Genomic DNA, 55,514 nt, shown 5'->3' on the forward strand with positions numbered 1-55,514 from the left:
CGCCGGCTGCCCGCCCAAGTTCGCCCACCGGGTCGCGCGGCCGGGGCTCAACACACCGGGGGGCCGGGGGCCGGGGGCGGGGGGGGGGGGGGCCGGGGGGGGGGCCCCCCCCCGGCCCCGGCGCGGCGGTCCTCTCCGCCTCGGCTAAGGAAGCCGCCAGTCCACCGGCTGCGCCCCCTGCCGCGCCAGCAGCTCATTGGCCCGGCTGAACGGCCGCGAGCCGAAGAAGCCGCCGCTCGCCGAGTACGGGCTCGGGTGCGCCGACTCGATCGCCGGGATCTCGCCCAGCAGCGGCCGTAGATTGCGCGCGTCACGGCCCCAGAGGATCGCCACCAGCGGGCCGCCGCGCGCCGTCAGGGCGCGGATCGCCTGCTCGGTGACCTCCTCCCAGCCCTTGCCGCGGTGCGCGGCGGGCTTGCGCGGGGCGGTGGTCAGGGCGCGGTTGAGCAGCAGCACACCCTGCTGCGTCCACGGGGTTAGGTCACCGTTGGACGGCTGCGGGAGGCCGAGGTCGGAGCCGTACTCCTGGAAGATGTTGATCAGACTGGCCGGGATCGGCCGGACGTCGGCCGCCACCGAGAAGCTCAGTCCGACGGCGTGGCCGGGAGTCGGATACGGATCCTGGCCGACGATCAGCACCCGTACCTCGGCGAACGGCTGCTGGAAGGCGCGCAGCACGTTGGGGCCGGACGGCAGATAGGTGCGGCCGGCGGCGATTTCGGCGCGGAGGAAGTCGCCCATGGCGGCAACCCGCCCGGCGACCGGCTCCAGCGCGGTGGCCCACCCGGGCTCGACGATCTCGTTCAGTGGACGCGGTGCCATGGGCGTAACCCTATCGGCCTACACCGACAGTCCGTTCACCGAGATGATCACGCGAGACGGTCACCCGCCGCCCTCACTCCACCGGGCGCCCGCGCAGCACCACCAGCCGCGGATCGGCCAGCACCCGGACGTCGGCGCGCGGGTCGTGCGCGTACACCACGAAGTCCGCCGGCGCGCCCTCCTCCAGGCCGGGGCGCCCCAGCCAGGCGCGCGCCCCCCAGGTGGCCGCCGACAGCGCCTCGGCGGGGGTGAGCCCGGCCTTCACCAGCTCGGCGACCTCGTCCGCGACCAGCCCGTGGGCCAGCGAACCGCCCGCGTCCGTCCCGACGTAGACCGGGATGCCCGCGTCGTGCGCGGCACCGACCGTGTCGTAGCGGTGCTCGTGCAGCCGGCGCATGTGGGCGGCCCAGGCCGGGAACTTGCCCTCGCCGCCGGCCGCCAGCTGCGGGAAGGTGGCGATGTTGACCAGGGTCGGCACGATCGCGACCCCGCGCTCGGCGAAGACCGGGATCAGCTCCTCGGTCAGGCCGGTGGCGTGCTCGACGCAGTCGATCCCGGCGGCCAGCAGGTCCGGCAGCGACTCGGCGGCGAAGCAGTGCGCGGTGACCCTGGCGCCCTCCTCGTGCGCCGCCGCGATCGCCTCGGCGAGCGCGTCGCCCGGCCAGCAGGCGGTGAGGTCGCCGCGCTCGCGGTCGATCCAGTCGCCGACCAGCTTGACCCAGCCGTCACCGCGCCGGGCCTCGGCCCGCACATAGGCGGCGAGGTCGCCGGGCTCGATCTCGTGCGCGTAGTTGCGGATGTAGCGGCGGGTACGGGCGATGTGCCGGCCGGCCCGGATGATCCGGGGCAGGTCCTCGCGGTCGTCGATCCACCGGGTGTCGGCGGCGGACCCGGCGTCGCGGATCAGCAGGGTTCCGGCGTCACGGTCGGTGAGCGCCTGCTTCTCGCTGGTCGCCGCGTCGACGGCACCGTGCGCGTCCAGGCCGACGTGGCAGTGCGCGTCCACCAGGCCCGGCAGCACCCAGCCCTGGACCGTCCGGACATCCGCGGAGGAGGCACCGACCGCCGCCGGACGGGAGAAGGTCACCCGGCCGTCCACCACCCAGAGTTCGTCCCGGACGTCCTGCGGACCGACCAGCACCCGACCCCGGACGTGCAGCACCGCGCCATCGCTCATGGCCGCACTCTACCGACGGCGCCGTTCCGTGTGGGCGGCGAACATGGGGCAGACTCGTTCCCGCCGGCCCCTCGTCCCCTCCCCGAAAGGCCCCGCAACCGTGAGCCCCTTCCTCGATCTGCCCCCGCTGACCGCCGCCGACTTCGCGGCGATCGAGGACAAGGTCGCCGCCCTGCTGCACACCACCGCCGACGTCATCGTCACCCAGGGCGAGGCGCTGCTGCCGCTGGAGGCCGCGATCCGCGGGGCCGCGCACCCGGGCTCGACCGCGCTCAACATCGTCACCGGCCCCTACGGCCAGACCTTCGGCAACTGGCTGCGCGACTGCGGCGCGAAGGTCGTCGACCTCGCCGTGCCGTTCGACAGCGCGGTGAGCGCCGAACAGGTCGCCGAGGCGCTGGCGGCCGAGCCGGCCATCGACTTCGTCTCGCTGGTGCACGCCGAGGCCGCCACCGGCAACACCAACCCGGTCGCCGAGATCGCCGCCGTGGTGCGCGAGCACGGCGCGCTGCTGATGGTGGACGCGGTCGCCTCGGTGGCCGCCGAGCCGCTGCTGACCGACGCCTGGGGCGTCGACCTGTGCGTGATCGGCGGGCAGAAGGCGATGGGCGGGCCGGCCGGCGTCTCGGCCGTCTCGGTCTCCGAGCGGGCCTGGGAGCGGATCACCGCCAACCCGGCCGCCCCGCGCCGCTCCTACCTCTCGCTGCTGGACTGGAAGCAGCGCTGGACGGACGCCGGTCGCACCGTCCTGCCGCACGCGCCCGCCCAGTTGGAGATGCTCGCGCTCGGCGCCTGCCTGGACCGGATCTCGGCGGACGGCCTGCCCGCCGTCATCGCCCGCCACCGGGCGGCCGCGGCCGCCACCCGCGCGGGCGTCCGGGCGCTCGGCACGCTCGCCCCGTTCGTCCCGGCCGACGCGCACGCCGCGCCGGTCGCCACCACCCTGCGCACCCCGGCCGGCCTGGACGCCACCGCCCTCGCCGCCGAGCTGCGCCGCCTCGACCCGTCCCTCCCGGTCCAGGCCGGCGGCGGCGCCCTGGCCGCCGAGATGCTGCGGGTCAACCACTACGGCCCCGCCGCCACCCTCGACACCGTCCGCGCCACCCTCACCGCCCTCGCCACCGCGACCGGCACCGACGCCACCCCGGCCCTCACCGCCGCCGACCAGGCCTGGTCCGCGACCGTCTGACGGCCCCGGAAGGCCCCGCCCCGCCCCGCCCCGCCCGCCGCAGCGGGCGGGGCGGTTCGCCGCCCGGGCCCTCAGGCGGGCACCTCGGCGGGGCGGCGGAACTCACGGGCGCGCCCGGCCGGCACATCGGGGTCGGCGGTCGCGCCGTCGAGGACCTCCGTCAAGGAGGCCCACATGCTGCCGTCCGCCCAGGTGCACACCGACACCCCGCCGTCCTCGAACGCGGCCCGGCCGCACGTCAGCACGCCACCGCTCGTCCGGGAGGCGCGCACCTGGGGTACGTCGGCCGGGCGTGCGCCGGCCCGCGGTTGACCATGTTCGGGCATCGGCATCCGGGCAGTACGGGACCCGCTCGGCAAGTGGATTCCGGCCGTTCGGCCCGGCACTGTTCCCGAATCGTTCACTCCCCCGGCACCCGCGGCTCACCGTCCCCCGGCAGGCTCCAGCGCAACGGTTGAAGTTGGCTATACAACTCAGACCCCAGGGCCGCCGAGGAGAAGACCATGAGCACCACCGAGCTGTCGCCGTACTGGCTGCGCGACAACTGCCCCTGCGCCGAGTGCCGCGATCCGCGCAACAGGCAGAAGCTGTTCCAGATCACCGACCTGCCGCAGGACCTCGCGATCGCCGCGCGGGCCGAGCTGGACAGGCACCTGGAGGTGCTCTGGTCGGACGGGCACCGCTCCCGGTACCCGTTGGAGTGGCTGGCCCTGGAGGCAGACGGCGACGGGCGGACGGAGGCGGACAAGCGGCTCTGGGCCGCCGCGGATTTCGCGCACGGCATCCCTGAGGCGCCCTGGGAGGCCTACCTGGCCGATCCGGCCGAGCGGGCCGCCGTGCTGGCCGCCGTCAGCCGCTCCGGCTTCGCCGTGCTGCGCGGCGTGCCGGTGCGCGAGCGGCAGGTCCTGGCGGTCGCGGAGACCTTCGGCCACGTCCGGGTCACCAACTACGGCGAGCTGTTCGACGTCCGGGTCGAGCCGGACCCGAACAACCTGGCGTTCACCAGCGCCGCCATCGCCCCGCACACCGACAACCCGTACCGCGACCCGGTGCCGACGCTCCAGCTGCTGCACTGCCTGGAGAACTCGGCGACCGGCGGGGACTCCGGCCTGGTGGACGGCTTCCGGGCCGCCGCGCTGCTGCGCGAGGAGGCGCCGGAGCACTTCGCGGTGCTCACCCGCACCCCCGTGCCGTTCGTCTTCCGCGACCGCGCCACCGAACTGCGCGCCGACCGCCCGCTGATCGAGCTGGACCCGGCGGGCCGGATCCGCGAGGTGCGGTTCAACAACCGCTCGATCGCCACCCTGCGCGGCCCGGCGGCGGAGCTGGACGCCTTCTATGCCGCCTACCGCGCGTTCGCCGCGATCACCCTGCGCCCGGAGCTCCAGCTGGAGTTCCGGCTCGACCCGGGCGACTGCCTGATCTTCGACAACACCCGTCTGATGCACGCCCGCACCGCCTTCGCCCAGGACGGCCGGCGCCACCTCCAGGGCTGCTACGCGGACGTGGACTCGCTCGCCTCCACCCTGGCCGTGCTGCACCGCCGCTCGGCCGCGCTGGACGAGCTGGACGCCCTGTTCGCGGGCGAGGGTGCCGGGGAGTACCTGGGCGAGGCGGTCACCATGGCCGAGCACATGCTGCAGGCCGGCGCGCTCGCCGAGGCCGCCGGCGCGGCCCCGCACCTGGTCGCGGCGGCGCTGCTGCACGACGTCGGACACTTCCAAGGAGCCCTGCACGGGCGTGACTTGATGGAGGGTCAGGACAACCGGCACAGCGACACCGGGGCCGACTGGCTGGCCCGCTGGTTCGGCCCGGAGGTCACCGAGCCGGTCCGGCTGCACGTGGCGGCCAAGCGCTACCTGTGCGCGGTCGAGCCGGACTACCGGGCGAAGCTGTCCGAGGCCTCCGAGTACACCCTCCAGGTGCAGGGCGGCCCGATGTCCGAGCAGGACGCCGCCGCCTTCGCCGCCCACCCGGGCGCGGCTGACGCGGTGGCGGTGCGCCGCCTGGACGAGCAGGCCAAGGAGGCGGGGGCGGCGACCCCGGACTTCGCCCACTTCCGGCCGCTGCTGGCCTCGTTGATGCGCTGACCACCATTCGCCGGCGGGGCCGCCTCCGGGCCGCCCCGCCGGCGAACGTCAGTCCACTTCCCGCGCGTGCCGCGAAAGGGCCGAGGTGGCCAGCGAGTTGTGCACGCTGAACGCCACCGTGCCGGGCAGGTAACGGTCTTGGGACCACTCCACCGGCGTGCCGGTCGGGTCCGTCGTCCGCCGCCGCTCGCGCAGCAGCGGGCCGCCGCGCCGGCAGCCGAGCAGCCGGGCGTCGTCCCCGTTGGCGGCCACGATGTCGATCGTGTGGTCGGCGTCGGTGAACAGGATGCCGTGCTCGCGCAGGACTTCGGTGTGCGAGACGACGTCCGGCGGCAGCTCCGCGACGATCTCGCCGACCCGCGGCGGGTAGATGGTCCGCTCGACCATCACCGGCGTACCGGAGAGCGTGCGCAGCCGGACCATGACGTAGACCTCGTCGCCCGGTTCGAGCCGCAGCTGCTCGCGCTCGGCGGCGTCGGCCGGGCGGCGCACCATCGAGTCGAGTATGCCGCCGGGCTCCTCGCCCATCGAGTACGCCCAGCGGGTGAAGCTGAGCAGTTCGGAGAAGCTCTGCACCCGGGCCGTGCCGAGCACCACCCGGCGGGTGCCCCGGCGCGAGGTGACCAGGCCGTCCGAGCGCAGTACGGCGAGCGCCTGGCGGACGGTCCCGCGCGAGACGCCGTACTGCTCGGCGAGCGCGCCCTCGGCGGGCAGCCGTCCGGCCTCGCCGAACGCGCCGGTGGTGATCGCCTCGCGCAGATCGGCGGCGACCTTGCGATAGAGCGAACCGGCCCCCCGCTCGGCCCCGGAAGCGCCGGCCGGAGTCCCCTCCGGGCCGGTGCCCGAAGCCCCCTCCGAATCGGCGTCCGGGCGCCCCGACTTCAGTGCCACGTCAGTCAATGTCCCTCCTGGGCGGTGTCCCGCGCAGCCCGTAACGGCGCCGGACAGCCCGACCATATCCCGCTGCGCTCCCGAAGCATCGCACCCGCCGATTGCTCCGCCGGCGACCTGATTCGACCGTTCCCGCAGCCGCCCCCGGGACTGGGCCATCCGTTCACCTTCCCGTCACCGGGCTCCGGCGTACTTACCCACGTCAGCGAAGTTGGCTAGTCAACTCGGACGACGTCGACCGGCCGCTCACCCGGCCGTCCCGCCGCCCTTCGCGAGACGCAGGCCCGCGGAACCCCCGCGAACGCCCCCTCGCAGTACGCCCCCTTAACAGGAGACTTCCCCGTGACCGTGCACCGCGCCCGCGCCGCCGCCTTCGCGGCCGTACTGACCGCCGCCGCGCTCTCCCTCACCGCCTGCGGCTCCGCCGGGTCGAGCGCCAAGTCCGGCGACGCCGCCAAGGCCGGCGCCAAGGACGCCAAGGAGGCCACCTCCGCCGCCGACTTCGGCGGCATGGACGGCCTGGTCGCCGCCGCCAAGAAGGAGGGCAAGCTGCACGTCATCACGCTGCCCCGGGACTGGGCGAACTACGGCAAGATCATCGACTCGTTCAAGGCCAAGTACGGCATCGAGGTCGAGGAGGAGAACCCGGACGGCTCCAGCCAGGACGAGATCAACGCGATCAACTCCCGCAAGGGCCAGGACCGCGCCCCCGACGTGGTCGACCTGGGCAGCGCCTTCGCGCTCCAGGCGGTCAAGGACGGCATCCTCGCCCCCTACAAGGTGGCCACCTTCGACAAGGTGCCGGACACCATGAAGGACGCGACCGGCGCCCGCGTCAACGACTACGGCGGCTACATCTCGATCGGCTGCGACGCCAAGAAGATCGCCAACTGCCCGAAGACCTTCGCCGACCTGCTCAAGCCCGAGTACAAGGGCCAGGTCGCCCTCAACGGCAACCCGACCAAGTCCGGCTCGGCCTTCGGCGGCGTCTACGCGGCCGCGCTCGCCAACGGCGGCTCGCTGGACAACGTCCAGCCCGGCATCGACTTCTTCGGCAAGCTGAAGCAGTCCGGCAACTTCAACCCGGTCGAGTCCACCCCGGCCACCATCGAGAAGGGCGAGACCCCGATCTCGATCGACTGGTCCTACCTGAACGCCGGCTACACCGACGAGTTCAAGGACAAGGGCGTCGACTGGAAGGTCTCCATCCCCTCCGACGGCTCCTACGCCCAGTTCTACAACCAGGGCATCAACAAGTGGGCCCCGCACCCGGCGGCCGCCCGCCTGTGGCAGGAGTACCTGTTCAGCACCGAGGGCCAGAACCTCTTCCTCGGCGGCTACGCCACCCCGGCCACCTTCGAGGCGCTGAAGAAGGACGGCACCCTGGACACCGCCGCCGCCGCCAAGCTGCCGGCCGTCGAGAAGCCGTTCACCACCTTCCCGACCGTCGACCAGATCAACGCGGCCAAGAAGGTCGTCACCGAGAACTGGACCAAGGCCATCGCGGGCTGACACCCAAGCCGCGCACCGCACTTCGGGCTCAGAGAAGGCATCCATGACCACGGCTCCCACCCCGGTGCCGACCACCCCCGCCGCCACCCTCACCGGTGGCGGCGCGGGGGCGTCCGCCACCGCCACGACCACCCCCGCCACCACCGCCCCCACCCCCCGGCGACGGCCGCTCGCCCGCCTCGGCGGCGCCTCCTGGCTGGCCACCGTCCCGCTGCTGCTGTTCTTCCTGATCGGCTTCGGACTGCCCACCGTCGCCATCGTCATCGGCGCGTTCACCACCTCCAGCGACGCGGAGGGCGGCGCCGGGCAGTTCACCTTCGACAACCTGACGGCCTCCGTCCAGGGCGGCTACCTGACCGCGATGCTGAGCAGCCTCAAGCTCTCCGCGCTGACCGCGCTGCTCGCCACCCTGATCGGCCTGCCGCTCGCCCAGGCGGTCGTCACCTCCCGGCACACCTGGCTGCGCCAGGCGGTGCTCACCGCCTCCGGCGTGCTCGCCAACTTCGGCGGCCTGCCGCTCGCCTTCGCGTTCGTCGCCACCCTCGGCAACGCCGGCGAGATCACCAAGCTGCTGCACCTCACCGACCACGGCTGGTCGCTGTACTCGTTCACCGGCCTGACCGTCGTCTACCTGTACTTCCTCATCCCGCTGATGGTGCTCACCATCACCCCGGCCCTGGACGGCCTGCGCGTCCAGTGGCGCGAGGCGGCGCAGAACAACCGCGCCACCACCCTCCAGTACTGGCGCCACGTGGCCCTGCCGATCCTGCTGCCCTCCCTGCTCGGCGGCTTCGTGCTGCTCTTCGGCAGCGCCTTCGCCGCCTACGCCACCGCCGCCGCCATGGTCGGCGCGACGGTCCCGCTGGTCAGCCGCTCGATCGCGGACGCGCTCTCCGGCAACGTGCTGGTCGGCCAGGGCAACCTCGCCCTCGCCCTCAGCCTCAACATGATCATCGTGGCCGTCCTGGTGATGGCCGTGTACCTCCCCCTCCAGCGCCGGAGCGCCCGATGGCTCAGCTGACCACCCCCGCCCCCGCCAAGCGACGCCCCGTGCGCTGGTGGCGCGGCTCCGTCCTGCTGCTCGCCGGCGTCTACTTCGTCGTCCCGCTCGCGGCCTCCGCCTGGTTCTCGGTCGACGACCCCCGGGGCATCTCCTTCGAGGCCTACACCGGGCTGCTCTCCGCCCCCGGCTTCCTGGACAGCCTCTGGCTGACCCTCGGCCTCGCCGTGGTCACCGTCCTGGTGCTGCTGCTCCTGCTCGTCCCGGCGCTGATCGCCGTCCGGCTCGGCGCGCCGAAGCTGCGCCCGGTCATCGACGTGCTCTGCACCCTGCCGCTGGTCGTCCCGCCGGTCGCGCTGACCGCCGGCCTGATCGGCGTGCTCCGCTGGGGCCCGGACTACCTGATGGACACGCCGTTCTTCCAGACCTTCGTGTTCATCCAGGACCCGGACTTCCCGCTGGTGCTGGTCATCGCCTACGTGCTGATGGCGCTGCCGCTCGCCTACCGCGCCCTGGACGCCGGGCTGCGCTCGGTGGACGTGCGCACCCTGGTCGAGGCCGCCCGCAACTGCGGCGCGAGCTGGCCGCGCGCGGTGTTCACCGTCGTGCTGCCCAACCTGCGCGGCGCCCTGCTGAACGCCTCCTTCCTCACCCTGGCCCTGGTGCTCGGCGAGTTCACCGCCGCCTCGATCCTCGGCTTCCAGCCCTTCCCGGTCTGGATCTACTCGGTCGGCAACAGCCAGGCCCACATGTCGGTCGCGGTGTCCATCCTCAGCCTGCTGCTCACCTGGCTGCTGCTGCTCCTGCTGGCCACCGTCGGCCGCGAGCGCCGCACCAGGACCGCCACCTCCTGACCTCCCCCGCACTCCGGAGAACTCCCTTGACCTCCCTCGCCGTTGAGACCCCCGCCACCCGATCCGGCGGCGCCACCGTCGAATTCCGCTCGCTGCGCCGCACGTTCGGCGCCACCACCGCGCTCGACGGCCTCGACCTCACCGTCCGCCCCGGCGAACTGCTCGCCCTGCTCGGCCCGTCCGGCTGCGGCAAGACCACCGCGCTGCGCATCCTGGCCGGCTTCGAGCAGCACGACTCCGGCCAGGTGCTGGTCGACGGCCAGGACATCACCGCGATCCCCGCCCACAAGCGCGACGCGGGCATGGTGTTCCAGTCATACAGCCTCTTCCCGCACCTGACCGCCGCCGACAACGTCGCCTTCGGCCTGCGGATGCGCGGCACCGGCAAGGCCGAGCGCCTCAAGCGCGCCCAGGAGCTGCTGGAGCTCGTCGGCCTGCCGCAGCACGCCGGCCGCTACCCGCACCAGATGTCCGGCGGCCAGCAGCAGCGCATCGCGCTCGCCCGCGCGCTCGCCCTCCAGCCGCGGGTGCTGCTGCTCGACGAGCCGCTGTCCGCGCTGGACGCCAAGGTGCGGCTGTCGCTGCGCGAGGAGATCCGCCGCCTCCAGCAGGAGCTGGGGATCACCACCCTGTTCGTCACCCACGACCAGGAGGAGGCGCTGTCGATGGCCGACCGGGTCGCCGTCCTGCGCGCCGGCCGCCTGGAGCAGTGCGCCGCCCCCGCCGAGCTGTACGCCCGGCCGGCCACCGCCTTCGTCGCCGAGTTCGTCGGCACCATGAGCCGCATCCCCTGCGCGCGCTCCGGCGACGGCGTCGAGGTCCTCGGCCACCGCCACGCCGTGGACGGCACGCTGCCGGCCGACGGCGAACTGCAGGTGCTGGTCCGCCCGGAGAACGTCGAGCTGGCGCCGGACGAGCGGGGCGCGGCCCTCGTCGTCTCCGCGTCCTTCCTGGGCGCCGTCACCCGCCTCACCGTCCGCCTGGACGACGGCACCGAGGTCAAGGCCGACCTGCCCACCGAGGCCGCCGCCGCCCTGCCGATCGGCTCGCGCGCCGCGCTGACCCTTCCGGAGCGACCGGTCCTGGTCGACCGTCGTACGGTCTGAACCGTCCTGTTGAACCGCCTCGAAGGTACCGCCATGCCTCACACTCCCCCACCCGCCGCCGTCCTCTTCGACATGGACGGCACCCTCGTCGACACCGAGCAGCTCTGGTGGCAGGCCGCCGCCGAGCTCGCCGACGAGTTGCGCCACCCCCTCACCGAGGCCGACGCCCCCGAGGTCCTCGGCCAGGCCATCGAGCACACCGCCGCCCACCTCCACCGGGTCAGCGGCACGTCGTTGACGGAGGCCGAACTCGCCACCCGCCTCGGCGACTCCTTCGCCGGCAAGGTGGCGGCGGAAACCGTCCCCCGCCCCGGCGCCCTGGCCCTGCTCGCCTCGCTGCGCGACGCCGGGGTGCCCACCGCCCTGGTCTCCGCCTCCCCCCGCCGGGTCGTCGACCTCGTCCTCTCCACGCTCGGCCGCGACTGGTTCGCCGTCACCCTGGCCGCCGAGGACACCCCCCGCACCAAGCCCGCCCCGGACCCCTACCTCGCCGCCGCCGCCCGCCTCGGCCTCGACCCGGCCACCTGCGTGGCCGTCGAGGACACCCCCACCGGCGTCGCCTCCGCCACCGCCGCCGGCTGCGCCGTGCTCGCCGTCCCCTCGACGAGCACCGCGATCCCGGCCGGCTCCCGGGTCACCCTGCTGGACAGCCTGGAGCACGCGGACCTGCCCCTCCTCGGGAAGCTCACCGCCACCCCCGGGGTTTGACCCCCATGCCCTACATACTCCTCACCCTCGCGATCATCAGCGAGGTCTGCGCCACCAGTTGCCTCAAACTGACCGAGGGCTTCAGCAGACTCTGGCCGAGCGTGGGAGTGGCGATCGGCTACGCGCTCTCCTTCGTCCTGCTGGGCCGAGCCCTGAAGCACATCCCGGTCTCCGTCGCCTACGCCGTCTGGTCCGGCGCGGGAACGGCCGCCGTGGCAGGGATAGGCGCCGTGGCCTTCGGCGAATCGCTGGGCCGCCTCCAGTGGCTCGGCATAGCCCTGGTGATCATCGGCGTCGTCGTCCTCAACCTCAAGGGCGGCCATTGACGCTCCACGGGCCCGCGCCGCTCACGGCGGTGTCAGGCGCGGGGACCGAGGAAGAGGCCGCCGGTGGCGTCGATGGTCTGGCCGGTGATCCAGCGGGCGGCGTCGGAGGCGAGGAAGGCGACGACGTCGGCCACGTCCTCCGGGGCGCCCAGGCGGCCGAGGGCGGTGGAGCGGGTGATCGACTCGACCAGGCCCGGGGCTTCGAAGACGGGGGCGTTGGCCGGGGTGCGGGTGGCGCCCGGGGCTACGGCGTTGACGGTGATGGCGCGGGTGCCGAGGTCGTTGGCGAGGGTCAGGGTCATCGTCTCGATCGCGCCCTTGGTCATCGCGAAGGACGTCTGGGCGGGGTTGGCCATCCGGGTCGCCACGGAGGAGACGGTGATGATCCGGCCGCCGTCCCGGAGCAGGGGCAGCGCGCGCTGGACGGTGAAGTACGGCGCCCGCACGTTCACCGCGAAGAGGTGGTCGAACTCCGCCCGCGTCGTCACCCCGAGCGGGCCGGCCGGCGGGGCGGCGGCGTTGTTGACGAGGATGTCGAGCGGGCGGCCGGCCAGGGCCGCCTCCACCCCGGCGAAGAGCGTGTCGACGTCGTCGTCCGTGCCCAGCTCCGCCCGCACCGCGTACGCGCTGCCGCCCGCCCGCTCGATCGCCTCGACGGTCGATGCCGCGCCCGCCGCATCCGTGCCGTAGTGCACGATCACCGCCGCACCGTCGGCCGCCAGCCGGGTCGCGATCGCCTGACCGATGCCGCGCGATGCCCCGGTCACCAGAGCCGTCTTCATCCCCGCACCCCAAACCTGGTAGTGACTACCATTCAGGTAGGGTCTACCACATGCCTGAACAGCACTCAACACTCCGCGCCCGCCGCCGGGCCGAGACCCAGCGACTGATCCAGGCCCACGCCGTACGGCTGTTCACCGAGCGCGGCTACGACGCGACGGCGGTGACCGAGGTCGCGGAGGCGGCGGGGGTGTCGCCGATGACGGTCTACCGGCACTTCCCCACCAAGGAGGACCTGGTGCTGGCCGGTGCGGAGGCCCGATCGGTCGCCGAGCGGATCGCCGCGTCACCCGGAGACCAGCCTCTGGTCCGCCGGATCGGCCGGGCCCTCGTCGGTGCTGCCACGGAGTTGACGGAGACCGGCGACGGCCGGTTCCTGCTCGCCCGCCTCCGGCTGATGATCACCACACCGGCCCTGCGGGCCAAGCACCTCGACAACCAGTACGCCCTCCAGCAGGCGATCGTCACCGCCCTCGGGGACGGCGAGGACAGCGCCTTCCGCACCCGGGCGGCCACCGGCGCCTGCCTGGCGGCCCTGCACACGGCCCTGGTCCGCTGGGCCGAGGAGGACGGACGGACGCCGCTCCCCGGGCTGATCTCCGAGGCCTTCGCGGCCGCCTTCGGCGACCAGGCCCCCTGAGTCAGCCGCGCCGCTGGAGCCCGTAGGCCGCGGTGAGGGCGACGGCGCGGTCCTCGTCGCCGGTCAGGTCGGTGAGGGCGCGGGTGGCCGTGGGGCCCGGGATGTCCACGAGGGCCTGGGTCAGTCGGCGACGGGAAGGCGGTTCCACGGTGGCTGCGGCGAGGCGGTCGACGAGGGCGGCGGCGATCCGGTCCGCCGCCACCGGGTCGGCCGCCAGGGCGCCCAGCGCGTCGGCCGCGTCGACGTCGTTCGCGCCCCTGACGATCAGGTCGACGAGCGAGGGGACCACGTCGCCCGCTCCCCGCGCGCCGAGCGCCAGCGCCGCATGGCCCCGGACCACCGGGTCCGCGTGGTCGAGGGCGTCCCGCAGCAGCGCCGTCGCCGTCGCGCCCGGAAGCTCGGCGAGCGAGCGGACGGCCCGCTCCCGCACCCGGGCCGAGGACGCGTCGAGGCCCTTCGCCAGCAGCACCGACGCCTCCTCCCCGGCCTGCGCCAGCGCCCAACGGAGCGCTCCGGCGACGACCGGGTCCGACTCCCCCAGCACGGCCTCGACCAGCGCCTCCACCGGCACGGGGAGGTCCTCGCTCGCGGCCAGGGCGGCGCGCTGGCGTGTCCTGGGGCTCTTCGACCCCAGCGCCTGGAGGAGCGCGACGGTCTGGAGGACGTCCTCCCAGCCCGCCGGTTCGGCGGCGCCGATCCGGCGCAGCCGCGTCAGCAGCTCGGTCTGCGCCGCGATGCGCTCCCGGGTCTCGCGGATCAGGTCCTCGACGAGTTCCCCCGGCGCGAAGCCGGGATCGTCGAGCGCCCGCCCGACGTCGCGCAGCGACAGCCCCAGCGAGCGCAGGCTCTCGATGTGGAAGATCCGCCGGACGTCCTCCTCGGCGTACTCCCGGTAGCCGGCGCCGGTCCGCCCCGTCGGCCGCACCAGGCCGAGCGCCTCGTAGTGCCGGAGCATGCGGGCACTGACGCCGGACCGCCGCGCGACATCACCGATCAGCACCCGATCACTACCCTTCCCCGCCGAGGGCCACGACGCGCTTCGCCTCCTCGACCGCGAACTCGAAACCGGCCTCCGGGTCGTGCCACAGCCGTTCCGTGGCGAGCGCGTGCGCGCGCACCCGGGGGTCGGGAGCCGTCGTGGCGGCCTCCAGGGCCGCCGGCATCGCCTCCCCGAGCGCGATCAGCGCCCGGCTGAGGCTCAGCTGCGTCTCGCGTCCGCCGCGTCCGAACTGCCGCGCCAACCTTACGGCCAGCGCGGCCCGCTCGCCGTCGGGCGCGAGCGCGGCCGCGGTCCGCCAGGCGGCGCGGGCCACCTCGTCGTCGGCGTCGGCCAGCAGGTCCGGGGTGATCGCGGGCCACGCCCCCCGGTCCCCGATCTTGGACAGCGTGTGCAGCGCCTGGCTGCGCGCCTGGGCGCGGTCCGAGCGGAGTTCACCGACCAGCGCCGGGACCGTCGCCGACGGCGCGTGGCGGGTGAGCGCCCAGGTCAGCATCTCCCGCACGTAGAACTCGGGCTCGACGGCGCACCGCTCGACGAGCCCGCCGACGAACCCCGGGTCCGGCGTGCTGCCGACCGCCAGCGCGGCCTGGAGCCGGACCGACGTGTCGGCGTGCGCCAGCGCCCGGAACGCTCGCGTCGCGGCCGTGTCCTCCTGCGGCATGGTCATCGGGACCACCTCCTCGGCCGCAGTCAAGACCTTGTCATCGTGTCAAGGTCAAGCGGCGGCGTCGGCGGCCACCCGGAAGCCGATGTTGCCGGCGGAGCTGTCCGGGGTGTTGGAGCTGCGCGCCGCGACCCGGTAGCGGTTGCAGTAGGAGGCGTGGCACATGTGGGAGCCGCCGCGCATCACCCGCGCCGTGCCGTCCGGCGGGCCGAGCGGGTCGTGGCGCGGGGCGGTGCGGTGGAAGTCCGGGCTGAACCAGTCCGCGCACCACTCCCACACATTGCCGACGGTGTTGTACAGCCCGTGGCCGTTCGGCCGGAAGGCGGTCACCGGAGCCGTCCCCGGGTAGCCGTCCGCGGCGGTGTTCACGGTGGGGAAGACACCCTGCCAGGTGTTGCACAGGTACCGGCCGTTGGCCGTGAGTTCGTCGCCCCACGGGTAGCGCGCCTGCTCCAGGCCGCCCCGGGCGGCGTACTCCCACTCGGCCTCGGTGGGCAGCCGGGTGCCCGACCAGGCGCAGTACGCCTGCGCGTCGTGCCAGGAGACGTGGACGACGGGGTGGTTCTGGCGGGTGGTGACGGAGGAGCCCGGCCCCTCGGGCGCCCGCCAGCTCGCCCCGGCGACCGCCCGCCACCACGGCACGGCGGCCACCTGCGGGGAGACGGCGGCCAGCCGGTCCGCCAGGAAGCCCTCGAAGACGTAGGAGAAGCCGAAGACCTCGGCCTCGGTGCGGTGGCCGGTGGCCTTGACGAAGGTCGCGAAGGCGGCGTTGGTCACCGTGGTCGGAGCGATCCGGAACGGGCTCAGCTTGACGACGCGCACCGGCCCTTCGCCGTCCTCCGGGTAGCCCTGCCGGTCCTCGGTGCCCATCAGGAACCGGCCGCCGGGCAGGCCGGTGAGCTGCCGCGCCACCCGCGAGCCGGGGGCGGCGACCGGGACGGGGACGGGGACGGGGACGGCGGGCACAACGGATGCCACGGGCACGACGGTCCCGTCGGCATCACGGCCGGGGGTGCAACAGGGCTTGGTGCTGGACACGGGGTTCCTCATCGGTTCGGGGTCCTGGGTCCTGGGGGTGGCGGCCGGCCGCCACCCCCAGGACCTCTCGGGGAAGGGTCAGGCGGCCCGGTCGGCGGCCAGCTGCGCCGCCAGCGCCGGGATGCCGAGCGCCTGTTCCTGCTGCGGTGTGGCCTGGTGCAGCAGGTTGCCCAGCTGGTAGGGGTCGGCCGCCAGGTCGTAGTACTCGCGGAACTTCACCTCACCCGTGCCGGACACCGTGCCGTTGGCGTCGGTGTGCAGCGCGTAGTACTCGGTGTACTGCTTGTCGGTGGTCACGTACGAGGACCAGGTGGGCGGGCCGCCCGCCGCCGTGCCCTGCTTCCACCACTCCACCAGCAGGTGGTTCCGACTGGCGGCGGTGAGCAGCGACTGCCCGTCCTGCGGGGTGTCGGGCGTGATGCCGGCGGCGTCGAGGATGGTCGGGGCGACGTCGATGTTGGCGACGATGCGGTGGTCGGTGGTGCCCGCGCCGAGGCCGCCGGCGGGCCAGGACAGGTAGAACGGCACCTCGTGCGCCGGGGAGTAGGGCACGGACTTCTTGAGCCACCCGTGGTCGGCCCAGGTGTAGCCGTTGTCGCCGAGGTAGATGACGAGGGTGTTGTCGAGCTGGCCGAGCGCCACCAGCTTGTCGTGGATCGCCTGCACGGCGTCGTCGACGGAGAGCAGGGTGCGCAGCTGGCGAGTGCGCAGCGCCTGGGCGTCGGCGAGGGTGGAGGTGGCGTTCTGGATGTAGCCGGGCTTGTCGCTGCGGTCGGCCTCGGGCACCGAGGGCCGCCCGTTCCACGGCGGGACGACGGTGTCCGCGTACTTGGCGGCGGGTACGTTGGGCTCGTGCGAGGCGTACGGGGTGACGTAGGCGAACCAGGGGCGGGTGTCGGTGGCGGCCTTGTCGAGGAAGGCCAGGGTGCGGTTCTTGATGATGTTGGTGGTGTAGCCGGTGAGGGTCTGGACACCGCCGTTGATGTTCCAGTTGGCGTTGTTGTACGCGGGCTGGAGCAGCGCCCACTCCTCGAAGTGCGGCGGGTTGTCCGCCAGGGTCCAGGAGTTGAGGTACTTGCCGAACAGCCCGGTGCGGTAGCCGGCCTGCCGCAGGTAGCGCTGGACGGTGGTGTGCTGGTCGAGGCTGTGCGAGGCGCCGTTGTTGCGCACGCCGTGGTTGTGGGCGTAGCGGCCGGAGAAGACCGAGGACCGCGAGGGCGCGCAGAGCGGCGTGGTGACGTGGCCGTTGGTGAAGCGGACGCCGTGGCCGGCGATCCAGTCCACGATCTGCGGGGTGGCCCACTCGGTGTGCTTGGGCTGGTCGTCGGTGACGATCAGCAGGATGTTGGGCCGGGTCGCACCGGCCGCCGCACCGTCCGCGGCGGCCGCGGCCGCCGGGCTCGCGGACGCCAGGGTGAGTGCCGCCGGGGCGGCGGCACCGGCCGCCACCGCCGCGGCGCCGGCGAGGAAGCCGCGCCGGCCGACCCGGGGCGAACCTTTCGTTTCCGAATCGCCGAGCTCGCTCATGAATTCCCTCCATGCTTTTCGGTGATTCCGGGAGCGGCCTGCCCGGGAAATACCGCGGGCGGCGCCGAAATCATTCACGGGGAAGCGGTCCACCGGTCCGCACGACGTCCGCGCCCGCACCCCGGACAGCATTCACGGGCACGGCGACTCACCGGGGATCCGCGGAGAAGGAATCGGGACACCTCACCGACCTGCACGAATAGTGCGGGGGCGAGCCGTCCCGGGGAGGTCCGGCGTGCTGCGGCGAGCCCCCGTCCACCCGTCCGGGGGCCGCCGCCGGATCACGCCGGGGCGGCGGTACAGAGGGCGCTCGCGAGCCGTCCGAAATCGACGTGCCGGCGAGCAGCCAGGAACTCTCCAGCTGCCATGCGTGCGACTGTAGGAGTTCCCGGCGAACGCTGGCAATACCCGGGCGCTTTTGTTTCCGCGTCATGTCGGATATCCGGCCGCAGGTTTCCGCCCGCCGACAGGCGGATTGAAGCGGGCGCGCCTCAGGACACGCTGTCGTACAGCTCCTCGATCAGCCGGGTGACGGCCTCCGGTTCGCGCAGCGTCGGGTAGTGGTCGGTACCGGCGAGCCGGACCAGCCGGCAGCCGGGGATCCGGGCCGCCGTCTCCTCGTTGAAGCGCACGACCACCGGCCGGTCCAGCTCCCCCAGCGCCAGCACGGCGGGCGCGGTGATCGCGCCCAGCCGGTCGAAGGCGGGGGGCTCGGCTTGCAGGTGGCCGATGTTGGCGAACCAGGCCGGCAGCACGGCCCTGAGGTGCGCGGCGCCGACCGGGTCGGCCTCGGGGGTCCCGCCGCCGGCCAGCCCCCACTTGCTCAGCCCGAGCCGGACGATGCCCTCCATGTCCCCGGCCTCGGCCAGCCGGCCGACCTCCTGGTAGAGCTCGGCGCCGGTGAGGTCGTGGCCGCTCACGGCGGGGACGAGCAGGGCGAGGCCCGCCACCCGCTCCGGCGCGGTCAGGGCGAGGTCGATCGAGGTGGCCCCGCCGGTGCTGTTGCCCACCAGCACCGCCCGTTCCAGCCGGAAGTGGTCGAGGACCGCGATCAGGTCCCCGAGCTGGGAGTACGGCACGGTGGGCGCGGGCGAGCGGCCGTAGCCGCGGCAGTCGTAGCGGATCACCCGGTGCCGCGCGACGAGCGCCGGCAGGACCGGGTCCCAGATCGTGGAGGCGCCGACGCTCGGGTGGAGCAGGACCAGCGGCAGCCCGTCGCCGCCCGAATCGTCCGCCCAGAGTTCGCCGTCGGCGACGGCCACCGTGGTGTCCATGCCTCCAGTCTGGCGGGCCGGGGGCGCGGCACAAGCCCGCGGGCCGCGCCGCTCCGGCCGCTCCCGCCGCTTCGACCCGTTCGGGCGAGCACGACGGCGGGGCGGGTCCCGATGACCCGCCCCGCCGTCGCCCCCGCCGTCGCCCCCCCGGCTCAGCCTCCCGGCTCAGCCCGCGAGCAGCCCCGGCAGCTCGGCGACGGACGCCAGCACGTGGGTCGCCCCGTCCGCCCGCAGGCGCTCCTCGCCGTGGGCGCCGGTGAGGACGCCGGCCACCACCGAGGCCCCGGCGCGCGAGCCGGTCAGCATGTCGTAGCCGGTGTCACCGGCCACCGCGACCTGGTGCACCGAGTCGGTCTGCGTGCGCAGCAGCGCGGTGAGCGCGAGGTCCGGGTACGGGCGGCCGCGGCCGGCCTCGGCGGGGCAGAGGGTGAGGTCGGCAATCGACTCCCAGCCGAGGGCGGTCAGGATGCGGTCCTGGGTGGACCGGGAGAAGCCGGTGGTGAGGACCACCTTCCGGCCCTGGCCGCGGAGTTCGGCGATGGCCTCGGCCGCACCGGGCAGCGCCTCGCAGTGGCCGGCGTCGACGAGGTCGTGGTAGGCGGCCTCGAAGGCGGTGTTGGCGCGCTGGGCCTTCTCCTCCTCGCCGAACAGGTGGCGGAAGACGGAGATCTTGGACTCGCCCATGGTGGCGCGGACGTGCTCCAGCATCCGGGCGTGCTCGGGGCTGCCGGCCTCGACGCCGAGCGAGCCGGCGGCGGCCTGGAAGGCGCGCTCGACCAGGCCGTCGTCGGCCACGGTGGTGCCGGCCATGTCCAGGACGACCAGACGGATGTCGTACGGCATGATGTTCGATTCCTTCGACGGGCTAGAGGGCTTGAGGACCCAAAGGGGCTTGAGGGCTTACAGGTTGGCGAGGTTCGCCGTGGTCTCGGCGATGGCCGGCGAGCAGGTCATGCCGCGGCCGCCGGGACCGGTGACCAGCCAGACGCCGTCGCGCACCCGCTCGCGGTGGACGACCCGGGTGGTGTCGACGCACTGCGCGTACACGCCGGCCCAGCGACGGCGGATCCGCGGCAGCGGGCGGCCGAGCAGGTCCTCGACCACGCCCACCAGGTGGTCGTACGGGTCCTCGACCACGTCGAAGCCGAAGGGCTGGTCGTACTCGTGGGTGTCGCCGATGGTGAGGCCGCCGTCCAGGCGCTGGACCATCAGCAGCTGCATCTTGTGCTCGGCGGCGACCGGCGACTGCGGCTGGACCTCGCGCAGGCGGTCCAGGGCGCCGCCGGCGAAGGCCGGGTAGTAGCGGAAGGAGTCGCCGTCGGCGACCGAGGTGGTCAGCGTCTCGCCCAGCGGGTCGGTCTGCATCATCTGCAGCCGGACCTTGCGGACCGGGAGCTCCGGCGCCAGCTCGCGGACCAGGCCGCCGAGCCAGGCGCCGGTGCACAGGACGACCAGGTCGCCGGTGTGGACGTCGCCGTGGTCGTCGCGGACGGCGTTCTCGCCGACGACGTCGCGGACCTCGCGGCCGGGCAGGAAGGTGTAGCGGCCGGTCGCGGTCAGTGCGGCGCGCAGTGCGGGCTGGGCGACGCGCGACTCGACGGCGGCGTCCCGCGAGCAGTGCAGGGCGCCGAGCAGCTTGCCGCGCAGGGCCGGGTTGAGCGCCCGGGTCTGCTCCGGGTCGAGCAGCCGGTAGCCGCGCAGCCCGGCGTCCGGCAGGGTCAGCGCCTGCTCGGCGACCGCGAGTTCGGCCTCGGTGCGGACCGCGGTGAGCGAGCCGTTGGCGCGGAAGCCGAGTCCGGGCACCTGGCCGCCGATCCTCTCCCACAGCTCGCGGGCCCGCACCGCGGTGTCCAGCTCCTCACCCTGGGCCCGGCCACTGACCCAGACCAGGCCGAAGTTGCGCACCGAGGCGCCCCGCGCCTCCGCCTCGCGCTCCAGGTGGACGACCTCGTGACCGCGCTCGACGGCCTGCCAGGCGTGCATGGTGCCCAGCACGCCCGCTCCTACGACGATGACTCTCATGCGGCCAGACTGGTGCCGCGAGGTGTCCGAGGGGAGTCCGAACGGCGGCCCACAGATGAACCGGCCGATAAGTTGTACAGACAACCTGACGGTAACCTCGGCGGCACCGCCGAGTCGGCACCCCGTGGCGGCGTCGGGTCAGCGCCGCACGGTCGCCCGCAGGTAGTGCCGCCGGCCGAACTTCGGCTCGTCCACCGCCGTCAGCTCCTCCACCTGGAACCGGTACAGCGCCGCCGCCCCGCCGCCGGTGAGGAACTGCCGCCGGACCTCGTCGTCCTGCGCGAAGGCGGGGTAGCGCCCCTGGTAGGCGGCCAGCGCGGCCTCCGCCTGGCGCCCCCACGCCTCGCCCGCGCTGCCGGTCAACTGCAGGCCGCGCAGGTGCTCGCCGAAGACCGGCGGCGGCAGGAACACCGTGGCCGCGGCCCTGGCCTCCTCGGCCAGGTGGTGGCTGTGCCGGGTGGCGCGCTCGCTGACGAAGTAGAGGACGAGGTCGTCGTCGTAGGCGAAGAAGGCGAGGTTGGCGTGCGGGCCGTACTCGTGGCCGGCGGTCGCGAGGGTGAGCACCATCGCCTCGGCCAGCAGTCCCTCGACGCCCTTGCCGAGTTCCTCGGCCGGCCAGTCCCCCTGGGTGATGTCGAGTCGGTACGGCATGGGCAGCACTTCCCTCCACTGGCACGACTGAGCCGGGCGGGTGCTCCCCTCGGGGGCGGCCGCGCCCGGCTCACATGCTCTCCCCGCCACCCCGGTCACACAAGGCCCGGGACGGCGTCCGGCCCGCCCGGTCCGGGGCCCCGCCCGCGCGGTCAGTTCCGCCGCGCGCCGACCGGCCGAGCCGCCCGCACCGCCACCGCATCCGGACCGGCGCCGAGCAGCGGCCGCAGCGGACCGCCCCTGGCCCGCTCCACCAGCGGCCCGGCCGCGCCCGCCGCCAGCGTGAGCGGGACGGCCACCAGGAGCCCGACCAGCGCGCCGGCCAGCACGTCGTGCGGGTAGTGCACCCCGACCCAGACCCGGGAGGCGCCCATCAGCAAGGCGGCCACCGCGGCGACCGCGCCGATCCGCCGGTCGGCGAACCAGAGCGCGGCGGCGGCCGCGACGGCGGCCACGGTGTGGTTGCTCGGGAAGGACCAGTCACCCGCGCCCGGACAGGCCTCCAGGGTCTCGCGCACCCGCAGTTGCGCGCACGGCCGGACCTCCTCCACCAGCCCCTTGAGCCCGGAGTTCACCGCGTAGGCGACGACCACCACCAGCGGCGAGGCCAGCACCCGGGCCATCACCGCCGGACCGGCGCCGCGCGCCCGCCACCAGGCGGCGAGCATCAGCAGCGCGAACAGGCCGAGGCCGAGCAGCGACCACACCTCGACCAGCCGGTTGAACCAGTCCGGCGCGGCGTCCGCCCAGCCGACCACCCGGCGGTAGAGGCCGCCGTCGATGCCGCTGCCGTCGAACGCGGCCAGTACGCGGGTCGCCGTCACCGGCGGTCACCGCTGCGACCGCCCTGACCGCCGTGACCGCCATGACGACGGGCCGACCGGGCGCGGAACACTTCAAGAACAATCGGGAGCATGGAGACAACTACTACCAGAACAGTGACGTGTACCGGATAAAGGTCGATATCGGGCACAGGTGATCCGACCGCGACCGGAGGCGAAGAGGGGGCGGTGCACTCCCCGTCGTCCGCCCACCGCGCCCACATGATCAGCATCCGGACACGCGCCCCCAGCGCGCACCCATGCGCCGGGCGCGCACCCCGAGGGCCCAGCGCACCAGGCGGCCGCCCGCCACCCCACCCGCCCTCCGCGCCGGGCCGGATCGCGGTCACCGATCGCCCGCCGCCCCCTCTTCCCCCGCCCCACCGGCCCGTTCGCCACCCCCCGGATCGCCGCCCCGGCCCCGGCCCTCACCACCGTGACCAGCCCCGACACCGCCCCCGAGCGCCGCCGCCCCGCCGAGGCCGCCCGACTCCCACCCTCCGCCCGAGGGACGATGCGCGCCGGAAATTCGTTGGCATGACCACATTCGTACCGTCTGGTATTCCGAGTTGGCAGACCCCATCCCCAGGAACCGGTAGCGCCCGTACTCTTTCGTCAGCGCGTCGACCCCGGCGCGCCCTCGAACGGCGGCGAGGAGCAAGACGAGTGCGGCAGCCCGGACGGCAGACCCGACGACCCGAACGTCGTACCCCGCAGAGCGCGGCCGAACTGGCCAAGGTCCACGAACGCGCCCTCGCCGAGGCCGCCGCCCGCAGCGCCAACCGGGACGCCTCCGCCCCCGGCGACCCGCCCTTCCTCCAGCCCCGCCCCGAGATCGGCGACTCCTGGGAGCGCCTGCGCCGGCTCGGCCTGGACCCCGACGCCGGCGCCACCACCGTCCACCTCGGCCCCGCCGAGATCGAGCACCGGCGGCGGGCCAGCGGCCTCGACCCGCTGCTGCCCATCCTCCGTGGCACCCTGGTCGGGCAGGCCGACCAGCCCCCGCTGCTCCTCGCGATCACCGACGCCGACGGCCACATCCTCTGGCAGGAGGGCGAGCGCGGCCTACGCCGCAGCGCCGAGCGGATCGGCTTCCTGAACGGCGCCCGCTGGGCGGAGGAACGGGTCGGCACCAACGGCATAGCCGCCGCCCTGCGCGCCCAGCGCCCGATGCACGTCCACTCCTCCGAGCACTACCTGCGCAGCCACCACTCCTGGACCTGCGTCGCCGCCCCGGTGCGCGACCCCGGCACCGGCCTGCTGGTCGGCGCGATCAACCTCAGCGGCCCGGCCCACTCGGTCCGCCCCTACCTGCTCCAGCTGACCGCCACCGCCGCCAAGCTCGCCGAGACCGAACTGCGCGCCCGCCGCCTCGAATCCCTGCACCACCTGCGCACCCTGGCCGCCCCGATGCTGGCGCGGATGAACGGCCCCGCCCTGGTCGTGGACGCGGCGGGCTGGACGGCGGCCGCGGCGGGGCTGCCGCCGCCGGCCCGGCTGCGGCTGCCCGCCGAGGGCTGGGGCTCGGCCGCCGTGCACTGGCTGCCCAGCCTGGGCGAGTGCGTGATCGAGCCGCTCGCCGACGGCTGGCTGGTCCGGCCAGTCCGGCCGCAGGACACCGTCCAGGCCGTCCCCGGCGGCCCCGACGACCTCGACCCGGCCGCCGCCGGCCCCGGCGGCCTGCTCGCCGAACAGGCCGAGGGGGCCAGGCTCCGGCTCGACCTGCGCCGCGTGGGCGGCCCCGAACTGTCGGTGCACGGCGCGGCCGGCAGCTGGTCGCACGCGCTCAGCCCGCGCCATGCCGAACTGCTGCTGCTGCTCGCCACCGAGCGCGCCGGCCTCAGCGCGGCGCGGCTGGCCGACGCGCTGTTCGGGGACCCGGCCCGGACGGTGACGGTGCGGGCCGAGCTGTCCCGGCTCCGCCGCCACCTGGGCGGCCTGCTGGCCCACCGGCCGTACCGCTTCGCCGACACGGTGCTGGTCACGGTGACCGGCCCGGAGGACCCGTACGACCTGCTGCCGTCCTCCTCGGCGCCCGCCGTGCGCAGGCTACGCGCGGGCCTGGCCGACGGGACCGTCCGACTGCCCGGCACCCCGCCGTTACCGGGCCCGCGCCCGCCGTCCGACGGGGCCGTGCCGCCCCACCCCCGCCCCGCTCGCGTCCCGCTGCCGCCCCGGTAGCGTCCGGGCCACCGCCCCCGGCCCCGGCCGTCCCGGTCTCAGCGGCCGCCGCCGAGCAGCTCGGACAGCTCGGCGTCGGTCGGCCCGTGGGAGCGCTCGGACTCCTCGGAGACGAGCGTGTACGTGCGGTCCAGCCAGTCCTGGACCTTCGGCTTGGACGCCTCCAGCAGCGCGCTGCCGTGCGGCGACTCGAGCGCCAGGTGCAACGTCGAGCCGTGGCACGGGCAGTACGCCGGCCACAGCTTGACGTCGCCCTGGCCGCTCAACGAGCGGAGGCCGTCGCGCAGCAGTTCGCGCGAGAACACCCAGTCGGCCTCGTCCGGCCGCCCCAGGTGGAACGTCAGCAGCACCTCGTACGGGCGCTCGGCGTCGAACCGGAACCGCGTACGGACCTCTCCGACCACCTCCTCGCCCAGCGAGATCCGCAGCGTCAGCACCTCCTCCACCGCCGCCGGAGCGGCGGTGGAGCCTGCCTCATCGCCGCCCGTGGGGGTAGCGGCGAGGGGGGCACTGGAGGGTGCTGGCAGCGGGTCGGGCGGCATGACGGTCTCTCCGGGACGGCGTGGGATGTCCCTCAGGGTGCTCCACCGCGCGAGGGTCGGGCAAGGGTTGCAAGGAGGTTGCAATAATCCCCGCAGCAGCCGAGCGTCCCTTACCCGCCTTGTCAGACGGACCGTCAACTTCCGCTGGTCAAAGGGTTGTCCACGGATTGGATCAATTGCGTCCGAGCACTGGCCACCGCCCGGGGGCCCGCTGCTACGCTCGTTCCCCTGCCGGCGCGCGCCCGCGCGCGTCCGGTCGGACTCCGCACGCGCGCCCCCGCACCGTACCGGCCGGCCCGTGCCCGAACGACCCCCGGACGACGTTTCCGGCCGGACCGGACCCGCCGGTACCGCGCCGGAGCGGATCGGACCGGATCCGACGGGCCGGGCCTGACACGCCGTCCGCACCAGGGCTCCGACGGCCGTCCGCCCGGTCCGGCGGCACCGGCATCGCCGTCGGCACGTGGGAGAATGCGACGACCGCAACGGCGACTTCAGGGGAGGGAGGGGTCCAGGTGACTCTGTCCGACGGTACGGGACAGGACGCGACGTACGCGCACGACCGGCACCGCACGCGCCACGGCAGGCACGGGCGCCCCGGCCCGTTCGGCGGCCGCCTGCGGCTGCCCACCCTGCGGTTCTCCGGCGCCGCGATGGCGATGTCCACCGTCGTGGGCATCAGCATCGCCACCACCTTCCTGCTCAACGAGCAGCAGGGCGTCGGCCGCCGGGCCGGGGTCGCCCGGGTCGGCTCCAGCGGGCCGCCGCCCAGCCCCGACACCTCCCCCGACGCCTCCGGCACCTCCGGCGCCGGCACCTCCTCGGGCACCGGGACCATGGCCGGCCCCGACACGGCGGCGGGCCGCCACCCGTCCGGCCCGGCCGCGCCCGGGGCTTCCGGCTCCGCGCCCGGCACCCGCGCCCCGGACGCCGTGCCGAGCCAGCGCACCGCCGGCTCGTCCGCGCCCCGCACCGGCGGCTCCCCGTCGACCGCGCCGCTCGCCGAGGGCCCGTCGACCCGGCACGGCGTCACCGACGAGCCCGCCGCGGAGCAGCCCGGCACCCTGGCCGACGGCCGGCCGGACCACCCGCGGCCCGGTGAGCCCGGTACGGCCGGTGAGCCCGGCGAGGAGCAACTCGCGGCCGACGAGCCCGGCACGCAGGGCGCCCGCCGGCCCGCCGGGGACCCCTCGGCGCCCGAGTCGTCGCCGTCCCCGTCCGCGTCGCCCTCCCCCTCCAAGCCCGCGCCCGCCCCCTCGCCGTCCGCGCCCAAGCCGTTCGTCCCCGCCCCGGGCGCACCCGGCGCGCCCGGCCCGTCGCCGCGCGAGTGGACCGGCGGGACCCTCGGCACCACCGACGGCGTCCCCCAGGGCACCGACCCGGCCGTCACCGCCGACAGGAGCGACGAGGCCGACGCGACCGACGAGACCGACGACCAGGCGCTCGCCGGCACGGCCGTGGTCCAGTCGCTCGGCCGCGACGGCACCCGGCACGTCCTCGCGCTGACCGTCACCGAACCGCTCACCGCGCTCCAGACCGAGGTCCGCCTCGCCCCGGGCGCGGCGCTCCACGGCACCGGCGCCGCCTGGACGGACCTCGCCGGCACGGTGGTCAGCAGCCACCAGGAGCGCGGTGCGGCGGTCTACCGCTTCACCACCCCGCCCGGCACGGACGTCCGCCCCGGCCGCTACACCTTCACCGTGCGCGGCACCCGCTCCACCGGCCACACCGCCCGCCCGACCAGCGGCGCCGCGCCCCGGGCCGACGGCCACCGGACCCCGGGGTCCTGGAGCGCCAGTGCCTTCGGCATCGGGCACCCGCGTGCCGTCGCCGCCCTCGGCACGTTCACCGCACCGGCACCGCGCGCCACGGCCGCCCCGGCGCGCTGAGCCCGGGGGCCGGCCGGCCCCCGGAACCGCCGAACCCGGCAATCCGACAGGTCAGCGCCCCGTTCGGGCTCATCCGGCCGGGCTCGTTCGTTACTGTGGTCGCCAGCCGGCACAGCCGCCCCAACAGCCGGGGACGGCGCCGCACCACCGCATCCCAGGAGGAGTTCGTGTCCACGGTCCTGACCCAAGGCGGCAACGCCCCGCTGACCGCCGCGCGGGTGACCGTCGAGGTCACCGCACCCAAGGCGCTGGACGTCTCGGGTCTGCTGCTGACCGACGCCGGAAAGGTCCGCTCGGACGACGACTTCGTCTTCTACAACGCTCCGAACGGACCCGGCGTCACCCACCGCCCGGCCGCCGCCGGGACGCCGGACGCGATCATCGTCGACACCGCCGCCGTCCCGGCCGGCATCACCAAGATCGTGGTGACCGCCAGCCCCGACGAGGCCGGCGCCACCTTCGCGGGCATCGAGCCGACCGCGACCGTCCGGGACGCCGCCACCGGCGAGGTGCTGGTCACCTTCACCGCGCCGGCGCTCAGCCAGGAGACCGCGCTGATCGTGGTCGAGGTCTACCAGCGCAACGGCGCCTGGAAGGTCCGCGCGGTCGGCCAGGGCTACGCGAACGGCCTGGCCGGCATCGCCACCGACTTCGGCGTCACCGTCGACGAGCAGCCCGCGGCCGCCCCGGCGCCCGCCGCCGCGCCCGTCGCACCCCCGGCCCCGCCCACCCCGGTCACCCCGCCGCCGGCGCCCGCCGCCCCGGTCGACCCCCGGGTCGCGATGGCCTCCGCCCCGCCGATGCCGCAGGCCGCGCCCCCCATGCCCCCGGCCCCCCCGGCCCCGCCCGCCGCCGCCGCTCCGTCCTTCACCAAGGTCACCCTGGACAAGGGCCGGGTCAGCCTCACCAAGGGCGGCTCGGTCTCGCTGGAGAAGAACGGCAAGCCGTTCCTGTCCGCCGTCCGGATGGGCCTCGGCTGGGAGCCCGCCGGCCGCGGCCGCAACATCGACCTCGACGCCTCCTGCCTCGCCTTCGACGCCAAGCGCGAGAAGCTGGACACCGCCTGGTTCATGAAGCTGGGCATCTTCAACGGCGCGATCACCCACTCCGGCGACAACCTCACCGGCGAGGGCGGCGGCGACGACGAGTCGATCACCGTCCACCTGGACGGCCTGCCGGCCGAGGTCTGCGGCCTGGTGTTCGTCGTGAACTCCTTCTCCGGCCAGAAGTTCACCGACGTCAAGAACGCCTACTGCCGCTTGGTCGACGCCGCCACCAACCAGGAACTGGTCCGCTTCGACCTCACCCACTCCGAGGCGCACACCGGTGTGGTGATGTGCAAGCTGATCCGCCAGTTCTCGGGCGAGTGGGTGATGACCGCGATCGGCGAGTACGTCGACGCCAAGACGGCCCGCGCCATGGTCAAGCCCGCCGCCGCGATGCTCTGACCCTTCGGCGCCCCCGACGCACCGTCGTCGGGGGCGCCGTCGTCCCCTCACTCCTCGATCGCCCCGCCGACCCGCCGCAGGTGCCGCCGGAAGCTGTACGCGGGGTCGGCGGCGCGGCGCTCCAGGTACTCGTCGAACGCGGTCTGCCGGCGCAGCGTGTCGCCCGAGCGGATCCGCTCCGCCTGCGCGCGCTCGGTGCGGGCGATGCCGGCGGCGGCCTCCAGCACCTCGTCCAGCCGGGCCGCGGGTACGAACAGCACCCCGTCGGCGTCCGCGAACACCACGTCCTCGACGCCCACCAGGTGCGGCCCGAACCGGGCACTGGCCAGCGCCTCCGGCTCCCGCCCGTCCAGCCGCAGCGGCCCGAGCGGCAGGCTGCCGTAGCTGAACACCGGCAGCCCGATCTCCACCAGTTCCGCGGTGTCCCGGTGCAGCCCCCACACCACCACCCCGGCGGCCCCGGCGGCCCGCGCCTCCAGCACCGCGAGGTCCCCGACGCACGCCTCGTCGGTCCGCCCGCCGTTGTCGATCACCACCACGTCCCCGGGCCCGGCGTTGCCGTACGCCTCCAGGAACACGTCCACGCTCCCGTAGTGCCGCACCGGCAGCACCCGCCCGGCCACCCGGCTCCCCGCCACCACCCCCCGCACCCCCACCGGCGCCGCCCGCACCCCCACCCCCACCCGCACACACCCGTCCGCCACCAACGCCGTCGACAACTCCGCGAACCGCTCCACACCCATGCCAACTCCCTTCTCCGAACCCCCGGTTCACCAGCACGAAGAGCCTACGCCGCTCCCCTTGCACCATCCGGTGAACCACAAGCAGCACGACGGCCCGCGTCCTCCGGGGAGGGCGCGGGCCGTCGGGTGCGGGTACGCGTGTCAGCCGCGGGTGGCCATGGCGCGCAGGAAGAAGGTGAGGTTGGCCGGGCGCTCGGCGAGGCGGCGCATGAAGTAGCCGTACCACTCCTGGCCGTACGGGAGGTACACCCGCATGGTGTTGCCCTCGCCGGCGAGGCGCAGCTGCTCCTCGGGGCGGATGCCGTACAGCATCTGGTACTCGAAGGAGTCGCGCTTGCGGCCGTTCCACTGGGCCAGCTGGCCGGCGATCTTGATCATGTTGGGGTCGTGCGAGGCGATCATCGGGTAGCCCTCGCCGGCCATCAGGATCTTGAGCGCGCGGACGTACGCGAGGTCGACCTCGTGCTTGCCCTGGAAGGCGACCGACTCGGGCTCCTTGTAGGCGCCCTTGCACAGGCGCACGCGCGAGCCGGCGCCGGAGAACTCGCGGCAGTCGTCCTCGGTGCGGCGCAGGTAGGCCTGGAGGACGACGCCCAGCCAGGGGAAGTCCTCGCGCAGCTCGCGGGCGATGGCGAGGGTGGAGTCGGTGGTGGTGTGGTCCTCCATGTCGAGGGTCACCGTGGTGCCGGCGTCGGCGGCGGCCGCACAGATCCGGCGGGCGTTCTCCAGGGCGATCTTCTCGCCGTCCACCGGGAGGAACTGGCCGACGGCCGAGAGCTTGACCGAGACCTCGGCGCCGGCGGCCAGGCCGGTCTCCTTGAGCGCCTTGAGCAGGTGCTCGTAGGCCTCGGCGGTGCCGGCGGCCTGGGCGGCGTCGCGGGTGTCCTCGCCGAGGTGGTCCAGGGTGACCTTGCGACCGGTGGCGACCAGGTCGTCGCAGGCGGTGACGGCGTCGTCGAGGACCTCGCCGGCGACGAACCGGTCGACTATCGCGTGGGTCGGCGGGAACTTCTCGACGACGGTGCGGACCTGCGAGGACCGGGAGGCCGCGAGGAGGGCGGAACGGAGCATCGTGACTCCTGGAGCTGGTGCTTCTAAGGGTGGCAGAAGGTGACGGGCGGCGGACCGAGGGGGGTGGTCGGCCGCCGCCCGTGGGACGCGCCCGGCTGCGGGACCGGGGCGTCAGGGGACCGCGGAGGGGTCCCGGAGGGGCACTCAGCCCATGTGCGGGTAGCGGTAGTCCGTCGGCGGGACGAAGGTCTCCTTGACCGAGCGGGTCGAGGTCCACCGCGCCAGGTTCTGCTTGGCACCGGCCTTGTCGTTGGTGCCGGAGGCCCGGCCGCCGCCGAACGGCTGCTGGCCGACGACCGCGCCGGTCGGCTTGTCGTTGATGTAGAAGTTGCCGGCCGCGTTGCGGAGCTTGAGCATCGCGTGCTGGACGGCCTCCCGGTCCTGGGAGATGATCGCGCCGGTCAGGCCGTAGGCGGACACCGACTCCATCTGGGTCAGCATCTCCTCGTACGCGTCGTCCTCGTAGACGTGCACGGCCAGGATCGGGCCGAAGTACTCGTCGCGGAAGTACTCGCTCGCCGGGTCCTCGCAGACCAGGACGGTCGGACGGACGAAGTAGCCGACCGAGTCGTCGTAGGTGCCGCCGGCCAGGACCTCGACCCCGGGGTCGGCCTGGGCGCGGTCGATCGCGGCCTTGTTCTTGGCGAACGAGCGGTCGTCGATGACGGCCGACATGAAGTTCGACAGGTCGGTGACGTCGCCCATGGTGAGGCCCTCGACCTCGTCGCGGAACTCGTCCTTCAGCTCGGCCCAGATCGAGGCCGGGACGTAGGCACGCGACAGGGCGGAGCACTTCTGGCCCTGGAACTCGAAGGCACCGCGGGTCATGGCGGTCTTCAGCACGGCCTTGTCGGCGGACGGGTGGGCGACCAGGAAGTCCTTGCCGCCGGTCTCGCCGACGATCCGCGGGTAGGTGCGGTAGCCGGAGATGTTGTTGCCGACCTCGCGCCACAGGTGCTGGAAGGTGGCGGTGGAGCCGGTGAAGTGGATGCCGGCCAGCGCCGGGTGCTTCAGCGCGACGGCGGAGACGTCCAGACCGTCGCCGGTCACCATGTTGATGACGCCCTTGGGCAGGCCGGCCTCCTCCAGCAGCTGCATCAGCAGGTGCGCCGAGAACTGCTGGGTCGGCGAGGGCTTCCACAGCACCACGTTGCCCATCAGCGCCGGGGCGGTCGGCAGGTTGCCGGCGATGGCGGTGAAGTTGAACGGGGTGATCGCGTAGACGAAGCCCTCCAGCGGGCGGTGGTCGCTGCGGTTCCACACGCCGTCCGAGGAGACCGGCTGCTCGGCCATGATCTGGCGGGCGAAGTGCACGTTGAAGCGCAGGAAGTCGACCAGCTCGCAGGGGGTGTCGATCTCGGCCTGCTGCGCGGTCTTGGACTGGCCGAGCATGGTGGCGGCGGCCAGGGTCTCGCGCCAGGGGCCGGCCAGCAGGTCGGCGGCGCGCAGGAAGATCGCGGCGCGCGAGTCGAAGGAGAGCGCCTGCCAGGCCGGGGCGGCGGCCAGGGCAGTGTCGATGGCCTCCTGCGCGTCCGCCTGGGTGGCGTTGCGCAGGGTGCCGAGCCGCGCCGCGTGGTTGTGCGGCTGGACGACGTGGAACTCGGTGCCGCCGCCCATCCGGCGCTCACCGTTGATCGTCATGGTCAGCTGGACCGGCTCCTGGCCGCCCAGCTCCTTCAGCTTGGCCTCCAGACGGGCCCGTTCCGGGCTGCCCGGGGCGTAGCTGTGGACCGGCTCGTTCACCGGCGCGGGGACCTGGGTCACAGCGTCCATGAGCGCACGCTCTCCTTCGTTTCTTGCGGGGGGATGCCGTCGCGGGTCGCACGCCGGCCACATGACGAACGCTATTCCTGCACCAGGGCCCGCTTGATTGGCCGGACGGCTAAAATCATCCGGACGGCGTTGTCCGCCCGGATGAAGGATCGGGGTGCGAGCGCCCCCGCCGCCCCGAGGAGGCCCGTATGACCACTCCCGGCCTCCCGCTGCGGCAACTGCTGATGTCCCTGGGCGAGCCGCTCGTCGAGCTCCAGGCCGCCCCGAGCGGTCTCGACGTCCCGGTCCGCGACGTCGCCATCCTCGACCCCGAGGACCCGCCGACCGCCGCCCCCGGCGAACTCGTGCTCGCCATCGGCGCCCGCGGCCGGGCCGCACTGCCCGCGCTGCGCGCCGCCGGCCGGGCCGGGGCCGCCGCGGTGGCCGTCAAGCTGGACGCCCCCGGGCAGGCCGACGCACTGCGCGAGGCGGCCACCGAGGCGGGCGTGGCCCTGCTCTCGGTGCGCCGGGAGACCCGCTGGGAGCACCTCGACTCGCTCGCCCGGGCGATCATCGCCGGCCCGGACGCCCCGGACACGCCCGGCACCGCCGAGCACAACGCCGGCGACCTGTTCTCGCTCGCCCAGACCGTCGCCGTGCTCACCAACGGCATCGTCTCGATCGAGGACACCTCCAGCCGGGTGCTCGCCTACTCCCGCTCCTCCGACTCCGACGAGGTCGACGACCTGCGCCGGCTCTCCATCCTCGGCTGGCAGGGCCCCGAGCCGTACCTGTCCAAGCTGCGCGAGTGGGGCGTCTTCCAGCACCTGCGCGGCTCGGACACCGCCATCGCGGTCGACCCGCACCCGGAGCTCGGGCTGCGCCGCCGGCTGGCGATCGGCATCCGGGCGGGCGCACAGCCGCTCGGCACCATCTGGGTGCAGGAGGGCGCCCAGCCGCTCGCGCCGCTGGCCGAGCAGGCGCTGGTCGGCGCGGCCCGGGTCGCCGCGGCGCAGCTGGTGCGCCGGCGCCGGGAGCTGTCCGCGGACGTCCGGCTGACCCAGACCCTGCTCACCGGCCTGCTGGAGGGCTCCACCGGCCCGCAGTCGCTCGCCACCCACCTCGGGCTCGACCTGCGCCGCCCGGCCACCGTGCTGGCGTACAGCGCGGGCACCACCGAGCAGCTCACCCGGGCCGAGGTGACCGGCCTGATCTCGGTGCACACCGCGGCCCGGCACCGCGCCGCGCTGCTCGCGCCGATCGAGTCCCGGGTCTACGTGCTGCTGCCCGAGCTTCCCGCGAACCTGCCGATGGCCACCGTGCGCGGCTGGGCCCAGGAGGTGGTCGAGGCCGCCCGCGACCACCTGGGCGTCCCGCTGCGCGCGGCGATCGGCGCCACGGTGGACGGCCTCGCCCGGGTGCCCGACTCGCGCGCCCAGGCGGACCGGATCCTGGACGCGATGGGCCGCGGAGGGGTGGACCTGGAGGTCGCGGCGCTGATCGACGTCCAGGCGGAGGTGCTGGTCAGCGAGATGCTGGCGCTCCTCCAGGAGCGCGGCGGCCTGCGCGACCCGCGGCTCACCGCGCTCAGCGAGTACGACCGGCGGCACGGCACCCGGCTCGCCGAGTCGGTGCTGGCCTGGCTGGACGCGCTCGGCGAGGTCCGGGTCGCGGCGGACGCCCTGCACATCCACCCGAACACCCTGCGCTACCGGGTCCGCCGGGCCGAGCAGCTGACCGGCATCGACCTCGCCCAGCCGCAGCAGCGGCTGCTCGCCATGCTCCAGCTGCGGCTGCCCGCCGAGCCGTGAGCACGCGACAGGGGCCCGCTCCGAGGAACGGGCCCCTGTCACTCGGCCGAGGTCACCCGACCGCGCTCAGCTCACTGGCCGTAGCCCTGGCCGCGCTTGTGCTCGTTCAGGCGGTGCCACGGGCCGGTGATGGCCAGCTGGATGCCCGGGGTCTGGATGTTGGCGAACAGGGTCTTGCCGTCGTCCGAGAAGGTGACGCCGGTGAACTCGCTGAACTCCGGCTTCTCGGCGGTGCCGATGTTCAGGTCGTTGCGGGCGATGGCGTAGGTCAGGCCGTCCTCGGTGGCGCCGAACAGGTGCGAGACACCATCGCCGTCCTCGGCGATCACGATGCCGCCGTAGGGCGAGACGGTGATGTTGTCCGGGCCGTCGAAGTTGTCGTGGTCGCCCCAGACGTCGGTGTTGACGCCCAGCAGGACCTTCAGGGTGATGGTGCGGCGGGCCGGGTTGTAGAACCAGACCTGGCCGTCGTGCTGCGCCGGGCTCTCCGAGCGGGCGAAGCTGGAGACGAAGTAGAAGCCGCCATCACCCCACCACATGCCCTCCAGCTTGCGGGCGCGGGTGACCTCGCCGTCCTTGAACTGCTTGCGGATGGAGACGGTCTTGGCGTCGCGGTCCTGGACCTTGACCCAGTCCACGCCGTAGGTGGTGCCGACCTTGGTCGCGCGGGCCAGGTCGTCGATGAACTTGCCCTGGGCGTCGAAGACCTTGAAGGCCTCCAGCACACCGGCGTCGGCGGCCAGCTTGCGCAGCTTGTAGCGGCCGTGCTTGAAGCCGGCCGGCGGGGTCCAGCGGAACAGCAGGCCGTTGGGGTTGGAGGCGTCCTCGGTCTCGTAGACGTGGCCGCGCTTCGGGTCGACGACGACGGCCTCGTGGGCGAAGCGGCCGAACGCCTTCACCGGCTGCGGGTCGCGGTTGTAGTCGTCGTCGAACGGGTCGACCTCGAAGACGTAGCCGTGGTCCTTGGTGAAGCCGTTCTTGCCGGCCTTGTCCTCGGTCTCCTCGCCGGACAGCCAGGTGCCCCACGGGGTGACGCCGCCCGCGCAGTTGGTGGCGGTGCCGGAGATGCCGACCCACTGCTCGACCTTGCCGTTGGCCTTGGCGTGCACGATGGTGCAGCCGCCGGCCGCGCCCGGGTCGTAGACGTGGCCCTCGGTCAGCGGGACCGGGTTCGGCCAGTTGGCGCGGGCGCCGCCCAGCTCGTGGTTGACGACCAGCAGGTTGCCGCCGCGCTCGTCCTCGAACGCCGAGGTGCCGTCGTGGTTGCTCGGGGTGAACTCGCCGGTGCGCAGCTTGCTGACGCCGGCCCGGTTCAGGACCTTGTACTTGAAGCCCTTGGGCAGCGCGAGCAGGCCCTCCGGGTCGGCGACCAGCGGGCCGTAGCCGACGGCGACGCGCTCGGCCTCGGCGGCCTCGGCGACCGGCACCTCGCCACCGGCCGGGGCGGCGATCGCGCCCGGCGCGCTGGCCAGGGCCTCGGCGCTGCCGGCGATCAGAACGCCGGCCCCGACGAGGGTGGAACGGTTGACGAAGTCCCGGCGGGACAGCGACATGGGTCACTCCTGAGGGGTGGGCCGGCGACCGGGGTGCTCCCCGGTGCGTGGCCGTGCGAGGTGTCGAAGTGGTCGTCGACGCCCAGCAGACTCGACTCGCCCGGTGAACGCCCGGTGAAGCGGACACCTCGTCGGGGTGGTCATTTGCCGACCTTATGCGAATCCACGACCCATCGTTTCCGTGGTCACCACAGGTCACACCGTGTGTCGGCCGGCCGTCACCCGCCGTTCGGCCTCCGACGGACCGTCGGCTCGGCCCCGGGCACCGGCTCGGCTCGGCTCGGCTCACGGACCGTCGGATCGGCCCCGGGCCGACCGCTCAGCCCCCGGACCGCGCCGACCGCCACTGCTCCCAGGCCGCCAGCCACAGCTGCTCGCCCATCCGGTCCTCCCCGCGCTCCCCGCGCCGCAGCCGCCGCCAGGCGCGCTGCGCCGGCACGCTGGCCACCTCGCTGGCGAACACCGTGTACCGGATCGACTCCTCCACCGCGGCCTCGCCCTCCGGCGTGCCCACCACCCAGTGCGTCAGCTGGGAGAGCCGGCCGAGCTGCTCGACCATCGCGGCCACCGCCTCGACCGCCTCCGCCCGAGTCTCCGAGGCGAGCCGCATCTGCTGGCGCACCGCTGCCTCCCGGCGCAGCTCGCCCGCCTCCGCGCGCGCCCCCCGGGGCGGCCGGGGCGGACGCCCGGAGCGCAGCCGCGCCTCCAGGGCGGCGGCCTCCACGATGCCGTGCGTGATCACCGCCCGGTGCGCCTCCAGCCCGGTGACCGGGGAGAGCTCGCGCTGCTCCACCGGCAGGTGCCGGCCGCGCCGGACGGCCAGCTCGCGCAGCAGCGCGGTGCGCCCGCCCAGGCAGCTCTCGTGGTCCCGGATCCGGGCCAGCTCGACGCCGCCGGGCGGCACGCCGCGCCCGCAGACCGTGACGGTCAGCCCGTCCACCCGGAACCGGCCCGCCCAGACCGGCTCGGCGCCGTCGACCGGGGCGCAGCCGGGCAGCGCCGCGCCGGACCACAGGCCGCGCCGGTCCTCGTGCACCTCGACGGCGTGCGACTCGCCGTCGACGGTTATCCACTCGCGCAGCGCCCGGACCCGGCCGGGGGTGTCGCCCTCGTCGACGCCGAGCTGCTCGTAGACGCGGTCGCGCTCGTCCTCGACGACGTCCTCCAGCTCGGGCAGCGGCTCGTACCGGTCGGCGCCGGGCCGGTGGGTGCGCACGGTGACGTACGGGCCGTCCGGCGAGGTCCAGTCGCCGAAGCCGACCTCGATCCAGCCGGGCGCGTCCCACGGCACGGCGTCCGGGAGTCCGGCGTCCGGCAGCCCGGCGACCACCGCGGCGCCGCCGTCCGTCCCGTAGGCGACCAGCGCGCCGCCGCCCAGGCCGCGCGCGGGGGCGACGCCGTACACCGGGAAGTCGGCCGCGACGAGGGTGCGGCGGGCGAGGTCCTCCTGGACGGCGAGGAACTCCTCCAGGCCGCCGGCCGGGCGCTCGCCCGCCGGTTCGCCCACGGATTCACCCGCCGGCCCGTCCGCGGATCCGCCCGCCGACGCGTCCGCGGATTCGCCCGCCGGTTCGCCCGGGTGGTGGTCCGGGCCGCCGCCCGGGCGCTCCCCCGGACGTTTCCCGGGGGGTTCCTCCCGGCGGTCGCAAGGATCGACCGTCCCCGCACCATCCCCGAACCGGCCGTCCCGGCCGCCTCCGCTCGCCCGCGTCATCCCGCGCCGCACCCCCTTGCCCTCGCCGTCCGCACAGTGCCGTCGGCACCCGGGCAACGATACGTGGCCCGACCTGCCGGGTCATCAGGCCCGTTGGCGGCCGGGCGGATCGGCCGTCCCTCCGGACGGACCCGTCCGGAGCGCCGCTGTCGGTCCCGCTCCCTAGGCTGGCGGACATGACCGCGACCACGCCCTTCCCCGCCCGGCTCAGCATCGTCACCCTCGGGGTGACCGACCTCGACCGCAGCGCCCGCTTCTACGAGGCGCTCGGCTGGCGCCGCTCCTCCGCGTCCAGCCCCTCGATCGTCTGGTTCCGCACCGCCGACTCGGTGCTCGGCCTCTTCCCGCACGACGAGCTGGCCGCCGACGCGGGCGTGCCGTCCGCCGGCGAACCGGCGTTCCGCGGCGTCACCCTCGCCGTGAACCTGGAGTCCACGGCGGCGGTGGACACCGCCCTGGAGACGGCGGTGTCCGCCGGCGCCATCGTGGTCAAGGCACCGGCGGCGACGCACTGGGGCGGCTACTCCGGGTACTTCGAGGACCCGGACGGCCACCTCTGGGAGCTGGCCCACAACCCGTTCTTCGCCTTCACCGAGGACGGCTCTCTCGACCTGCCGAACTGATCGGCGGGCCGGGCGCTCAGCCCTTGGAGCGGGCCTTGAACGCCGCCTTGCGGGCCTCCTTGGCCACCGCCCGGTCCGGATGCAGCTCGCCGACCGCCTCCAGCACGTCCGCCGTGTAGGGGTGCTCGACCCGCCACAGCTCGCCGAAGTAGCCCACCGGGTCGTCCGTCACCGGCAGCTCGGCGACCAGGTCGCGCAGCTCGTCCGGATCGCCGCCGGTGTCCAGCAACTGGGCCGCGAAGGCGTCCACCACCGTCCACAGCGCCATCGCCCGGTCCGGCACGGGCACGTCCGCCACGCCGAGCGACACCAGCCAGGCCCGCGCCCCGCCGCCCAGCTCCGGGTCGTCCAGCACCTCCCGGACGGCCGGCTCGGCGGGCGCGCCGAGCAGGGTCAGCGCCGAGTGGCAGAGCAGCCGCCGCATCGGGGCGTACGCGTCGGTGCCGCGCGCCGCCGCGAGCAGCTCGCGCGCCGCCTCCACCGGCTCCCGTCCGGCGACCCAGACCTTCAGCTCCTCCTCGGGCAGCACATTGGCGGCCTCGCTGACCCCGCGCAGCAGCCCGGCGGCGTCGCCCCGGGCCAGGTCACCGACCAGCGGAGCGTCGTAGCCGTCCTCCAGCAGCCACTGCCGGATCCCGTACTGGCCCAGCGGCGTGAGCCGGACCAGCCCGAACCGGGCGGACTCCGCCTCGTCCAGCTCGGCCTGCTCGGCCCTCTCCGGCTCCTCCCCCTCTTCCTCCTCGTCGAAGAGCTCCGGGTCGATCGGCCGGTACTCCAGCAGGCCCAGCTCGGCCAGGTCGGCGAGCATCGGGTCCAGGGCGACCATCACATCGGTGATGTCGCCGAGCAGCTCGTCGCTCGGCTCCTCGCCCTCCGGGACCACCAGCAGCGCGGCCAGCACGCCCAGCGGCACCGTCTCGTTGCCGGGCTCGGCGAAGGCGGTGGTCTCGTAGAGCACCTGGAGCGCCTCGTCGAGCAGTTCGGCGGCCTCGTCACGGGCGTCCTCGACCTCGTTCAGGCCGTCCTCGTCCGCCTCCGCCGGGTCCTCGGTGGGCTCCAGCTCCTGGGAGTCCGCCTCCGCCGCCAGCTCCCGGACGATCCCGGCGGCCGTCAGCCACAGCTCCAGGACGGTGTCGGTGTCCCCCTCCTCGGCCGGCTCCAGGTCCGGCCCGGGGACGGCGACGTGCTCGCCGGACGCCGTGGTGCCCAGCTCGACCAGGTCCAGGTCACAGGCCAGCGACCAGGCGCGCATCGCCTCGACCACCGCCTCCTCCGGCGCGTCCCCCTCCTCGGGGGCCAGGCCCAGCAGCCGGGCGGCCGGGGCCCGGTCCGGGCCGGTGAGGTCGCCGAACTCGTCCACCGCGCGGTGCGGGGCCGTCCAGCGGGCCAGCTTCAGCGCCCAAGCGAGCATCGGGACGGCCTTCGCCTGCTCGGCCAGCTCCGGCTCGGACGGCAGGGTGACCGGCGGTACCAGCACGGCCGCGTCGTCCAGGTCTTCGTCGTCCAGCCCGTGCGCGGCGAACGCCCCGTACAGATCCTGCAGCTCCAGGTCGGCGGGCAGCACCGCGCCCTCGCCCGACGCGGGGGTGTCGGCGTTCCTACGACGTCGTGCGGCCATCGTTGCGCGTTCTCCCTACGCCGAGCGGTCAGCCGGCCGGGCCGCGGAGATCACCTCCGCGTCACCGGTCCACCACCTCAGCGTATAGGCCGGGCACCCCCGACGCCCGGCCTCGAGGGGCGCGCGCCGCAACCGTGCGCCCACCCCTTATCCTTCGAAGTCGGTACCGCGCACAACCCCGCGCGCGCCGACGGGCAACGTAGCCCCCCTCTCAGCTCACCTGCCCCACCAGGGAGCCCGCACCGAGGCCACCACCACAGCGCCGCCAGGACGGGCGCGCCGGCACACCCCGCCGGTCCGGGTGGTGCCCGGCCACAGGAGACCCCTGCCATGGCGGACCTCTCCCCCGCCGGCTCCGGCCTGCGCACCGCGCAGTTCGACGGACGCCGACTGTCGGAGGCCCTGCTTCCCCTGGAGCTCGCGCCGCGCGCCCAGCTCCAGCTCTCCGCGATCAGCCGCTGGAACGCGCTGCGCGGAGTACGCGTCGGCCTCGTCGCCGCCGCCCTGCTGCTCATGCTGATCGGGGCCAACCTGGCCACGCCGATCTACTCGCTCCTCCAGCAGCAGCTGCACCTCACCGCGTTCGACACCACCGTCCTGTTCGCGATCTACGTGTTCGCGCTGGTCCCGGTGCTCGCCGTGGTCGGCCACTGGTCCGACCACCTCGGCCGGCGCGCCCTGATCCTGCCCGCCGTCGCGCTGTCCGCCGTCGGCGACGTCGTGTTCGCGACCTCCGGCAGCTTCTGGCAGCTCGCCGCCGGCCGCGCCGTCCAGGGCGTCGCCGTCGGCCTGACCACCGCCGCCGCCGGAGCCGCCCTCGGCGACCTGCTGCCCGACCGCCCCTCCCTGGCCGCCAAGATCACCCTGGCCTGCTCGGCCGGCGGCGTCGCGCTCGGCCCGGTGATCGGCGCCCTGCTGGCCGACGGCTCCGACCCGCTGCTGTCGCCCTTCCTGCTGCACGCCGTCGCCCTGCTCGCGCTCTGCGTGCCGCTCGCCCTGGTCCACCCCCGGATGCCCGGCCGCAACCGCCCGCCGGCCTCCCCGCCCCGCATCACCACCCCGGCCCACCTGCGCCCCCAGCGACCCCGGCTGCCGCGCACCGGCCGCCGCGAGTTCCTGCTCGCCGCCTCGGCCGGGTTCATCTCCTACGCGGTCTTCGGCGTCTACCTCAGCCTGGCCCCGGCCTTCGCCGCCAAGCTGCTGCACACCGACTCCAAGCTGACCGGCGCGGTGGTCGCGGCCCTCCTGCTCGGCTCCTCGGCCGTCGCCCAGCTGCTCGTCCCACCGACCGCCGACCGCCTGGTCATCGCCCTCGGCATGGCCGGCCTGGCCACCGGCCTCGCCCTGGTCGTCACCGCCCAGTACACCGGTACCCCCGCCCTCCTCTTCATCGGCAGCGTCCTCGGCGGCGCCTGCCAGGGCATCGCCTTCCGCTCCCTGTTCACCACCGCCGTGGCCGCGATGAACCCTGAACGGAGGGGCTCCGAACTCTCCTCCCTCTGGATCATCGTCTACCTCGGTTCCTCCCTCCCCATCGTCGCCGTGGGCGCCTTCGTCCAGACCCACGGCCTCCTCCCCGCCACCAGCGGCTTCACCCTCCTCGCCGCCCTCCTCTGCACCGCCCTGGCCCTGGCCGTCGCCCGCAAGCCCAAGCACTGACGCCCACCCCACAATGCCGCTGCCCGGGACAGCCATCGTCCCGGGCAGCGGCGTTTCCGCGCCCCTCATCCATGCTCCGCCCGCCCGGTGAACACCCGTGCATGATCAGCTTCGTTGAGCAGTTCCACCGCCGTTCCCCACCATCCACCCCCCACCCGCCTCCCGGCGGGTGCCCGCCCCGGGCCAGCGCTGCGCGGCGCCCGGCCAGGAGCACCGGACAGGCGTCCGTTGCCCAGAGCCGTGATGGCCGTCCCCGGCCAGATACAGATGGTGGTTTGGCGGACGGCCGTCACCAAAGACGACGCCTTCACAAGCGGCAGATCAAGATCCCGCCGAGGCATGTGATCTTGAACGACCCATTGCTCGCGATCGCACCCGCAGCGACCTCGGCTGCGCGACTGACCGTCTCGCGGAAGGGGACGCCGCATTCGTCGGCCCATGCTCCGTAGGAGGCGAGGTGGGCAATGATCGGCGCGGGGTCGGTGAGCTCGATGGTTCCGGGCAGCTCCCGGACCCGAATGTCCTCGAACACCGTCCGGAGATAACCGGGGGCCTTCTCCAAGGAGAAGCGGGAGCTGAGGGAGACCCGCGCCGGCCCCTCGGCGATCCCGAGGACGTCGCCCGCGGCCCGGGACCAAAGCTGGTCCAACTCCCGCTTGTCGGTGTCGCTGTTGGTCGAGGCGATGATCACGCCGCCAGGGCAGAGGACGCGGGCCAGTTCCTTGATCGTGGCCTCGATGTCGCTGACGTGGTACAGCATGTGCAGGGCCAGTACGGCGTCGACGCTGTTGTCGGCGAAGGGCAGGGCCTGCGCGTCGGCCACCAGGACCGGCTTCTCGACGTCGGCGAGGATGCCCGCCGAGATGTCCATCCCGACGACCTGAAGCTCCGGGCGGTCTCTATGCAGGCGACTGACGAACTTGCCGTTGCCGCAGCCGACGTCGAGGACGATCCCGCTTGTACCGGCCAGCTCTTCGACGACGATCCCGGGCAGGTCGTACTGCGGCTGCTGCCACCGGTAGATCGACTGGCGGGCGGCCAGATGGCGTCCGTCGGCATAGGCATGGTTCGCGAGGATCGCCTTGTCGGCGACCGCAGCGTCCTGCTGTTCGGTGTTGCTCGTCACTGGGGCGGCTCCGGAGAGTTCGTGAGTGCGGGTCGAGAGCAGGCTTCTCTGACATTCTCACGGAGACTCAGGACCACCGGGGAGCCTGCGTAGGCGGGCTCGGCGAGACGAGTGCTCAGGGCCCGGAGGCGGGTGGAGATGCTCGCTGTTCGCCGGTCCGGCGCGGCGTTCAGCACCACCGAGAGTTTCTCCCGTACAGCGTCGAGGTCATCGTGGGCGAGATGGGCGTTGGCAAGGTCGAGGCGGGCGGCCAGCAGGTCGCCGGAGGACTGTTCTTGCTGTGGAGCGGATTCGTACAGGGCGATGGCCCTGGAGGACGCCTCGATGGCGCGGTTCACGTGACGATGGCCGCCCAGGGCAAGAAGAGCGGTGCCGGCGTAGGTCCACTGCTTGGCCTCGGGAAACGTGAACACGCCGGGGAAATCCATGGCGGCCACAGTGCCCCGCTCCGCCTCGGCCGCCTCCACGGCTCGTAGCGCGCTCGCGCTGTCGCCGAGCGCAGCGGTGGCCCGCGCTTCGAGGCTGAGCAGGCGGGCTGCGATCGTCCCGCCGTCCGCGTACGGTAGTCCGGCTCTGGCCAGCTCGGCGGCCTGGCGGTGGTCCTGCTGCCAGTAGGCGATCAGGGACTGGACGGATCGGATCCAGGCCCGGAGACCGTTGTGACCGGCTGACTCCGCGCAGCGCCAGGCCGTTCGCGAATGCGTAGACGCGGCTTTGTACTGGCCGAGGTCAAGGGCGACATGGGTGGCCAGGCCGCAGAGGCGGCCGGCCTGAAGGTAGAGATGGCTCGTCTGGAAAGGGTGTTGGCGGCCTCGGAGTAAATCGAACACTCCTCGCCGGAGAGTCCCGATGTCGTGGAAGAGCTCGGACACCGGCTTGCTCACGTAGTCCCCGGCCAGCCTCGCAATGTCCGCGTCGATCTGTTCAAACAGCGTGTCGTCCACGTTGGACGCGCTTGCGAAGCGAAGGAAGAGTGCGGACTCTGCCGAGTCGACTGTCACGGCCGCTACGAGATCGTTGTCGTGGTCCACGGGCCGGGCAGACACAGGAGACGAGGCAACGCCGACGCTGCTGGGCGGTGAAACTGCCTCGGCGGCTGCAGGGGGTGCTGCCAGCAAGTCGGCCAACTGGCCGACCGAGAGTCCCAGGACTCGGGCGAGCTTCGGCCGCATCCAGGGCTGCGGTGCTCCCCTGCCGCTCTCCCACCGCCCCACGGTCGTACGGTCCACATCGAGGGCTTCGGCCAAGGATTCCTGGGTATGGCCGACAGCCTCCCTGCGCTGGATCAGCCGGGACCTCCTGGATGCCATCCCGCGTCCTCCAGAGGTACGTCAGTTCGTCCGCAGCCGTAACAGGCCAGGTCATGCCCGGGTTTGCAGCACGGATGCCACCTTGCCACCTCAATTCTGCTCTGGTTCACCCGTGATGGAGGCGGTTCTGTAGATACCTGCCGGGTGAATCCCGGCGCGAATCGGCCCGCTGCCGACCTCGTCCCGGTGAAAGGTCCGCGCTCATGTCCGTCGCCCCCCGCCAAGCCATCACCCCCGACCCGTTCGGCCTTCGCGTGCTGCCCGGTGCCGAGGCCGTGCCGGACGCCCGGCGGCGGGTGATACGGGCCGTGCGTGGTTGGGGCCTGCCGCTCGCGGAGGACGCGCTCCGCGATGTCGAGTTGCTGTCCAGCGAGCTGATCACCAACGCCGTGTCCCACACCCACGCCCCGTGTGTCGTCTGCGTGTCCTGGGACGGTGACCGGCTGCGCGTTGAGGTGACGGACGTCGGGCACGAACTGCCGGCTGCCGGCGGGATCGATCTCGACGCCACCGACGGGCGAGGGCTGTTCCTGGTGGCAGCGCTCGCGACGGACTGGGGCGCCGAGCCGGACCCCGCCGGCAAGCGAATCTGGTTCGAGGTCGGCACCACCGCCGCCGTTTCGGGGGACGAGCGACTCACCGCGCTGGTGAGGGCCGCGACCCCAAGGGCACGGGACGTCGTCCCGACCAGTGCCTGACAAGACTTCCTCCCGCCCCGACCCGGGCTCGGAGGATGCAGGTGGCCGCGCTGGTCAACAGCCACGCGGCACAAGCGCCTGAGGTTCCTCGCTGGCGGCATGCCCCGGCAACGGATCCATCGCTGCACCCACGACGGGGCTGGGCAGTCGGCCCGTCCCACGAAACCGAAGGAGTGCTTCATGCCCGAGAACCTGACGACCAGCACCGAGCTGGAGGGCGACGGTCTGCTGGTCGCCCGCACCAAGGTCGCCGCCGCCCGCTCGCGCGGCGAGCAGCCGTCGGACGGCGGCTCCACCGGCCGTACCGACACCAACGACTGACGGCTGCATCACCATGACCACCGAGCGCTTCTCGGTGGTTGAGCGTCTGGGCGGGGACGACTTCCTCGCCCAGACGCTCGGCCGCAGCTTCAAGGTCGCATGCGGTGAAGCCGCGTCACTCGCCGGACTGATGAGCTGGGATGACCTCAACGCCATCCTCACCCACCACCGGTTCGAACCCCCACGCCTCCGCCTCGCGGCCAACGGCGAGCAGGTGCCCGCGCACACCTACTCCCGGCCGATCACCACCCGGCGGAGCACCGTCTGGCACCAGCTCCAGCCCTCCGAGTTGCACAAGCGACTCGACGAGGGTGCCACGCTGGTCCTGGACGCCGTCGACGAACTCCACCCCGGCATCGGCACTCTGGCCGGCCAGCTGGAGCGCTGGCTGCGAACCGGCGTCCAGGTCAACCTGTACGCCTCCTGGACCGGCATCGAGGGCTTCGGCGTCCACTGGGACGATCACGACGTGGTCGTCGTCCAACTCGACGGCGCGAAGCGCTGGCGCATCTACGGCCCCACCCGCACGGTGCCGATGCACCGCGACGTCGAGACGCCCGAGCCGCCGCCCGAGGAGCCAGTCGCCGATCTGGTCCTCACTGCCGGCGATGTGCTCTACCTGCCTCGGGGCTGGTGGCACGCCGTCGCCGCCTCCGAGGGTGAGCACTCGCTGCATGTCACGTGCGGGCTGCAGAGCACAACGGGCGCCGATCTGATCACCTGGCTGTCGGAGATGTTGCGCGTCCACGAAGCCGTGCGGGCGGACATTCCACGCCTCGGGACCGCTGAGGAGCAGCGCGCCTTCCTCGACACGATCGGCAAGCTCATCGCGACCGAATTGGAGAGCGATGACCTGATCGCCCGCTTCTCCTCCGCCCGCGACGCCACCGAGCGAGCCCGGATCGCACCGTCGTTGCCCCACATCACGGCGGCCCCAGCGAATGCCGATCTGCAGGTATGCCTGGTCACCACGCGGCCCGCGCTCGCGGCCATGCCCGATGGCACCGTCCGGTTTACCGCCGGAGGTGAGGAGTGGGCGTTTGCCGCCAAGGCCGAGCCGATGCTCGCGCTCCTCGCCGACGGGGAACCTCACCGGCTGGCCGATCTCGCTCAGGCCGCAGGCATCACTCTCGGCCAGGCGGCTGGTGTCGTGACAGAGCTGGTCGACGGTCAGGCCGCCGCGATCGGAGGCCCACGATGACCGCCCAGTTGGGCCTCGGCACCTACCGCTGCCTCGATGTGGCAGAGGCCGCGCTGATGGCCGCCTCCCGAGGTGCCGACTGGGTGGACACCGCGCCCAACTACGCAGGCGGCCAGGCGGAGACGGCTCTCGCCGTGACTCTGGCTGCCTACCCGGATCTGTGCGTCTCCACGAAGGTGGGCTTCGTCCCGGCCAGCGCGATGCACATCGGTGTGCGAGCCGGTGCCCTGTCCGCAGCGGATGCCGAACGCGGACACTGCCTCACCCCGGGCTACATCTCCTGGCAGCTCGCGCGGAGCAGGCTCACACTCGGCCGGGTACCCGACCTGGTGTTCGTGCACAACCCCGAGCATGCCTGCCCGGACGCCGAGATCACCGGCAGGCTCTACAACGCCTTCCTGACTCTGGAGGAGGCGTGCAGCCAACAGATCATCAGCGCCTACGGAGTGGCGACCTGGCGAGGATTCAGTAACGGCCTGTTCGACGTACCCGCGCTGCTCGAACTCGCGGCCAAGGCCGGCGGTCCGAAGCACCACCTCCGGGCCATCCAGCTCCCGGTCTCGCTCGTCCACCTCGCGTCCGTCGCCCAGGCGCTCGACGGACGCGGCCCGTTGGCCGATGCCCTGGCTGCGGGACTGGAGGTGTTCGCCTCCGCCCCGCTCCACGGTGGTGCGATCCCCGGCATGGTGACCCCGGAACTGTCCGAGCTGATCAACCCTGGCAATACACCTACTGAGGCCGCCCTCGCCGTCGTCGCTTCAGCCCCAGGGGTGAAGCGCGTGCTCCTGTCGACGGGGAACCCGGAACACTGGATGTGGGCCGCCGAAGCCGTCGGCCGACCGTCGCTGTCTCCGGACGCGCTTCGAAGGGTCGTTGATGTACTCGGAACCTGAGCCGGACACCGCCAGGCGGATGCGCGGGATGCACGCCACAGCAGCAGCGGTGCTCGGTGCAACCCCGATCGGCTCGCGCGAAGCGTGGGGCTGGCGCGGACGTACCCTCAGCCGCCCGGTCGCCACGGCATCCGGCGAGAGCTGGCTCCGCCTGGTGTCCGCCCCGGCCGACAAGGCCGGCGGAAAGCTCTGGGAGGGACCGCAGGAGGCGGAACGGCTCATGCCTCCTGCGGTACCCAGGCCGCGCCTGCGAGAGCGGCGCACCTGGATCGAGGGCGAGCACGGCTACCTGGCAGAGTTGTACGACAAGATCACCGCCCCGACCGTCACCACGCACGAGCCGATCCTCCGGAAGGCACCCGACCTGGACAACGCATGGTGGGACGGGATCACCACCGCACTCGACGCCATTGCCACCATTCCCAGCAACCGAGTTGCGGTCCGGCAGGAATACTTGGACCGCGCCATGCCCCAGTACCTGGGCATCCCGATCGACACCAAGGCGCCCGCCTGGACGACCGCTCACGGCGACCTGCACTGGGCCAACCTCACGGGCCCGACCCTCACGATCCTCGACTGGGAAGGCTGGGGCACCGCACCCGCCGGCTACGACGCTGCGCTGCTGCACTCCTACAGCCTCCTGGTCCCCGACACCGCTGCCGAAATCCGTCGGCGCCTCGGACACATCCTCGACACGCCCGCAGGGAGATTCGCGGAACTCGTCGTCATCACCGAACTCCTGCAGACCACCACCCGAGGCGACAACCTCGACCTCGAGGAGGCTCTGCGAAGGCGGCTCTCCGCGATCACCAGATGACCGGCCCCGGCCCGGACGCCGAGTCCGGCCGGGGGCTCTTCCTCGTCGATCGGCTCACCCGGCAGCGATGGGACGTGATCCCCTGGTGGCGTGGCAAGGTCGCCCACGCCACTCTCACCGTGTCGGCCGCGCGCAACGGCACGCGGCCGACACCCAACGCCCCGAAGCCTCAGCGCCGTTGAGCAATCGGAAACCCGCACCCGCTCAGAAAGAGAGCACACCATGCAGCACCGCGTCCGCGCCGTCCTCCTCACCCCGAACGACACCATGCTGCTGATCAAGCGTATCCGCCCCGGCATCGACCCGTACTGGGTGATCGTCGGCGGCAAGGTCGAGCCGACCGACGCGAGCCCCGAGGACGCCCTCCGCCGTGAGGTGCGCGAGGAGGTCGCGGGCGAGGCCCGGATCGTCGGCCTCCTCCACAGCATCGAAACCGACGGCGAGCGCCAGGACTTCTACCTCGCCACCATCGAGACGTGGGACTTCGAGAACCGCACCGGCCCCGAGTTCAGCCAGGAGGGCCGGGGCGAGTACCTCCTGGAGGAGATCCCCCTGACCGCCGAGGCCCTCGGCGCGGTCACCCTCCTGCCGCAGGAGATCGCCGCGGTCCTCCGCGAGGCCGTTGCACGCGGGGACCTCACCGCTGCCAGGTAGTCGCGAGCTCCTTCACCGTCTGATCCGCCAGTGCGCGGGCTCCCTCAAGTCGGGGGTCCTCGGGGTGTGCGTGCGGTCCGAGGATCTTCGCCGCGACGAAGAGTGTCATCAACTTGCCGCCCCGGCTCGCGAAGTCGGCGCTCCGCTCGGAGCGGACGCGGTCGGCCAGGGCCGGGACGGCGAGCGACGCGGCCCACAGGGTGGCCGAGTCCAGGCCGCGCGGAGCCATTCCCCAGTCCTCCCAGTCGAAGACGCAGAACTCCGGGGCCGTCACGTTCGCCCAGTTCAGGTCCGCGTGTGCCGGATGCCAGTCGGCCACCGTCGCGTCGACGTCCGGGAACACCGGACGGATCGTCCGCGTCACCAGGTCCTGGGTGATCGTCTCCGTGTCTGGCGTGGCGATCCGGGTCGTCCGCTGCCGGGCGAGCGAATCCAGAGAGGAGTTCAGCTCTGCCCACCAACCGGGAGGTAGCTCGGGTGCGTGCGCCAACACTGCGGGCCCCACTGGCTCGGAGGGCAGGAGGCGGGTCTCGTCGGCCCGCCACATCACCGGCTCGGCCTCGTCCCGCCAGGCGATGGCGGCCAGCCATGCGGGCTTCGCGATGCCGCTCAGCGCCTCGGCCGACGGTGTGCCGTCCCCGCCCTGGGTGCCGATCCGGTCCAGCCCGCGCCGCTCGATCCGCACCCAGGTGCCGCGCTCGGTGCGGGCGCCGACGGAGCGGCGCTTGCGGACCACCGATGAGCGGTCGAGCCGGGTCGCCAACGCGGTTTCGACCCGGTCCAGCACCTCGTCCACAGGCACCCGGCGCAGATCCGTCATGGGGCAACGGTAGCGGAGGCCACCGAAGGCCTCACGCTGCGTCAAATGACGTGATACGTTCCGTGTTCAAAGAGAACATGCGACCCCGGCGGTGCTGGAACACCCCGGGGTCTGGCAACAGGAGCGAGACCTCCCGATGCGCGTCCATCGTAGCGCCCACGTGCGCGACTTCACCGTGCTACCCAACGCCATGTTGCAGTACCGGCGGTTGAGTTACACCGCCCGCGGCCTGCTGGCGGATCTCCTCTCCCGGCCCGACGGCTGGCGGGAGGACGGCCGGCACATGGCCGACACCAGTCCGCAGGGCCGTGGCGCGATCCGCAAGGCGTTGAAGGAACTGACCGAGGCCGGGTACTACCGGGTCGAGAAGATCCGCATGCCCGACGGCACGATCCGCTCCGAGACCCACGTCTACGACACTCCGCAGCGCTCCGCGCCGAGTGCCGACCCTCCGGTACCCGGTGGAGGGGCCGCCGGTGACGCGGGCGGCCCTGTAGTAAAGAACCGGAGGCAAGAAACCTCCCTCCCCCTGGACGAAAGGCTCCGCGAGGCGGTGGCCACCCTGTTCCGGGTGATCCGGCCCGAACCCCGGCTGCGCCTGGGCGAGGCCGAGGCAAGGGAGTTGGCGCCGCTGGTCGCGGAGTGGCTGGAGCGCGGCAGCACCCCCGGCGACATGGCCCACGCCCTGCTGCCGGGCCTGCCCGTCCCGGTGCACTCGGCAGCGGCCGTGCTCCGCTACCGCCTGGAGCACAAGATGCCGCCCACCCGGCCCGTTGCACAGCCGCCGGCCCGGTACGCCGAGTGCGCGAAGTGCCACGACCCCGTACCCCGACCGGGCATCTGCCGCCCGTGCGCCGGCCTGGCCACCCGGACCCCCACGGCCCACCAGGGCGCGGACGTGGCCACCGCAGGCGCCGCCCGAGTCCGAGCCGCCCTCTGCTCCGCGACAACCGGCAGCCGGCCTGCACCCATCGCGGCCTGAGACACGTTGTCCCACCCTGCTCCACCAGCGCCACGCGGCTATGGCAGGGGCCGGAGGGTGGATGGTGGGGCACGGCGGCTTCGAAGGCCCCGGGCAACTGCGCCTCCACCCTCACGACTTCCATCTGTCAGTGCTGATCTCGATATCCCAGGCAACGTGGTCGCTGAGGTCACCTGTGCAGCTCAGGGATGGTGCGAGGAGCGTTGAAGGTCACTGCGGGACGGACCCGGTTGCTGTACTTTGCTGCCGTCCTTCTGGAGCCTGCGGATGCGGGCGGGCGAGCCGGTCTCGCCGCCCTTACGGCCAGGTGCCGACCAGCACCGGCTCGGGGTGGAGCGCGATCCCGGTGGCGACCTCGACCTGGGCCGAGAGCTCGGTGAGGGCTTGGGCGAAGCCCGTTGCGGTTGCTCCGTCGTGGGCGGTGAGGGTGAGGGTGCGGCGATCCGAACAGCGGATGCCGTCTGCGATCCTGTAGCCGGGGCGGTAGCCGATGTGTTCCAGCAGCCAGCCGGCGCCGGCCCGCACCTGCCCGTCGCTGTCGGTGTGGACGGGACAGTCGGCGGCGGACAACCGGGCGGCCTGAGTGGCGGTGACGGGCGGGTTGAGGAAGACCGATCCGGCCTGGCGGGCGGCGGGGCCGTAGGGCACAAGGAGGAGTCCACGGCGGTGGCGGTTGGCGAGGACAGCGGCCGTCACCTCGGCGACGGGCGGGCGGGTGCCGATCGGGACGCCGAGCTCGTCCGCGAGCGGCTGGTAGGCGACGGCGGCGGCCGGCGAGCGGGTGAGGTGAAACGTCGCCGTGAGGACGGTCCAGCGGCCGGCGTTGCTCTTGAACCGGCTGTTGCGGTGCCGCAGGCGGCAGTCCTCAGCAGGCAGGGTCCGCATGCGGCCCATCTCCCAGTCCCACACCGTCAGGTGGTCAAGGGTGTCGGAGATCTGCTGACCGTAGGCGCCGGCGTTCTGAACGGGCGCGGCCCCGGTGGTTCCGGGTATCCCGGCCAGGCACTCGATCCCGGCCAGGTGCTCGGTGGCGGCCCAAGCGGTGAGGTCGGTGAGCGGGTGTCCGGCCTGCACGGTGACGTCGACCGTGGTGTCGTCCACGCGGGCGGCGGTGATGCCCCGGGTGTTCATCACGACGACGGTGCCGGGGTGTCCGGCGTCGGAGGCGATGACGTTGCTGCCGTGGCCCAGCACCACGGGCGCCTGTTCGTGGCGCTGCCCGATGGTCCTGACGGCGTCGGCCCAGTCGGCGGGGGTGGAGATCGTCAGAACGTACTCGGCAGGGCCCCCGAGCCGCAGGGTGGTCAAGGACGCGAGAGTGGTGCCGGGCACGGTTGGCCCTCCTAGGGTTCGTCGGTGATCGCCTTGAGGGCGAGGGCCCGGAGTGGGGCGAGTCGGGCGCGGTTGTCCTGGTGGTGGTAGACGGCGTTGGTGCAGATGGCCAGGAAGCGGCCAGTGGCTGGGGCGAGGTAGAGGCTGGTGCCGGTGAAGCCGTGGTGGTAGGCGACCCGGCCCTCGTCGGCGAGAATCCAGGCCAGGCCCCGGTCGAGGCCGGGCTCGATCGCAGCCACCGGCTGCATGCTGTCAGCGAGCCAGCGGCCCAGGAGGCCGCTGGTCGAGTAGGCGGTCAGCAGCTGAGTGGCGAAGGCGGCGAGGTCGGCCGGGGTGGTGAACACCCCGGCGTGGCCGGCGACGCCGCCGAGCAGGGCGGCATTGTCGTCGTGCGGCAGCCCCCACAGCCGGGGCCCGCCGCTCAGCCGCTGCCCGGTCGGGGCGACCTGGGCGGAGCGGGCCACTGGCCCGTACGTGGTGCTGGTCATGCCGAGGCTGCGCCAGAGATCGGAGCCGAGTTCGTCCAGGCGGCGGCCGTGGAACTGGGCGAGGGCCAGGCCGAGGAGGATGAAGCCGCGGTTGATGTATCGGTGGCCGGCTCCGGGTTCGGCGATCAAGTCTTCGCCGCAGATCAGCTCGGCCAGCGGTCCGGGGCGGTTGCGGTACTGGTCGAGGCGGGTGTCGGCCCGGATGCCGGAGGTGTGAGAGAGGATCTGGCGGGCCGTCACCAGCCCGCTGGGTGCCTCGGCCGCGACGGCGGGCAGCAGCTCGCGCACCGGGGTGTCCAGGGTGAAGCCCTCGGCGAGCGCGGTGCCAACCAGCGGCCAGGTGGCCAGCACCTTCGTCAGCGACGCGACGTCGTACACCGTGTCCGGCCCCGGCCGGGCATCGCCGCACTCGGGGGCGACGACGCCGGAGGACAGGTAACCGGGTTCGGCATCGAAGGAGCCGTGGGTGATGACGCCGCCGGGTACAGTGCCGTCGGCGGTCATCAGGTCCAGGCACTCACGCAGGTCGGCGAGCGCGTTCGGGGTCCACGGCGCGGTGGTGGTCACGGCTACTCCTGGTCGATCGTCAGGTGGGCACCGAGCGCGGCCAACTTCGGCAGCAGGCTGCCGTATCCGCGCCGCAGGTGGTACATCCCTCGGATCGTAGAGGTGCCCTCGGCGGCCAGAGCGGCGATCACGAGCGCGGTCACCGCCCGGATGTCCTCCCCGGCCACGTCGGCGCCGGTGAGGGCGGACCGGCCCCGGACGGTGATCACCGAGCCGGTCGCGTTGACGGCGGCGCCGAACACGGCCAGGGCCGGCAAGTGGGTGTTGCGCTGGGTGTAGATCCGCTCGTCGATGCGGGAGGCGCCCTCGGCCTGGGTGAGGAAAGCGGTCAGCTGCGGCTGCACGTCGGTCGGAAAGCCCGGGTGCGGGCCGGTGGCCATCTGTACCGGCCGTGGCCCGGCCGGGGTGCTGACGACCGTTCCGCCGTCCAGCAGGTCGAGCTGGATTCCGGCGTCGGCGAACACCGACACCAGCCCCTCCGGGAACGCGGCGGGCGGGAGGCCGTCCAGGTGGACGGTGCCGCCGGTGATGGCGGCGGCCAGCGCGAGGGTGGCGGCCTCCAGCCGGTCCGGCGGCACAGTGAACACCCCGCCCCGGATGCGGTCGGTGCCGGTGACGTTCAGTGCGGTCCTGCCGCGCCACTCGATGCCGACGCCGGCCTCCGAGAGCAGGGCGGCGGTGTGGGTGACCTCGGGTTCCATGCTGGGGTTGAGGATCGCGGAGGTGCCCGGGGTCCGGGCGGCCAGCAGCATGGCGGTGACCGTCGCGCCCAGGCTCGGCCCCCACGAGCGGGTCTCCACGTCGGTGGCGAACGGCAGCCGCCTGCCGGTGAACCGGGCCCGCACCCGACCCCGGTTCACCTCGACCTCGGCCCCGGCGGCTTCCATCGCGGCCAGGTGCCGGTCGATGTAGCGGGCGCAGAAGGCGTCCCCGCCAGGAGTGGGGAAGGTGACCTTGCCGACGCGGGCCAGCAGAGCGCCGCCCATCACGGCGGTGGTGCGGATGCGTCGTCCGAGGTCGTCCGGGATGACGGGGAAGTAGGAGTCGGCGGGCCGGGTGGCGAACTCGTCGCCGGTCAGGGTGGCGCGGGTGCCGGTGCGGCGCAGGATGTCGGCGACGACCGAGGTGTCCAGGATCTCGGGGGCGCCGAGGAGGGTCAGCGGGTCGTCGGCGAGGATCGCGGCGGCGTACAGGTGCAGGGCGATGTTCTTGCTGCCCTGGACGGTGGCGGTGCCGGCCAGGCGGCGGCCCCCGGTGATCCGGACAGCCCGCTGGTCGGCCGTCGGGGTGATGCCGGTGGTGGGCATGGTCACCTTCCCTGGCTTCCGGCCGGGAAGAAGCCCCCGACCTGGGTCTTCGGGTAGAGCAGGGTGTGCGCGCCGATCAGGGTCGCGGGCTGGAGGACGGTGCCGGCGGGGACGATCACGCCGTCGCCGACCACCGCGCCGAACTTGGTCTGGCCGGTGGCGACTCGGTGGCCGTCGAGGTGGGCGCAAACCTCTTCAGTGGCCGGTTCGGTGACCGGCCCGGAGGTGACCCGCAGGCCGGTGGTGGAGACGAACGCGCCGATGTTGACGCCGAGGCCGAGCACGGAGTCGCCGACGAAGCTGGTGTGCTTCATGAACACCCCGCCGGTCAGCAGTGAGCGGGTGACCTCGGCTCCGAAACCGATCCGGCAGCCGGGGCCGACGACGGTGTTGTCGCGCACCCGGGCGCCGGCCTCGATCACCGCGCCGGGGCAGACCAGCACCGGGCCGGTGACGAACGCGCCTTCGGCGATGACGGCCCCGGGCGCCACGATCACGTGGCCCCGAACGCGGGCGCCGGGCTCGATGATCCCGGTCGCCTCCGGCAGCGGGATGTCCAGGTTGCCGACCAGCAGGTCGGTGATGGCCTTCTTGATACCGAATACGGTCGGGCAGCAGTTCAGCAGCTCCAGCACGACCGGGTCGGTGACGTGCTCGGTGTCGAAGTAGTACGCGGGGGTGGTGCGGTAGTCGATGCGGTCCAGCTCGGTGTGCAGCGCGGGCGCGTCGGTCAGCCGGTGCATGGCTGGATCTCCTCTCGGACGAGCGAGCGGAAGAAGGGGCCGTTGCGATGGCCCCTGGGCCTCAGGAGGCACGCAGGTCGGGCACGGTCGCCGCCATCCGGGGGCTGGCCTCGGCCGGGTGGTCGTGGACAGCGACGCCGAGCAGGGCGAGAACGGGCAGGTGCAGGGCGACCCAGGAGGCGGTGAGGAAGGTGCCGAGCCGGTCGCGGTCCGCCGGGGCGGCGTGCCGCCGGCCGGCCGGCGGCGGAGAGGTGCTGGGTGTTGACACGAGAGGGCCTTCGGCAGCAGCGGGAGGGGTGGGCGTTCCCCAGTGAACTGCCAGGCGAAGGGCCGGATCCGTAGCCGGATTACGGGCCGTAGTCCGGCTACGGATCAGATGATCTGGACGCCCGCCCGGGCGGCGAAGTCCCGGACACCGGGCAGCTTGCGGTCGTGCCGTAGCAGGGTGGTGGCGAGGTCGCGGACGGCACCCCGGCGGATCTCCTGCGGGGCTGTCTCCTCGGCGGCCAGCAGAGCCCGGTAGCACTGTTCGGGCTTGCCCCACTGGTCGAACGCGCGGGCCACGTCGGTGAAGAAGCGGGCTTGCCGCTCGGCGGTCGGCAGCGCGGTGGGGTCGATCGTGGAGGCCAGCTCGATCGCCCGGCCGGCGTCGCCGAGCTCGTAGTGCACCGACAACTCGTGCAAGGCGACGCCTTGGACACCGTCCACCAAGCCGGAGGTCCGGCCGGCAACAGCGGCGCTGTCGGCGGCTTCGCGGATCAGCGAGTGCGCGTAAGCGCGGTCGCCGGTCTTCGCGGCGGTGTAGGCCGCGGTGGCATACAGGTCGCCACGGACGGCCAGGCGGGCGGACTCGGGCACCGTGGTGTCGGCGAGGAGGTCCTCGGCAGCGACCACCACGATGTCGGTTGCCCGCGCCAGGCTGCCCTGGCGGCGCCAGGCGCTGGAGACCATCCGCTGAGCCTCGGCGACCACCAGCGGGTCGCCGCCGTCCCGCGCGGCGGTGAGCGCGCGGTCGGCGGTGATGGCCACCAGGTTGTTGTCGCCGATCTTGATGCACAGCCGAACCGCGAGGTTGTAGAGCTGGGCGACGTTGCGCGCCCGCTCCTCGATGCTGCCGACCATCTGGGCGGCGGCGATTCGGCTCGGCAGGGCCTCGGCGAGGGCATCGTACTTGGCCGCCTTGAACTCGAGACGAGACGTCAGGAGCGAAGCGGCGACGGATTCGCGGGTCGGCTCGCTGCGGGGCGTCGGAATCCGCCCCGCCCCGTAGAGCAGCAGGTCCTCCAGGCCGGCGAGCGGTGAGACGGTCTCGGCGTGCGCGGCCTGCCGGCCGACGGCCGGGGTGAACAGGGCGGCAGCCGCCAGGGTCAGGAACGGGCGGCGTCGCACATCGTCCTCCTCGGCAGCGGAAGTGCTCGTCAGCGTAATGGAGGTGGACTTGCGGGGGCGGGACTTCGGCCGGTTGGAGGCCGGTTGCGGTAGGGCCATCAGCTCGGTGAGCTTGCAGCTCAATACCTCTGCGAGGCGCCGGAGCAGAGTCAGGTCCTTCACCTGTTGCA

Annotated in this window: 52 protein-coding genes and 1 pseudogene (1 of these 53 running past the window's edge); 22 read left to right on the forward strand and 31 right to left on the reverse strand. The window is 73.6% G+C overall.

Going from position 1 to position 55,514, the window contains the following annotated elements:
• Nucleotides 1-144 precede the first annotated feature (144 nt).
• On the reverse strand, nt 145-822 hold the full coding sequence (locus tag ACFZBX_RS13600) for a uracil-DNA glycosylase (RefSeq protein ID WP_391533743.1): 678 nt from the start codon (nt 820-822) through the stop codon (nt 145-147).
• 73 nt (nt 823-895) lie between these two features.
• A complete protein-coding gene (locus tag ACFZBX_RS13605; protein ID WP_391533745.1) occupies nt 896-1,999 on the reverse strand; it encodes an amidohydrolase family protein in 1,104 nt (367 codons plus the stop codon).
• Nucleotides 2,000-2,042: 43 nt separating this feature from the next.
• Here ACFZBX_RS13605 and ACFZBX_RS13610 point away from each other — a divergent pair, with 43 nt between their 5' ends.
• Nucleotides 2,043-3,188 carry a pyridoxal-phosphate-dependent aminotransferase family protein gene (locus tag ACFZBX_RS13610; protein ID WP_391533747.1) on the forward strand — a complete coding sequence of 382 codons (1,146 nt, stop codon included), beginning with the start codon at nt 2,043-2,045 and terminating at the stop codon, nt 3,186-3,188.
• A gap of 71 nt (nt 3,189-3,259) precedes the next feature.
• Here the strand turns inward: ACFZBX_RS13610 and ACFZBX_RS13615 are convergent, their stop codons facing one another.
• Nucleotides 3,260-3,433: a hypothetical protein gene (locus tag ACFZBX_RS13615; RefSeq protein WP_391533748.1), complete on the reverse strand. Its 174-nt coding sequence runs from the start codon at nt 3,431-3,433 to the stop codon at nt 3,260-3,262.
• A 258-nt stretch (nt 3,434-3,691) separates the two neighbouring features.
• Between ACFZBX_RS13615 and ACFZBX_RS13620 the strand changes: the two genes are divergently transcribed.
• A complete protein-coding gene (locus tag ACFZBX_RS13620; protein WP_391533750.1) occupies nt 3,692-5,278 on the forward strand; it encodes a phosphonate degradation HD-domain oxygenase in 1,587 nt (528 codons plus the stop codon).
• A gap of 48 nt (nt 5,279-5,326) precedes the next feature.
• On the opposite strand, the gene ACFZBX_RS13625 is transcribed toward ACFZBX_RS13620, so the two are convergent.
• Nucleotides 5,327-6,169, reverse strand: a complete 843-nt coding sequence (locus tag ACFZBX_RS13625) for a GntR family transcriptional regulator (RefSeq protein ID WP_391533752.1) — start codon at nt 6,167-6,169, stop codon at nt 5,327-5,329.
• A gap of 342 nt (nt 6,170-6,511) precedes the next feature.
• Here ACFZBX_RS13625 and ACFZBX_RS13630 point away from each other — a divergent pair, with 342 nt between their 5' ends.
• The 6 genes from ACFZBX_RS13630 to ACFZBX_RS13655 are packed head-to-tail and all read left to right on the forward strand — an operon-like array spanning nt 6,512 to nt 11,675.
• Nucleotides 6,512-7,681: an ABC transporter substrate-binding protein gene (locus ACFZBX_RS13630; protein ID WP_391533753.1), complete on the forward strand. Its 1,170-nt coding sequence runs from the start codon at nt 6,512-6,514 to the stop codon at nt 7,679-7,681.
• A gap of 43 nt (nt 7,682-7,724) precedes the next feature.
• A complete protein-coding gene (locus ACFZBX_RS13635) occupies nt 7,725-8,702 on the forward strand; it encodes an ABC transporter permease (RefSeq protein ID WP_391533755.1) in 978 nt (325 codons plus the stop codon).
• A complete protein-coding gene (locus ACFZBX_RS13640) occupies nt 8,690-9,535 on the forward strand; it encodes an ABC transporter permease (RefSeq protein ID WP_391533757.1) in 846 nt (281 codons plus the stop codon). Before ACFZBX_RS13635 ends, ACFZBX_RS13640 begins: the two co-directional genes overlap by 13 nt.
• A 26-nt stretch (nt 9,536-9,561) precedes the next feature.
• A complete protein-coding gene (locus ACFZBX_RS13645; protein ID WP_391533759.1) occupies nt 9,562-10,641 on the forward strand; it encodes an ABC transporter ATP-binding protein in 1,080 nt (359 codons plus the stop codon).
• Between the two features lie 33 nt (nt 10,642-10,674).
• On the forward strand, nt 10,675-11,349 hold the full coding sequence (locus tag ACFZBX_RS13650; protein WP_391533761.1) for an HAD family hydrolase: 675 nt from the start codon (nt 10,675-10,677) through the stop codon (nt 11,347-11,349).
• A 5-nt stretch (nt 11,350-11,354) separates the two neighbouring features.
• Nucleotides 11,355-11,675 (forward strand): DMT family transporter, encoded by a 321-nt coding sequence (locus tag ACFZBX_RS13655; protein WP_391533762.1) that lies wholly within the window; start codon nt 11,355-11,357, stop codon nt 11,673-11,675.
• Nucleotides 11,676-11,707: 32 nt separating this feature from the next.
• On the opposite strand, the gene ACFZBX_RS13660 is transcribed toward ACFZBX_RS13655, so the two are convergent.
• Entirely contained in the window at nt 11,708-12,457 is a 750-nt protein-coding gene (locus ACFZBX_RS13660; protein WP_391533763.1) for an SDR family oxidoreductase, read from the reverse strand.
• A 50-nt stretch (nt 12,458-12,507) separates the two neighbouring features.
• Here ACFZBX_RS13660 and ACFZBX_RS13665 point away from each other — a divergent pair, with 50 nt between their 5' ends.
• The gene (locus ACFZBX_RS13665; RefSeq protein ID WP_391533764.1) at nt 12,508-13,095 is read left to right on the forward strand and encodes a TetR/AcrR family transcriptional regulator; all 588 of its coding nucleotides are present in this window, start codon (nt 12,508-12,510) and stop codon (nt 13,093-13,095) included.
• A 1-nt stretch (nt 13,096) separates the two neighbouring features.
• On the opposite strand, the gene ACFZBX_RS13670 is transcribed toward ACFZBX_RS13665, so the two are convergent.
• The 9 genes from ACFZBX_RS13670 to ACFZBX_RS13710 form a co-directional block, all read right to left on the reverse strand.
• Nucleotides 13,097-14,095, reverse strand: a complete 999-nt coding sequence (locus ACFZBX_RS13670) for a HEAT repeat domain-containing protein (RefSeq protein WP_391533766.1) — start codon at nt 14,093-14,095, stop codon at nt 13,097-13,099.
• A gap of 7 nt (nt 14,096-14,102) precedes the next feature.
• A complete protein-coding gene (locus ACFZBX_RS13675) occupies nt 14,103-14,762 on the reverse strand; it encodes a HEAT repeat domain-containing protein (RefSeq protein ID WP_391533768.1) in 660 nt (219 codons plus the stop codon).
• Between the two features lie 48 nt (nt 14,763-14,810).
• The gene (locus tag ACFZBX_RS13680) at nt 14,811-15,809 is read right to left on the reverse strand and encodes a formylglycine-generating enzyme family protein (RefSeq protein WP_391533770.1); all 999 of its coding nucleotides are present in this window, start codon (nt 15,807-15,809) and stop codon (nt 14,811-14,813) included.
• 66 nt (nt 15,810-15,875) lie between these two features.
• The gene (locus tag ACFZBX_RS13685) at nt 15,876-17,324 is read right to left on the reverse strand and encodes a sulfatase (protein WP_391533772.1); all 1,449 of its coding nucleotides are present in this window, start codon (nt 17,322-17,324) and stop codon (nt 15,876-15,878) included.
• A 491-nt stretch (nt 17,325-17,815) separates the two neighbouring features.
• Nucleotides 17,816-18,598 (reverse strand): alpha/beta fold hydrolase, encoded by a 783-nt coding sequence (locus ACFZBX_RS13690; RefSeq protein WP_391533773.1) that lies wholly within the window; start codon nt 18,596-18,598, stop codon nt 17,816-17,818.
• 165 nt (nt 18,599-18,763) lie between these two features.
• Nucleotides 18,764-19,441 (reverse strand): phosphonatase-like hydrolase, encoded by a 678-nt coding sequence (locus ACFZBX_RS13695; RefSeq protein WP_391533775.1) that lies wholly within the window; start codon nt 19,439-19,441, stop codon nt 18,764-18,766.
• 57 nt (nt 19,442-19,498) lie between these two features.
• Nucleotides 19,499-20,620 (reverse strand): TIGR03364 family FAD-dependent oxidoreductase, encoded by a 1,122-nt coding sequence (locus ACFZBX_RS13700; RefSeq protein ID WP_391533776.1) that lies wholly within the window; start codon nt 20,618-20,620, stop codon nt 19,499-19,501.
• A 138-nt stretch (nt 20,621-20,758) separates the two neighbouring features.
• Entirely contained in the window at nt 20,759-21,271 is a 513-nt protein-coding gene (locus ACFZBX_RS13705; protein ID WP_391533777.1) for a pyridoxamine 5'-phosphate oxidase family protein, read from the reverse strand.
• A 152-nt stretch (nt 21,272-21,423) separates the two neighbouring features.
• Nucleotides 21,424-22,095: a phosphatase PAP2 family protein gene (locus tag ACFZBX_RS13710; RefSeq protein ID WP_391533779.1), complete on the reverse strand. Its 672-nt coding sequence runs from the start codon at nt 22,093-22,095 to the stop codon at nt 21,424-21,426.
• Between the two features lie 663 nt (nt 22,096-22,758).
• Here ACFZBX_RS13710 and ACFZBX_RS13715 point away from each other — a divergent pair.
• A complete protein-coding gene (locus tag ACFZBX_RS13715) occupies nt 22,759-24,273 on the forward strand; it encodes a GAF domain-containing protein (RefSeq protein WP_391533781.1) in 1,515 nt (504 codons plus the stop codon).
• Nucleotides 24,274-24,311: 38 nt separating this feature from the next.
• On the opposite strand, the gene ACFZBX_RS13720 is transcribed toward ACFZBX_RS13715, so the two are convergent.
• Complete coding sequence (locus ACFZBX_RS13720; RefSeq protein WP_391533783.1) at nt 24,312-24,815, reverse strand: SsgA family sporulation/cell division regulator; 504 nt, start codon at nt 24,813-24,815, stop codon at nt 24,312-24,314.
• A gap of 515 nt (nt 24,816-25,330) precedes the next feature.
• Between ACFZBX_RS13720 and ACFZBX_RS13725 the strand changes: the two genes are divergently transcribed.
• Together ACFZBX_RS13725 and ACFZBX_RS13730 are read left to right on the forward strand one after the other, a co-directional pair.
• Complete coding sequence (locus ACFZBX_RS13725; protein WP_391533785.1) at nt 25,331-26,704, forward strand: hypothetical protein; 1,374 nt, start codon at nt 25,331-25,333, stop codon at nt 26,702-26,704.
• A gap of 179 nt (nt 26,705-26,883) precedes the next feature.
• The gene (locus ACFZBX_RS13730) at nt 26,884-28,152 is read left to right on the forward strand and encodes a TerD family protein (protein WP_391534080.1); all 1,269 of its coding nucleotides are present in this window, start codon (nt 26,884-26,886) and stop codon (nt 28,150-28,152) included.
• Between the two features lie 47 nt (nt 28,153-28,199).
• Here ACFZBX_RS13730 and ACFZBX_RS13735 read toward each other — a convergent pair whose 3' ends face one another.
• From ACFZBX_RS13735 to pruA, 3 genes are all read right to left on the reverse strand, one after another.
• Nucleotides 28,200-28,895 (reverse strand): RraA family protein, encoded by a 696-nt coding sequence (locus ACFZBX_RS13735; protein WP_391533787.1) that lies wholly within the window; start codon nt 28,893-28,895, stop codon nt 28,200-28,202.
• Nucleotides 28,896-29,036: 141 nt separating this feature from the next.
• A complete protein-coding gene (locus ACFZBX_RS13740; RefSeq protein ID WP_391533788.1) occupies nt 29,037-29,966 on the reverse strand; it encodes a proline dehydrogenase family protein in 930 nt (309 codons plus the stop codon).
• 144 nt (nt 29,967-30,110) lie between these two features.
• Nucleotides 30,111-31,739: an L-glutamate gamma-semialdehyde dehydrogenase gene (gene pruA / locus ACFZBX_RS13745; protein ID WP_391533790.1), complete on the reverse strand. Its 1,629-nt coding sequence runs from the start codon at nt 31,737-31,739 to the stop codon at nt 30,111-30,113.
• 188 nt (nt 31,740-31,927) lie between these two features.
• On the opposite strand from pruA, the gene ACFZBX_RS13750 reads away from it, so the two are divergent.
• Entirely contained in the window at nt 31,928-33,529 is a 1,602-nt protein-coding gene (locus ACFZBX_RS13750) for a PucR family transcriptional regulator (RefSeq protein ID WP_391533792.1), read from the forward strand.
• Between the two features lie 71 nt (nt 33,530-33,600).
• Here ACFZBX_RS13750 and ACFZBX_RS13755 read toward each other — a convergent pair whose 3' ends face one another.
• Both ACFZBX_RS13755 and ACFZBX_RS13760 read right to left on the reverse strand, forming a co-directional pair.
• Entirely contained in the window at nt 33,601-35,082 is a 1,482-nt protein-coding gene (locus ACFZBX_RS13755; RefSeq protein WP_391533793.1) for an alkaline phosphatase PhoX, read from the reverse strand.
• Nucleotides 35,083-35,401: 319 nt separating this feature from the next.
• Nucleotides 35,402-36,589 (reverse strand): hypothetical protein, encoded by a 1,188-nt coding sequence (locus ACFZBX_RS13760; RefSeq protein ID WP_391533795.1) that lies wholly within the window; start codon nt 36,587-36,589, stop codon nt 35,402-35,404.
• A 383-nt stretch (nt 36,590-36,972) separates the two neighbouring features.
• Here ACFZBX_RS13760 and ACFZBX_RS13765 point away from each other — a divergent pair, with 383 nt between their 5' ends.
• On the forward strand, nt 36,973-37,419 hold the full coding sequence (locus ACFZBX_RS13765; RefSeq protein WP_391533797.1) for a VOC family protein: 447 nt from the start codon (nt 36,973-36,975) through the stop codon (nt 37,417-37,419).
• 16 nt (nt 37,420-37,435) lie between these two features.
• Here ACFZBX_RS13765 and ACFZBX_RS13770 read toward each other — a convergent pair whose 3' ends face one another.
• A complete protein-coding gene (locus ACFZBX_RS13770; protein ID WP_391533799.1) occupies nt 37,436-39,037 on the reverse strand; it encodes a hypothetical protein in 1,602 nt (533 codons plus the stop codon).
• A gap of 330 nt (nt 39,038-39,367) precedes the next feature.
• Here ACFZBX_RS13770 and ACFZBX_RS13775 point away from each other — a divergent pair, with 330 nt between their 5' ends.
• The gene (locus ACFZBX_RS13775) at nt 39,368-40,696 is read left to right on the forward strand and encodes an MFS transporter (protein WP_391533800.1); all 1,329 of its coding nucleotides are present in this window, start codon (nt 39,368-39,370) and stop codon (nt 40,694-40,696) included.
• Nucleotides 40,697-41,003: 307 nt separating this feature from the next.
• Here the strand turns inward: ACFZBX_RS13775 and ACFZBX_RS13780 are convergent, their stop codons facing one another.
• The 3 genes and pseudogenes from ACFZBX_RS13780 to ACFZBX_RS13790 all read right to left on the reverse strand — a co-directional run.
• The gene (locus ACFZBX_RS13780; protein ID WP_391533801.1) at nt 41,004-41,822 is read right to left on the reverse strand and encodes a class I SAM-dependent methyltransferase; all 819 of its coding nucleotides are present in this window, start codon (nt 41,820-41,822) and stop codon (nt 41,004-41,006) included.
• A complete protein-coding gene (locus ACFZBX_RS13785) occupies nt 41,819-42,853 on the reverse strand; it encodes an XRE family transcriptional regulator (RefSeq protein ID WP_391534090.1) in 1,035 nt (344 codons plus the stop codon). Before ACFZBX_RS13785 ends, ACFZBX_RS13780 begins: the two co-directional genes overlap by 4 nt.
• Nucleotides 42,854-42,949: 96 nt before the next feature.
• Nucleotides 42,950-43,132: pseudogene (locus ACFZBX_RS13790) on the reverse strand (helix-turn-helix transcriptional regulator); the annotation flags it as partial.
• Nucleotides 43,133-43,335: 203 nt separating this feature from the next.
• Between ACFZBX_RS13790 and ACFZBX_RS13795 the strand changes: the two are divergent.
• The 6 genes from ACFZBX_RS13795 (at nt 43,336) to ACFZBX_RS13820 (ending at nt 47,716) form a co-directional block, all read left to right on the forward strand.
• The gene (locus ACFZBX_RS13795; protein ID WP_391533802.1) at nt 43,336-43,830 is read left to right on the forward strand and encodes an ATP-binding protein; all 495 of its coding nucleotides are present in this window, start codon (nt 43,336-43,338) and stop codon (nt 43,828-43,830) included.
• Nucleotides 43,831-44,010: 180 nt separating this feature from the next.
• Nucleotides 44,011-44,151 carry a hypothetical protein gene (locus ACFZBX_RS13800; RefSeq protein WP_167574070.1) on the forward strand — a complete coding sequence of 47 codons (141 nt, stop codon included), beginning with the start codon at nt 44,011-44,013 and terminating at the stop codon, nt 44,149-44,151.
• A gap of 13 nt (nt 44,152-44,164) precedes the next feature.
• On the forward strand, nt 44,165-45,352 hold the full coding sequence (locus ACFZBX_RS13805) for a cupin domain-containing protein (RefSeq protein ID WP_391533803.1): 1,188 nt from the start codon (nt 44,165-44,167) through the stop codon (nt 45,350-45,352).
• Nucleotides 45,349-46,245 (forward strand): aldo/keto reductase, encoded by an 897-nt coding sequence (locus tag ACFZBX_RS13810; protein ID WP_391533804.1) that lies wholly within the window; start codon nt 45,349-45,351, stop codon nt 46,243-46,245. Before ACFZBX_RS13805 ends, ACFZBX_RS13810 begins: the two co-directional genes overlap by 4 nt.
• Before the next feature lie 28 nt (nt 46,246-46,273).
• Nucleotides 46,274-47,062, forward strand: a complete 789-nt coding sequence (locus ACFZBX_RS13815) for a hypothetical protein (protein WP_391533806.1) — start codon at nt 46,274-46,276, stop codon at nt 47,060-47,062.
• A 222-nt stretch (nt 47,063-47,284) separates the two neighbouring features.
• A complete protein-coding gene (locus ACFZBX_RS13820) occupies nt 47,285-47,716 on the forward strand; it encodes an NUDIX domain-containing protein (protein ID WP_391533808.1) in 432 nt (143 codons plus the stop codon).
• Here ACFZBX_RS13820 and ACFZBX_RS13825 read toward each other — a convergent pair.
• Nucleotides 47,700-48,536 (reverse strand): hypothetical protein, encoded by an 837-nt coding sequence (locus ACFZBX_RS13825; RefSeq protein WP_391533809.1) that lies wholly within the window; start codon nt 48,534-48,536, stop codon nt 47,700-47,702. The two genes, ACFZBX_RS13820 and ACFZBX_RS13825, sit on opposite strands and share 17 nt — an antisense overlap.
• Nucleotides 48,537-48,672: 136 nt before the next feature.
• On the opposite strand from ACFZBX_RS13825, the gene ACFZBX_RS13830 reads away from it, so the two are divergent.
• On the forward strand, nt 48,673-49,518 hold the full coding sequence (locus tag ACFZBX_RS13830) for a hypothetical protein (RefSeq protein WP_391533811.1): 846 nt from the start codon (nt 48,673-48,675) through the stop codon (nt 49,516-49,518).
• A 297-nt stretch (nt 49,519-49,815) separates the two neighbouring features.
• Here the strand turns inward: ACFZBX_RS13830 and ACFZBX_RS13835 are convergent, their stop codons facing one another.
• The 6 genes from ACFZBX_RS13835 to ACFZBX_RS13860 form a co-directional block, all read right to left on the reverse strand.
• A complete protein-coding gene (locus ACFZBX_RS13835) occupies nt 49,816-50,850 on the reverse strand; it encodes a UDP-N-acetylmuramate dehydrogenase (RefSeq protein WP_391533812.1) in 1,035 nt (344 codons plus the stop codon).
• A gap of 11 nt (nt 50,851-50,861) precedes the next feature.
• On the reverse strand, nt 50,862-51,905 hold the full coding sequence (locus tag ACFZBX_RS13840; protein ID WP_391533814.1) for a serine hydrolase domain-containing protein: 1,044 nt from the start codon (nt 51,903-51,905) through the stop codon (nt 50,862-50,864).
• A gap of 2 nt (nt 51,906-51,907) precedes the next feature.
• Nucleotides 51,908-53,212, reverse strand: a complete 1,305-nt coding sequence (locus ACFZBX_RS13845; RefSeq protein ID WP_391533815.1) for a UDP-N-acetylglucosamine 1-carboxyvinyltransferase — start codon at nt 53,210-53,212, stop codon at nt 51,908-51,910.
• A 2-nt stretch (nt 53,213-53,214) separates the two neighbouring features.
• Complete coding sequence (locus tag ACFZBX_RS13850; protein WP_391533816.1) at nt 53,215-53,955, reverse strand: hypothetical protein; 741 nt, start codon at nt 53,953-53,955, stop codon at nt 53,215-53,217.
• Between the two features lie 61 nt (nt 53,956-54,016).
• Complete coding sequence (locus ACFZBX_RS13855; RefSeq protein WP_391533817.1) at nt 54,017-54,223, reverse strand: hypothetical protein; 207 nt, start codon at nt 54,221-54,223, stop codon at nt 54,017-54,019.
• Between the two features lie 104 nt (nt 54,224-54,327).
• A protein-coding gene (locus ACFZBX_RS13860; RefSeq protein WP_391533818.1) for a helix-turn-helix domain-containing protein crosses the window boundary here: on the reverse strand, nt 54,328-55,514 show its 3' portion. 130 nt of this gene lie beyond the right edge of the window; only the last 1,187 of its 1,317 coding nucleotides appear in the window; the start codon falls outside the window, past its right edge; it ends in the stop codon at nt 54,328-54,330.

Origin of the sequence: Kitasatospora sp. NPDC008115, from assembly GCF_042957205.1 — a bacterium.
Lineage (GTDB): Bacteria > Actinomycetota > Actinomycetes > Streptomycetales > Streptomycetaceae > Kitasatospora.

Excerpts from the sequence above, each read along its gene's own strand:
- ACFZBX_RS13600 (WP_391533743.1), bottom strand. The coding sequence starts at position 822 with ATGGCACCGCGTCCACTGAACGAGATCGTCGAGCCCGGGTGGGCCACC.
- ACFZBX_RS13605 (WP_391533745.1), bottom strand. The coding sequence starts at position 1,999 with ATGAGCGATGGCGCGGTGCTGCACGTCCGGGGTCGGGTGCTGGTCGGT.
- ACFZBX_RS13610 (WP_391533747.1), top strand. The coding sequence starts at position 2,043 with ATGGGGCAGACTCGTTCCCGCCGGCCCCTCGTCCCCTCCCCGAAAGGC.
- ACFZBX_RS13620 (WP_391533750.1), top strand. The coding sequence starts at position 3,692 with ATGAGCACCACCGAGCTGTCGCCGTACTGGCTGCGCGACAACTGCCCC.
- ACFZBX_RS13635 (WP_391533755.1), top strand. The coding sequence starts at position 7,725 with ATGACCACGGCTCCCACCCCGGTGCCGACCACCCCCGCCGCCACCCTC.
- ACFZBX_RS13640 (WP_391533757.1), top strand. The coding sequence starts at position 8,690 with ATGGCTCAGCTGACCACCCCCGCCCCCGCCAAGCGACGCCCCGTGCGC.
- ACFZBX_RS13650 (WP_391533761.1), top strand. The coding sequence starts at position 10,675 with ATGCCTCACACTCCCCCACCCGCCGCCGTCCTCTTCGACATGGACGGC.
- ACFZBX_RS13655 (WP_391533762.1), top strand. The coding sequence starts at position 11,355 with ATGCCCTACATACTCCTCACCCTCGCGATCATCAGCGAGGTCTGCGCC.
- ACFZBX_RS13660 (WP_391533763.1), bottom strand. The coding sequence starts at position 12,457 with ATGAAGACGGCTCTGGTGACCGGGGCATCGCGCGGCATCGGTCAGGCG.
- ACFZBX_RS13665 (WP_391533764.1), top strand. The coding sequence starts at position 12,508 with ATGCCTGAACAGCACTCAACACTCCGCGCCCGCCGCCGGGCCGAGACC.
- ACFZBX_RS13675 (WP_391533768.1), bottom strand. The coding sequence starts at position 14,762 with ATGACCATGCCGCAGGAGGACACGGCCGCGACGCGAGCGTTCCGGGCG.
- ACFZBX_RS13680 (WP_391533770.1), bottom strand. The coding sequence starts at position 15,809 with ATGAGGAACCCCGTGTCCAGCACCAAGCCCTGTTGCACCCCCGGCCGT.
- ACFZBX_RS13685 (WP_391533772.1), bottom strand. The coding sequence starts at position 17,324 with ATGAGCGAGCTCGGCGATTCGGAAACGAAAGGTTCGCCCCGGGTCGGC.
- ACFZBX_RS13690 (WP_391533773.1), bottom strand. The coding sequence starts at position 18,598 with ATGGACACCACGGTGGCCGTCGCCGACGGCGAACTCTGGGCGGACGAT.
- ACFZBX_RS13695 (WP_391533775.1), bottom strand. The coding sequence starts at position 19,441 with ATGCCGTACGACATCCGTCTGGTCGTCCTGGACATGGCCGGCACCACC.
- ACFZBX_RS13700 (WP_391533776.1), bottom strand. The coding sequence starts at position 20,620 with ATGAGAGTCATCGTCGTAGGAGCGGGCGTGCTGGGCACCATGCACGCC.
- ACFZBX_RS13705 (WP_391533777.1), bottom strand. The coding sequence starts at position 21,271 with ATGCCGTACCGACTCGACATCACCCAGGGGGACTGGCCGGCCGAGGAA.
- ACFZBX_RS13720 (WP_391533783.1), bottom strand. The coding sequence starts at position 24,815 with ATGCCGCCCGACCCGCTGCCAGCACCCTCCAGTGCCCCCCTCGCCGCT.
- ACFZBX_RS13735 (WP_391533787.1), bottom strand. The coding sequence starts at position 28,895 with ATGGGTGTGGAGCGGTTCGCGGAGTTGTCGACGGCGTTGGTGGCGGAC.
- ACFZBX_RS13740 (WP_391533788.1), bottom strand. The coding sequence starts at position 29,966 with ATGCTCCGTTCCGCCCTCCTCGCGGCCTCCCGGTCCTCGCAGGTCCGC.
- pruA (WP_391533790.1), bottom strand. The coding sequence starts at position 31,739 with ATGGACGCTGTGACCCAGGTCCCCGCGCCGGTGAACGAGCCGGTCCAC.
- ACFZBX_RS13750 (WP_391533792.1), top strand. The coding sequence starts at position 31,928 with ATGACCACTCCCGGCCTCCCGCTGCGGCAACTGCTGATGTCCCTGGGC.
- ACFZBX_RS13755 (WP_391533793.1), bottom strand. The coding sequence starts at position 35,082 with ATGTCGCTGTCCCGCCGGGACTTCGTCAACCGTTCCACCCTCGTCGGG.
- ACFZBX_RS13765 (WP_391533797.1), top strand. The coding sequence starts at position 36,973 with ATGACCGCGACCACGCCCTTCCCCGCCCGGCTCAGCATCGTCACCCTC.
- ACFZBX_RS13770 (WP_391533799.1), bottom strand. The coding sequence starts at position 39,037 with ATGGCCGCACGACGTCGTAGGAACGCCGACACCCCCGCGTCGGGCGAG.
- ACFZBX_RS13775 (WP_391533800.1), top strand. The coding sequence starts at position 39,368 with ATGGCGGACCTCTCCCCCGCCGGCTCCGGCCTGCGCACCGCGCAGTTC.
- ACFZBX_RS13795 (WP_391533802.1), top strand. The coding sequence starts at position 43,336 with ATGTCCGTCGCCCCCCGCCAAGCCATCACCCCCGACCCGTTCGGCCTT.
- ACFZBX_RS13800 (WP_167574070.1), top strand. The coding sequence starts at position 44,011 with ATGCCCGAGAACCTGACGACCAGCACCGAGCTGGAGGGCGACGGTCTG.
- ACFZBX_RS13805 (WP_391533803.1), top strand. The coding sequence starts at position 44,165 with ATGACCACCGAGCGCTTCTCGGTGGTTGAGCGTCTGGGCGGGGACGAC.
- ACFZBX_RS13810 (WP_391533804.1), top strand. The coding sequence starts at position 45,349 with ATGACCGCCCAGTTGGGCCTCGGCACCTACCGCTGCCTCGATGTGGCA.
- ACFZBX_RS13815 (WP_391533806.1), top strand. The coding sequence starts at position 46,274 with ATGCACGCCACAGCAGCAGCGGTGCTCGGTGCAACCCCGATCGGCTCG.
- ACFZBX_RS13820 (WP_391533808.1), top strand. The coding sequence starts at position 47,285 with ATGCAGCACCGCGTCCGCGCCGTCCTCCTCACCCCGAACGACACCATG.
- ACFZBX_RS13825 (WP_391533809.1), bottom strand. The coding sequence starts at position 48,536 with ATGACGGATCTGCGCCGGGTGCCTGTGGACGAGGTGCTGGACCGGGTC.
- ACFZBX_RS13830 (WP_391533811.1), top strand. The coding sequence starts at position 48,673 with ATGCGCGTCCATCGTAGCGCCCACGTGCGCGACTTCACCGTGCTACCC.
- ACFZBX_RS13845 (WP_391533815.1), bottom strand. The coding sequence starts at position 53,212 with ATGCCCACCACCGGCATCACCCCGACGGCCGACCAGCGGGCTGTCCGG.
- ACFZBX_RS13850 (WP_391533816.1), bottom strand. The coding sequence starts at position 53,955 with ATGCACCGGCTGACCGACGCGCCCGCGCTGCACACCGAGCTGGACCGC.